Origin of the sequence: Streptomyces sp. NPDC088124 (genome assembly GCF_040685895.1) — a bacterium.
Taxonomy (GTDB): domain Bacteria; phylum Actinomycetota; class Actinomycetes; order Streptomycetales; family Streptomycetaceae; genus Streptomyces.
On the sequence record NZ_JBFBJB010000032.1, the window covers coordinates 1 to 56740 of the forward strand.

At 71.6% G+C, this 56740-nt stretch carries 49 protein-coding genes and 3 pseudogenes (1 of these 52 cut by a window edge); 24 read left to right on the forward strand and 28 right to left on the reverse strand.

Features of this window, described 5'->3' with window-relative positions; all coding sequences use genetic code 11:
- Positions 1-109 precede the first annotated feature (109 nt).
- Both AB0P17_RS25230 and AB0P17_RS25235 read right to left on the reverse strand, forming a co-directional pair.
- The gene (locus tag AB0P17_RS25230) at positions 110-1105 is read right to left on the reverse strand and encodes an EamA family transporter (protein WP_365814185.1); all 996 of its coding nucleotides are present in this window, start codon (positions 1103-1105) and stop codon (positions 110-112) included.
- Positions 1102-1710 (reverse strand): TetR/AcrR family transcriptional regulator, encoded by a 609-nt coding sequence (locus tag AB0P17_RS25235; RefSeq protein WP_365814186.1) that lies wholly within the window; start codon positions 1708-1710, stop codon positions 1102-1104. Before AB0P17_RS25235 ends, AB0P17_RS25230 begins: the two co-directional genes overlap by 4 nt.
- Positions 1711-1834: 124 nt before the next feature.
- On the opposite strand from AB0P17_RS25235, the gene AB0P17_RS25240 reads away from it, so the two are divergent.
- From AB0P17_RS25240 to AB0P17_RS25275, 8 genes and pseudogenes are all read left to right on the forward strand, one after another.
- Positions 1835-1957 (forward strand): hypothetical protein, encoded by a 123-nt coding sequence (locus tag AB0P17_RS25240; protein WP_365814187.1) that lies wholly within the window; start codon positions 1835-1837, stop codon positions 1955-1957.
- Between the two features lie 169 nt (positions 1958-2126).
- Positions 2127-3771, forward strand: a pseudogene (locus AB0P17_RS25245) (IS200/IS605 family accessory protein TnpB-related protein).
- Positions 3772-3863: 92 nt separating this feature from the next.
- Complete coding sequence (locus AB0P17_RS25250; protein ID WP_365814188.1) at positions 3864-5153, forward strand: ABC transporter substrate-binding protein; 1290 nt, start codon at positions 3864-3866, stop codon at positions 5151-5153.
- A gap of 83 nt (positions 5154-5236) precedes the next feature.
- Entirely contained in the window at positions 5237-6184 is a 948-nt protein-coding gene (locus AB0P17_RS25255) for a sugar ABC transporter permease (RefSeq protein ID WP_365814189.1), read from the forward strand.
- A gap of 28 nt (positions 6185-6212) precedes the next feature.
- Positions 6213-7055, forward strand: a complete 843-nt coding sequence (locus AB0P17_RS25260) for a carbohydrate ABC transporter permease (protein ID WP_365814190.1) — start codon at positions 6213-6215, stop codon at positions 7053-7055.
- A 71-nt stretch (positions 7056-7126) separates the two neighbouring features.
- Positions 7127-8128, forward strand: coding sequence for a LacI family DNA-binding transcriptional regulator (locus AB0P17_RS25265; RefSeq protein WP_365814284.1), 1002 nt, complete (start codon positions 7127-7129; stop codon positions 8126-8128).
- A 78-nt stretch (positions 8129-8206) separates the two neighbouring features.
- Positions 8207-10141 (forward strand): cellulase family glycosylhydrolase, encoded by a 1935-nt coding sequence (locus tag AB0P17_RS25270; RefSeq protein ID WP_365814191.1) that lies wholly within the window; start codon positions 8207-8209, stop codon positions 10139-10141.
- A 77-nt stretch (positions 10142-10218) separates the two neighbouring features.
- The gene (locus tag AB0P17_RS25275; RefSeq protein WP_365814192.1) at positions 10219-12546 is read left to right on the forward strand and encodes a glycoside hydrolase family 3 N-terminal domain-containing protein; all 2328 of its coding nucleotides are present in this window, start codon (positions 10219-10221) and stop codon (positions 12544-12546) included.
- A gap of 117 nt (positions 12547-12663) precedes the next feature.
- On the opposite strand, the gene AB0P17_RS25280 is transcribed toward AB0P17_RS25275, so the two are convergent.
- The 6 genes from AB0P17_RS25280 to AB0P17_RS25305 form a co-directional block, all read right to left on the reverse strand.
- A complete protein-coding gene (locus AB0P17_RS25280; RefSeq protein WP_365814193.1) occupies positions 12664-13524 on the reverse strand; it encodes a citryl-CoA lyase in 861 nt (286 codons plus the stop codon).
- Positions 13521-14726: a CoA transferase gene (locus AB0P17_RS25285; protein ID WP_365814194.1), complete on the reverse strand. Its 1206-nt coding sequence runs from the start codon at positions 14724-14726 to the stop codon at positions 13521-13523. Before AB0P17_RS25285 ends, AB0P17_RS25280 begins: the two co-directional genes overlap by 4 nt.
- Positions 14726-15487: an IclR family transcriptional regulator gene (locus AB0P17_RS25290; RefSeq protein WP_365814195.1), complete on the reverse strand. Its 762-nt coding sequence runs from the start codon at positions 15485-15487 to the stop codon at positions 14726-14728. The genes AB0P17_RS25285 and AB0P17_RS25290 overlap by 1 nt, the downstream gene beginning before the upstream one ends.
- 154 nt (positions 15488-15641) lie before the next feature.
- Positions 15642-16553, reverse strand: coding sequence for a hydroxyacid dehydrogenase (locus AB0P17_RS25295; RefSeq protein ID WP_365814196.1), 912 nt, complete (start codon positions 16551-16553; stop codon positions 15642-15644).
- Positions 16546-17127: a methyltransferase gene (locus AB0P17_RS25300; RefSeq protein ID WP_365814198.1), complete on the reverse strand. Its 582-nt coding sequence runs from the start codon at positions 17125-17127 to the stop codon at positions 16546-16548. The genes AB0P17_RS25295 and AB0P17_RS25300 overlap by 8 nt, the downstream gene beginning before the upstream one ends.
- Positions 17128-17192: 65 nt before the next feature.
- The gene (locus AB0P17_RS25305; RefSeq protein WP_365814199.1) at positions 17193-17966 is read right to left on the reverse strand and encodes an IclR family transcriptional regulator; all 774 of its coding nucleotides are present in this window, start codon (positions 17964-17966) and stop codon (positions 17193-17195) included.
- A 164-nt stretch (positions 17967-18130) separates the two neighbouring features.
- Here AB0P17_RS25305 and AB0P17_RS25310 point away from each other — a divergent pair, with 164 nt between their 5' ends.
- Genes AB0P17_RS25310 through AB0P17_RS25320 form a run of 3 tightly spaced genes read left to right on the forward strand, consistent with a single transcriptional unit; the run spans position 18131 to position 21236 of the window.
- Positions 18131-19117, forward strand: a complete 987-nt coding sequence (locus AB0P17_RS25310) for a tripartite tricarboxylate transporter substrate-binding protein (RefSeq protein ID WP_365814200.1) — start codon at positions 18131-18133, stop codon at positions 19115-19117.
- Complete coding sequence (locus tag AB0P17_RS25315; RefSeq protein ID WP_365814202.1) at positions 19114-19725, forward strand: tripartite tricarboxylate transporter TctB family protein; 612 nt, start codon at positions 19114-19116, stop codon at positions 19723-19725. The genes AB0P17_RS25310 and AB0P17_RS25315 overlap by 4 nt, the downstream gene beginning before the upstream one ends.
- Positions 19725-21236 (forward strand): tripartite tricarboxylate transporter permease, encoded by a 1512-nt coding sequence (locus AB0P17_RS25320; RefSeq protein ID WP_365814203.1) that lies wholly within the window; start codon positions 19725-19727, stop codon positions 21234-21236. Before AB0P17_RS25315 ends, AB0P17_RS25320 begins: the two co-directional genes overlap by 1 nt.
- 103 nt (positions 21237-21339) lie before the next feature.
- Here AB0P17_RS25320 and AB0P17_RS25325 read toward each other — a convergent pair whose 3' ends face one another.
- From AB0P17_RS25325 to kdgD, 8 genes are all read right to left on the reverse strand, one after another.
- Positions 21340-22878: an MFS transporter gene (locus tag AB0P17_RS25325; RefSeq protein ID WP_365814204.1), complete on the reverse strand. Its 1539-nt coding sequence runs from the start codon at positions 22876-22878 to the stop codon at positions 21340-21342.
- Between the two features lie 243 nt (positions 22879-23121).
- Entirely contained in the window at positions 23122-23580 is a 459-nt protein-coding gene (locus AB0P17_RS25330; RefSeq protein WP_365814205.1) for a RidA family protein, read from the reverse strand.
- 107 nt (positions 23581-23687) lie between these two features.
- Entirely contained in the window at positions 23688-25337 is a 1650-nt protein-coding gene (locus AB0P17_RS25335) for a M24 family metallopeptidase (RefSeq protein WP_365814206.1), read from the reverse strand.
- A gap of 48 nt (positions 25338-25385) precedes the next feature.
- On the reverse strand, positions 25386-26165 hold the full coding sequence (locus AB0P17_RS25340) for an ABC transporter ATP-binding protein (protein WP_365814207.1): 780 nt from the start codon (positions 26163-26165) through the stop codon (positions 25386-25388).
- Between the two features lie 19 nt (positions 26166-26184).
- Entirely contained in the window at positions 26185-27210 is a 1026-nt protein-coding gene (locus AB0P17_RS25345) for an ABC transporter substrate-binding protein (RefSeq protein WP_365814208.1), read from the reverse strand.
- A gap of 21 nt (positions 27211-27231) precedes the next feature.
- Entirely contained in the window at positions 27232-28095 is an 864-nt protein-coding gene (locus AB0P17_RS25350; RefSeq protein WP_365814209.1) for an ABC transporter permease, read from the reverse strand.
- A gap of 377 nt (positions 28096-28472) precedes the next feature.
- Positions 28473-30104, reverse strand: coding sequence for an aldehyde dehydrogenase (NADP(+)) (locus tag AB0P17_RS25355; RefSeq protein WP_365814210.1), 1632 nt, complete (start codon positions 30102-30104; stop codon positions 28473-28475).
- A gap of 31 nt (positions 30105-30135) precedes the next feature.
- Positions 30136-31062, reverse strand: coding sequence for a 5-dehydro-4-deoxyglucarate dehydratase (gene kdgD / locus AB0P17_RS25360; RefSeq protein WP_365814211.1), 927 nt, complete (start codon positions 31060-31062; stop codon positions 30136-30138).
- 113 nt (positions 31063-31175) lie between these two features.
- On the opposite strand from kdgD, the gene AB0P17_RS25365 reads away from it, so the two are divergent.
- Positions 31176-32087: a LysR substrate-binding domain-containing protein gene (locus AB0P17_RS25365; RefSeq protein WP_365814212.1), complete on the forward strand. Its 912-nt coding sequence runs from the start codon at positions 31176-31178 to the stop codon at positions 32085-32087.
- Between the two features lie 166 nt (positions 32088-32253).
- On the opposite strand, the gene AB0P17_RS25370 is transcribed toward AB0P17_RS25365, so the two are convergent.
- The 3 genes from AB0P17_RS25370 to AB0P17_RS25380 are packed head-to-tail and all read right to left on the reverse strand — an operon-like array spanning position 32254 to position 37025.
- Positions 32254-33801, reverse strand: coding sequence for an AbgT family transporter (locus AB0P17_RS25370; RefSeq protein ID WP_365814213.1), 1548 nt, complete (start codon positions 33799-33801; stop codon positions 32254-32256).
- A gap of 30 nt (positions 33802-33831) precedes the next feature.
- On the reverse strand, positions 33832-35157 hold the full coding sequence (locus tag AB0P17_RS25375; protein WP_365814214.1) for a CapA family protein: 1326 nt from the start codon (positions 35155-35157) through the stop codon (positions 33832-33834).
- Positions 35154-37025, reverse strand: a complete 1872-nt coding sequence (locus AB0P17_RS25380) for a CocE/NonD family hydrolase (protein ID WP_365814215.1) — start codon at positions 37023-37025, stop codon at positions 35154-35156. Before AB0P17_RS25380 ends, AB0P17_RS25375 begins: the two co-directional genes overlap by 4 nt.
- Positions 37026-37138: 113 nt before the next feature.
- Here AB0P17_RS25380 and AB0P17_RS25385 point away from each other — a divergent pair, with 113 nt between their 5' ends.
- Complete coding sequence (locus AB0P17_RS25385; RefSeq protein WP_365814216.1) at positions 37139-38206, forward strand: DUF5937 family protein; 1068 nt, start codon at positions 37139-37141, stop codon at positions 38204-38206.
- A 93-nt stretch (positions 38207-38299) separates the two neighbouring features.
- Here AB0P17_RS25385 and AB0P17_RS25390 read toward each other — a convergent pair whose 3' ends face one another.
- The 5 genes from AB0P17_RS25390 to AB0P17_RS25410 all read right to left on the reverse strand — a co-directional run bounded on the left by AB0P17_RS25390 (position 38300) and on the right by AB0P17_RS25410 (position 44123).
- Positions 38300-38749, reverse strand: coding sequence for a spore-associated protein (locus AB0P17_RS25390; protein WP_365814217.1), 450 nt, complete (start codon positions 38747-38749; stop codon positions 38300-38302).
- Positions 38750-38968: 219 nt separating this feature from the next.
- On the reverse strand, positions 38969-39379 hold the full coding sequence (locus tag AB0P17_RS25395; RefSeq protein ID WP_365814218.1) for a VOC family protein: 411 nt from the start codon (positions 39377-39379) through the stop codon (positions 38969-38971).
- 10 nt (positions 39380-39389) lie between these two features.
- Positions 39390-39830 carry a helix-turn-helix transcriptional regulator gene (locus tag AB0P17_RS25400; protein WP_365814219.1) on the reverse strand — a complete coding sequence of 147 codons (441 nt, stop codon included), beginning with the start codon at positions 39828-39830 and terminating at the stop codon, positions 39390-39392.
- Positions 39831-39908: 78 nt separating this feature from the next.
- The gene (locus tag AB0P17_RS25405) at positions 39909-40976 is read right to left on the reverse strand and encodes a hypothetical protein (RefSeq protein ID WP_365814220.1); all 1068 of its coding nucleotides are present in this window, start codon (positions 40974-40976) and stop codon (positions 39909-39911) included.
- Between the two features lie 441 nt (positions 40977-41417).
- Positions 41418-44123, reverse strand: coding sequence for a hypothetical protein (locus AB0P17_RS25410; protein ID WP_365814221.1), 2706 nt, complete (start codon positions 44121-44123; stop codon positions 41418-41420).
- A gap of 133 nt (positions 44124-44256) precedes the next feature.
- On the opposite strand from AB0P17_RS25410, the pseudogene AB0P17_RS25415 reads away from it, so the two are divergent.
- A pseudogene (locus tag AB0P17_RS25415) lies at positions 44257-44325 on the forward strand (SAM-dependent methyltransferase); the annotation flags it as partial.
- A 309-nt stretch (positions 44326-44634) separates the two neighbouring features.
- Positions 44635-45096 carry a hypothetical protein gene (locus tag AB0P17_RS25420; RefSeq protein ID WP_365814222.1) on the forward strand — a complete coding sequence of 154 codons (462 nt, stop codon included), beginning with the start codon at positions 44635-44637 and terminating at the stop codon, positions 45094-45096.
- 34 nt (positions 45097-45130) lie between these two features.
- On the opposite strand, the pseudogene AB0P17_RS25425 reads toward AB0P17_RS25420, so the two are convergent.
- From AB0P17_RS25425 to AB0P17_RS25435, 3 genes and pseudogenes are all read right to left on the reverse strand, one after another.
- Positions 45131-45952: pseudogene (locus tag AB0P17_RS25425) on the reverse strand (transposase); the annotation flags it as partial.
- Between the two features lie 219 nt (positions 45953-46171).
- Positions 46172-47269 carry a site-specific integrase gene (locus AB0P17_RS25430; RefSeq protein ID WP_365814223.1) on the reverse strand — a complete coding sequence of 366 codons (1098 nt, stop codon included), beginning with the start codon at positions 47267-47269 and terminating at the stop codon, positions 46172-46174.
- Positions 47270-47290: 21 nt separating this feature from the next.
- On the reverse strand, positions 47291-47917 hold the full coding sequence (locus tag AB0P17_RS25435; RefSeq protein ID WP_365814224.1) for an ATP-binding protein: 627 nt from the start codon (positions 47915-47917) through the stop codon (positions 47291-47293).
- Between the two features lie 15 nt (positions 47918-47932).
- On the opposite strand from AB0P17_RS25435, the gene AB0P17_RS25440 reads away from it, so the two are divergent.
- Positions 47933-48121, forward strand: coding sequence for a hypothetical protein (locus AB0P17_RS25440; RefSeq protein WP_365814225.1), 189 nt, complete (start codon positions 47933-47935; stop codon positions 48119-48121).
- A gap of 22 nt (positions 48122-48143) precedes the next feature.
- On the opposite strand, the gene AB0P17_RS25445 is transcribed toward AB0P17_RS25440, so the two are convergent.
- The gene (locus tag AB0P17_RS25445) at positions 48144-48650 is read right to left on the reverse strand and encodes a cupin domain-containing protein (protein WP_365814226.1); all 507 of its coding nucleotides are present in this window, start codon (positions 48648-48650) and stop codon (positions 48144-48146) included.
- Positions 48651-48789: 139 nt separating this feature from the next.
- Here AB0P17_RS25445 and AB0P17_RS25450 point away from each other — a divergent pair, with 139 nt between their 5' ends.
- From AB0P17_RS25450 to AB0P17_RS25485, 8 genes are all read left to right on the forward strand, one after another.
- Positions 48790-49224: an Rrf2 family transcriptional regulator gene (locus tag AB0P17_RS25450; protein WP_365814227.1), complete on the forward strand. Its 435-nt coding sequence runs from the start codon at positions 48790-48792 to the stop codon at positions 49222-49224.
- Positions 49221-50135, forward strand: coding sequence for a DsbA family protein (locus tag AB0P17_RS25455; RefSeq protein WP_365814228.1), 915 nt, complete (start codon positions 49221-49223; stop codon positions 50133-50135). Before AB0P17_RS25450 ends, AB0P17_RS25455 begins: the two co-directional genes overlap by 4 nt.
- 523 nt (positions 50136-50658) lie before the next feature.
- Positions 50659-52263, forward strand: coding sequence for an ABC transporter substrate-binding protein (locus AB0P17_RS25460; protein ID WP_365814229.1), 1605 nt, complete (start codon positions 50659-50661; stop codon positions 52261-52263).
- A 62-nt stretch (positions 52264-52325) separates the two neighbouring features.
- Complete coding sequence (locus AB0P17_RS25465; RefSeq protein ID WP_365814230.1) at positions 52326-53363, forward strand: ABC transporter permease; 1038 nt, start codon at positions 52326-52328, stop codon at positions 53361-53363.
- Positions 53364-53365: 2 nt separating this feature from the next.
- The gene (locus AB0P17_RS25470) at positions 53366-54253 is read left to right on the forward strand and encodes an ABC transporter permease (protein WP_365814231.1); all 888 of its coding nucleotides are present in this window, start codon (positions 53366-53368) and stop codon (positions 54251-54253) included.
- A complete protein-coding gene (locus tag AB0P17_RS25475) occupies positions 54253-55197 on the forward strand; it encodes an ABC transporter ATP-binding protein (RefSeq protein ID WP_365814232.1) in 945 nt (314 codons plus the stop codon). Before AB0P17_RS25470 ends, AB0P17_RS25475 begins: the two co-directional genes overlap by 1 nt.
- A complete protein-coding gene (locus AB0P17_RS25480; RefSeq protein ID WP_365814233.1) occupies positions 55194-56066 on the forward strand; it encodes an ABC transporter ATP-binding protein in 873 nt (290 codons plus the stop codon). The genes AB0P17_RS25475 and AB0P17_RS25480 overlap by 4 nt, the downstream gene beginning before the upstream one ends.
- Positions 56067-56153: 87 nt before the next feature.
- Positions 56154-56740, forward strand: the 5' portion of a protein-coding gene (locus AB0P17_RS25485) for an NtaA/DmoA family FMN-dependent monooxygenase (RefSeq protein ID WP_365814234.1). Its footprint extends 751 nt past the window's final position; 587 of the gene's 1338 nt are visible here — the first part of the coding sequence; its start codon is at positions 56154-56156; its stop codon lies beyond the right edge, outside the window.

Sequence of the window (56740 nt, forward strand, 5' to 3'; positions counted from 1 at the left end):
TACTCATGGGGGCCGGGGGCCGAGCCGGCTTGCTGTCGCGGTCGGCCCGGGTGCTGGGACTACCGGTCGGGGGGCGGGGTGGCGGATCCGCCGCCCGGGGACCGCCCGGTCAGCCCGCGGTCACCTGCTCCGGCTCGGCGGCCGGCGCCGGGGGTGACGGTGCGGAGGCGCCGGACGGTGCGGAGGCGCGCGACGGTGCGGTGAGGACGGCGAGGCAGCCGAGGACCAGGGCGATGCCGAACCACCCCAGCAGGGGCAGGCGTTCACCGACGACCAGCACGGCCAGGACGGCCGCGACAGCGGGCTCCAGGAGCGTGAGGGTGGTCGCGGTGCTCGCCGGGACATGGGCCAGACCCCAGCCGAACAGGACATAGCCGAGGAACATGGGCACCAGGGCCATGTACGCGCCGACCGCCGCGTTCGGCCAGGAGTCCACCAGCGGAGCGCCGGTGAGCGCCAGCACGGGCAGGAGCAGCAGCCCGCCGATTCCGAAGACGGCCCCCATCGCCGCGCCCGAGCCGACGCCGCGGCTGATCAGACGGTGGGCCGCCCAGGAGTACAGGGCGTAGGTGACCCCGGCCACCAGACCCAGTCCCACGCCGAGGACCGTGGAGCCCACCGGCCGGGCCCCGGGGCCGTCGTGCCCACCGGCCGCTTCCGCCAGGCACAGCAGCGCGGTTCCGGACAGCCCCAGGGCCGCACCGGTCATCCAGCGGCGGGTGAGGCGGCGTCCGTCCACCACGCGCTCGACGACGGCCGAGGCGAGCGGGGCCGATCCGATCGACACCACGGTTCCGGCGGCCACTCCGGCCAGGCGCATGCTGCTGTAGAACGCCAGAGGGTAGACGGCCACCGCAAGGGCGCCGAGCAGCACCACCCCGCTCCGCGCCCGCAGTGCGGACGCCTGCCGGGAGACGCCGCGGGCGGCGACGAGGGCCTGGAGCAGTCCGCCCACCCCCATGGCGGCGGCCCCGATCGCCAGGGGGCCCACGTCAGGGGCGAAGGTCGCGGCCGTACCCGTGGTACCCCACAGCACCGAGGCGACCAGGATGCACAGCGACCCCGCGCCCGCCGCGGCGGACCTCTCCCCGCCGGTCCGCTTCACAGACGCTCCAGCAGGTCCGACGCCATCGCCCGGGCATGCCGCACCCGCGTCCCCCCGCCTTCCAGTCCGGCCCGCGCCATCGCCCCCTCCAGCAGGAACGCCAGATGCTCCGCGATCGCACGCGCCTGCTCGGGCCGCCCCGGCAGGATCTCGCCGACATGCCCGGCGAGCAGGGACTCGACCTCCTCCTTGTGACGGCGCACCACGGACCGTCCCTCGTCCCCGGCGGGCAGCTCGGCCGCCGCGTTCAGCAGGCCGCAGCCGCGAAAGCCGTGCTCGTAGGCGAAGGCCGCGTGATCGGCGTACGCGTCGAAGACCGCCAGCACCCCGCCACGGCCGTCCCGCACCCCTTCCAGCCGCCGCCGGTACAGCTCCAGCCACTCCTCGTGGCGCGCGTCGAGGTAGGCCCGCACCAGGTCGGCCTTGGAGGAGAAGTTGTTGTACAGGCTCATCTTCGCGACGCCCGCCTCGGCGGTGATCGCGTCGATCCCCGTCGCCGTCACACCGTCCGCGTAGAAGCGCCGGGACGCTGCGGCGAGCAGCCGTTCCCGCGCGGTTCCCCGCCGTCCGCGGGGGCGCTCCGCCGCGGTGCCGGTCTCGCTCATCCGACCCTCCGTCCGTTATTAGGTAGGTCAGTCTACCCAGTACGGCACCGGGGACCGTCCGGTGCCGAGCCACCGACGCGGGCCGCCGTCCGTGCCGTCACGCTCATCGAAGAAAACCCTTCTCATGGCGATCCCGGCGGCCGGTGCCCGGCTGCGCCGCCGCAGGCGGGCACTCCACCTCACGCTGAAGGACGTGGCGGACCGGACCGGTCTCACCGAGGGGTTGCAACTGCTGCCGGATCAGTGAGTTCTGGAACGTGTGAGTGTGTGGGAGTGAGTCGGGCGGTGTGGTGGGTCCTCGTTCCGCTCGGGTGGGGGGATGTGGTGGGGCTGGTCGGGTGACTTCTGCTTCGGTGGTTCGTTGTCCTGTTCGCCAGGGGAAGTCCGGTGCCGGGGCTGTGGAGGGGGTGGGGTGGGTGGCGGTGCTTCGGGTACTGGCCGCGCCGTTCGTCGTGCCCGGTCCTGCGGGTGTCGCGGTGCGTACCCGGTTGCGGTTGTCGGGTGTCGAGGAGCGGGTGCTGGGTGAGGTGGGTGGGTGGCTGGGGTCGTTGGCGTCGGGGGATCTGGCGGTCCGATGCCGTGACGGCCTGGACCATGACGCGGAGCGCTGGGCGGTGCGCAAGCGGGCGTTGACGGCGCGGTCGTCGTCGCGGTGGGCGGGGAGCATCACCAAAGCCACGCATGACCAGTGGGCGCTGGCGCGCCGGGGCCTGGCCGCGCATGTCCGGTCTCTGGAGGCGGGGATCGCGACGGTCCGTCACCGTCTGTCGCTGCCGGTGGGTGAGAAGGGTACAAGGCGTGCGCCGGGCGGCTACCGCTCCCGGCGTGAGTGGCACGCCAAGTCCCGCCGCCTGACGGTGCTGGAGGCGCGGCACGTGCGGGCGGTGGCGGACTGGAGTGCGGGCCGGGTGCGGGTCGTGCGAGGCGGTAAGCGCCTGGCGAACACCCGCCACCACCTTCCGGAGGCACATCTGACGGAGGTGGAGTGGCGGCGTCGGTGGGTGGCGGCGCGCTTGTTCCTGTCGGCGGACGGGGAGTCGGGCAAGCGGTACGGCAACGAGACGATCCGTATCACCCCCGAAGGACAGCTCTCCCTCAGACTCCCCGCACCCCTGGCCCACCTCGCCAACGCCCCGTACGGCCGGTTCGTCCTTGAGCGGCCGGTGGTGTTCGCGTACCGGGGTGGGGAGTGGGCCGACCGGATCGCCGGGAACCGGGCCGTCGCCTACACCCTGCACCACGACACCGACCGCGACCGCTGGTACGTGACCGCCGCCTGGCAGCGCAGAGCCGCACCGCTCCTGCCCCTGGGGGCGGCGCTGGCGGCGGGCTGTGTCGGGGTGGACATGAACGACGACCACCTCGCCGCCTGGCACCTCGATGCCCACGGCAACCCCGTCGGCGAACCCCACCGCTTCCCCTACGACCTGACCGGGAATGCCGCTCACCGGGACGCGCAGATCCGCCACGCCCTCACCCGCCTCCTGCACTGGGCCCGCCAGTGCGGGGTGAAGGCGATCGCGGTCGAGGACCTCGAATTCGAACGGGAGAAGACCCGCGAGAAACACGGCCGCAGGAAACGCTTCCGCCGGCTGGTCTCCCGCTTTCCGACCGCGAGGCTCCGGGCCCGGCTGGTGTCGATGGCCGCCGAACACGACCTCACCGTTATTGCGGTCGACCCCGCCTACACCTCCCGATAGGGCGCCCAGCACTGGCAGAAACCCCTCGCCACCCCACGACGCACCACCACCCGGCACGATGCCGCGAGCATTGCGATCGGACGACGCGCCCAGGGACATCCGGTCCGGCGACGGACGGCACCGCCCCGTGCACACCAGAGCGATGCGCACGGGCATCGGACCGCCCAGGCCCCACCGGACACCCCTGGGCGTGAGGAACCCCGCCCCCGTATACCCGGACCACGGACACGATCCGCGCCGCCCGGACACGGAGCGAACGCGGGCAACCAGAACGCCCAACACCGTCCGGGGCGTTCGGCTGAGCACGAGCACGAGCCCTGGCAACAGGACTCACTCCCACTCAGTCTCCAGAAACGGTTGACCGTACACGCAACTGCCCCTACCCTTCTCGCAACCCGCTGGTACATCGATTAACCATCACTGGTTGACGTCCTCTGGTTGGAGTATCCCGCTGTGCGCTCACCCCTGAGTCGGCGTGGCTTCCTTGCCGCAGGTTCCGGTATCACCGCCGCCACCGCTCTTCCCGCCCTGTCCGGCTGCTCCTCCATCGCCGCGGCCGACTCCGATCCCGACACCCTGCTCGTCCATACCCAGTTGGGCACCACCGCGCCCGGTTCGGTCACGTACACCGCCATGGTGAAACAGTTCCGGAAGGAGAATCCGGGCCTCCGGGTCAAGAACCTCGTCAACGGCGACGACCTCGCCCAGGTGTACGAGACCTCCCGGCTGGCCCGCAAGGAACCCGACGTCGTCATGGTCAACCTGTACGACAAGACGCTGGCCTGGACCGATGTCGGGGCGACCGTCGACGTCAAGGGGTACCTCGACGACTGGGGGCTGCGGAAGCGGGTCCTCCCCGCCTCGCTGGAGGCGTGGACCGACGGGAAGGGACGGCTGCGCGGCTTCCCGTACTTCGCCACCAACTGGCCCGTCGCCTTCAACACGGCCCTCCTCGACCGGGCCGGAGTGAGCGCGATACCGACCACGGGTGACGAACTCATCGGCGCGGCACGCACGTTGCGCGCCAAGGGCATCGCCCCCGTCACCGTCGGCGGCAACGACTGGACGGGGCAGAAGCTGCTCGCCCAGATCATCCAGACCTTCCTCACCCAGGAGGAGGCCCAACAGGTCTACGCGACCGGCGACTTCGGCGGCAGGGGCGTCCGCGAGGGCATCGAGTACTTCGTCTCCCTGCGGGACGCCGGGGTCTTCGCCGACAAGGCACAGGGGCTCACCTCCGACACGATGACCACGCAGTACAACACGCAGGCCGCCGCGATGGCGTCCATGATGTCCTCGGCCCTCGCGAAGGTGCCGGCGGAGGTGGCCGCGCACACCGAGGTCGGCGGCTGGCCGCTCGCGCCCGGCGCCGCGCACGACAAGCCGACGATCATGCGCGCCTTCACCCTCATCGGCTTCTGGATCAGCCCCAACGGCACGAAGAAACTGCCCGCGGTGGAGAAGTTCGTGCGCTTCATGTACCGGCCCGACGTGGTCTCCCGCTTCATCACCGAGAGCGGCCGGGACATGGCGCTGGTGACCGACACGGTCAGCACGGACTTCCCGCTCGTGGCCGCGGCGCAGCGGCTCGGCGACCGGGTCGGCCAGGTGCTGCTGCCCGATCTGTACGTGCCCCCGACGGCCACTCAGCCGTTGATCACCGCGACCAGTACCGCCTTCACCCGGGGCACGAGCGCGGCCTCCGTACGCTCCGCCCTCGAATCCGCGTACCGCGGGGCCTGAGCGGTGGCACGGACCGGCGCAGCGGCGTCCCGTCGGTCCGAGCGACCTCCGAATCCCTCGCCCGAGCCTCCGAAAGTCAGGCCATGACGATGCTCTCGTCCGCCACCCCAGGCGGCACCACGGCCCACCACACCCCCGCCCGTCCGTCCCCCTCCCCCGCCGGCCGCGACCGCCGTCACCAGGGCGGCGTCATCCTGGCCGTTCCGGCGCTGCTCTGGTACCTGGTCTTCATGGTCGGCCCGCTGGTCGCCATCTTCGTCATCGCGGCCCTGCACTGGCCCGGCATGCTCCAGCCGGTCTCCTTCGCCGGGCTGGGCAACGTCCGTACGGTCCTCGCCGACCCGGTCTTCCGGGACGCCGTGGCCAACACGGCCGTCCAACTCGCCGTCGCGCTGCCGGTGATGATCGTGGCCGCGTACATGCTGGGCTACTACGTGACACAGCGGCCGCCGGGCCACCGCGTGCTGCGCTACCTCCTCTTCATCCCCGGTCTGATCTCGGCCCCGGCCAAGGCCATGGTGTTCTACGCGGTCCTCTCCCCGGACGGGCTGCTCAACGGGGCCCTGGCGAAGGCCGGTCTCGGCTCGCTGACCGACGCCTGGCTGGCCTCGCCCTCCACCGCGCTGCTCTGCCTGATCCTGGTGGACGTGTGGAGTGGCATCGGGTTCACGGCGGTCCTGTTCGCAGCGCGCCTGGGCAGTGTGCCGGACGAGATCGGCGAGGCCGCGCAGATCGACGGCGCCGGGCACTGGCGCACGATGTGGCGCGTCCACTTCCCCGTCATCCGCGACTACGTGGGCGTCGTGACGATGCTCCAGTTCCTGTGGACGCTGTTCGGCTCCGCCCAGAACGTCCTGCTGCTCACGCAGGGCGGCCCGGGAAGCTCGTCGACAACGTTGTCCTTCCTCGTGTACCAGAAGGCGTTCATCGCGGCGGACCTCGGCTACAGCCAGACCGTCGGTGTGATCCTTTTCCTGGTCGGGCTGGCCGGTCTGCTCGTCATCCGCCGTGTCTTCCGCCAGAACTACTGAACCGATCCGCAGATCTGGAGCCCGTGCCATGAAGCCCAGTGCCACGAAACTCGGAAAGTCCTGGCTGCCCGCGCACCTCCTCGCGTGGCTGTACGCGGTGCTGCTGGTGGTCCCCCTCTACTACCTGCTGGTCTCGGCGTTCAAGACGAACGACGAGGTCTTCGGCAGCCCCTTCGCGCTGCCCACCTCCTACTCCTTCGGCAACTTCGACGAGGCGTTCTCCTCCGCGGACCTGGGCCTGGCCGTGGTCAACTCGGCGCTCGTCACCGTGTTCGCGCTCGTTCTGACCCTGCTGCTCGCCATCCCCGCGTCCTTCGCGATCGCCCGCGCGCAGGGGCTGCTGGGGGCGCTGGTGGAACGGGTGTTCTCCCTCGGGTTCCTGGTGCCCACGTTCGCCGCGCTCTTCCCGACGTTCCTGCTCTCCGCGGCCACCGGGCTGTTCCACACGCGCTCCTTCATGGTGCTGTTCCTCCCGGCCACGGCGATGCCGCTCTCCGTCGTCATCCTCGTCCAGTTCATGCGGACCATCCCGCGCGAGATGGAGGAGGCCGCGCGGATCGACGGCGCGTCCACGTTCGCGGTGCTGCGGCACGTCTACACACCGATGTGCATGCCGGGCATCGCGACCGTGCTGCTGCTGAACTTCCTGACCTTCTGGAACGAGTACCTCTACTCGCTCGTGATCATCGGCCCGGATCCCGCGCAGCGCACGGTGCAGGTGGCACTGCCCACCCTCAAGGCCGTGACCGGCACCGACTACGGGATCCTGACCGCCGGTACGGTATTGACACTGGTGCCGGTGTGGATCGTCTACACCGTGCTCCAGAAGCGGATGCAGCAGGCTCTCGTCAGCGGGGCGGTGAAGATGTGACCCAGCATTCCCAGAGGGCACCCCGGCAGCGGGACACCCCGCTCGCCCGGGAACGCCCCACCATCAAGGCCGTGGCCGCCGCGGCCGGCGTCTCCACCGCCACGGTCTCCCAGACCGTCAACGGCACCGGCCGGATCACCGAGGCCACCCGGCGCCGGGTGCTCGACGCCGTCGCCGAGCTGGGCTGGTCACCGAGCGCGTCCGCGACCGCGCTGCGCCGGGCCAGGACCCGTACGATCGCGCTCGTCGTGCGCCGCGCCACCGATGTGCTCGGCGCCGACCCGCACTTCGGCGAGCTGATCACGGGTCTGGAGGGCGAACTGGCCCCGCGCGGCTACGGTCTGCTGCTCCACCTGGTCGCCGACATGGCGCAGGAGAGCGCGCTGTACGAACGGCTGGTCGCCGAGGGCCGGGTCGACGGAGCGGTACTGACCGACGCGCGCGCCGACGATCCGCGCCCGCCGCTGCTGCGCGGGCTCGGGCTGCCGGCCGTCCTGCTGAGCGCGCCCGACCCCGCCTCCCCGGTGGTGAACGTGGGGCTCGGACAGCAGGGCGCGGGGGTACGCGAAGCCGTCGCGCACCTGCTGGCGCTGGGCCACCGGCGGATCGCCTGTGTCACGGGGCCCGCCGAGCTGACGCACACCCGGCTGCGCCGCGCGGCCTTCGAGGACGCGCTCGCCGAGGCCGGGGTACGGCCGGTCGCGGTGCGGGAGACCGATTTCACGGAGGCGGCGGCGGTCGCCGCCACCGAGGAACTGCTGGCCCTGGCCGACCGGCCCACGGCCGTCGTGTACTCCAACGACTCGATGGCCGTCTGCGGGATCGGCACGGCCCAGCGCGCCGGGCTCCGGGTGCCGCGCGACCTGTCCGTCGTCGGGTACGACAACCTGCCGCTCGGCCGCTGGATGTACCCCCGGCTGACCACGGTGGACCAGCAGGTGCAGGCCGTCGGCGCCGCCGCGGCCCGGGCCCTGCTCGCCGAGTGCGGTGAGGACGTACCGGCGCCCGTGCTCGACGGCCGGCCACGGCTGGTCGTACGGGAGACCACCGGCCCGGCGCCGGCCGCGCCCTGACCTCCCGCCGGGACCACCCTTCCCCTTCACCTTCCCGTCTCGCCCCGGTCCACCCACCGACATCCAGAGAAAGACCCCATGCGACGCCACAGCGCCCAGCTCACCCATGACTCCGCCGTTCTGCCCTGGCTCGGCGCCAACTTCTGGTCCCGCAGCGGCGGTCCGCTGATGTGGCGGGACTACCGGCCGAAGACGGTCCGTGAGGAACTGGCCGTCCTGCGCGACCACGGCCTGACGATGACCCGGTCCTTCTTCTACTGGCCGGACTTCCATCCGGAGCCGCACCGGATCGACGAGGAACTGTGCGGCCACTTCCGTGACTTCCTCGACGCCCACACCGAGGCGGGGATGGGCACGGTCCCCACCTTCATCGTCGGCCACATGTCCGGGGAGAACTGGGACCCGGCGTGGCGCGGCGGCCGGGATCTGTACGAGGACGTCTGGCTCGTCGGCCGCCAGGCCTGGTTCGTCTCGCAGATGACCCGGCGCTTCAAGGACCATCCCGCCGTCACCGGCTGGCTGATCACCAACGAGATGCCGGGGTACGGCCGGATCTACCAGGTCGACCCGCCCTCCTCCGACGTCGTCACCGCCTGGGCGCAGTTCATGTGCGACGCGGTGCGCGCGGCGGGCGGGACGCAGCCGGTGTCGCTGGGCGACGGCGCGTGGGGCATCGAGGTGACCGGCCGGGACAACGGCTTCTCGCTGCGCGACACGGCCGAGTACGTCGACTTCGTCGGACCGCACGTGTACCGCTCGGACACGGACCGGCCGCGCCAGCACTACCGCGCCGCCTTCGAGTGCGAACTCGCCGCCGTCACCGGGCAGCCGGTGGTACTGGAGGAGTTCGGCCTGTCCACCGACACGGTCTCGGCGGCGAACGCGGGGGTCTTCTACCGGCAGACGCTGCACAACTCGCTGCTCGGCGGTGCCGCCGGCTGGATCGCCTGGAACAACACGGACTACGACGACCTGTGGGAGCGGTCGCCGTACGATCACCACCCCTTCGAGATGCATTTCGGCATCACCGATCACACCGGCCGTCCCAAGGAGCCGCTGCGTGAACTGGCCGCCTTCGCACAGGTGCTGGAGCGCGTCGACTTCGCGCGCTGCCGCCGCGGCGACGCCGACGCGGCGCTGGTGGTGCCCGCGTTCCTGGAACGCGGCTACCCCTACAGCCGGCCCGCCGACCGCCCGCTGATCTTCACCTCGCTGCACCAGGGGTACGTGGCCGCGCGCGGCGCCGATCTGCCCGTCGCCCTGGTCCGCGAGGCGGACGGGCTGCCCGGTGACGCCTCGCTCTATCTGCTGCCCGCCACCCGGCAGTTGACCACGCGCACCCGGCGGGAGCTGGAACGGCGGGCGCGGGAGGGCGCGACGGTGTACCTGTCGTTCTGCTCGGGCGAGCACCCGACGACGCGCGGCCCGTGGTTCCACGACCTGGACGGGCTCTTCGGGGTGGAGCTGCAGCTCTCGTACGGGGTGGCCGAGCCCATCGAGGACGAGGTGCTGGAGATGACGTTCACCGAGGACTTCGGCTCGGTCGCGGCGGGCGAGACGCTGCGCTTCCCGGTCGCGGGGAACGAGGACAGCCGCGCCTATCTGCCGGTCGTCCCGGCCGGGGCGCGGGTCGTCGCCACCGACGCGCACGGCCGCCCGGCGCTGCTGGTCCACGAGACGGGGCGGGGCCGTACGGTCCTGGCCACGTATCCGCTGGAGCACATGGCGGCCCGCACCGCCCGCGTCAATCCGGAGCAGACCCACCGGCTGTACGCGGCGCTCGCGCGGATCGCCGGCGCGGCGCGGCCGGTGACCGTCGACACGCCGTACGTCTCGGCGGACACGCTGGTGCGGGAGGACGGGAAGCGTTTCGTCTGGCTGGTGAGCCAGGCGGAGGAGGAGCTGACCGTGCGCCCCCGCGCGGAGGATGAACTGCGCGACCTGGACAGCGGGGAGCCGGTGCGGGACGTGGTGATCGCCCCGTACGGGGTGCGCGTCCTGGAGCTGGGCTGACCGAATCGCCTCGATCCCGCCCGTTCCGCCAGCCTCATCAGGTCAGTCCCGTCGAAGCAGTCGAGGAGATCCGTCCCATGTCCCAGCCCCGGTACCGGGATCCCGCCGCGCCCGTCGCGGACCGGGTGCGTGACCTGCTCTCCCGGATGACGCTCACCGAGAAGGTGGGCCAGGTCAACCAGCGCATGTACGGCTGGCAGGCGTACGAGCGCACCCCCGCCGGCCACCGCCTCACCGAGGCGTTCCGGGCCGAGGTCGCCGCGTACGACGGCATGGGCGCGCTCTACGGGCTCCAGCGGGCCGACCCCTGGTCGGGGGTGACGTTCGGGACGGGCATCGGCGCCGCCGAGGGCGCCCGGGTGTCCGACGCCGTGCAGCGGCATGTCGTGGAGAACACCCGGCTCGGCATCCCCGTGCTCATGGTGGAGGAGATGCCGCACGGCCATCAGGCGCTGGACGGCACGGTGCTGCCGGTGAACCTGGCGGTGGGCGCGACCTGGGACCCGGGGCTGTACGAGGAGGCGGCGGCGCTCGCGGCGGGCGAACTGCGGGCGCGCGGCGGCCATGTCGCGCTCGTCTCCGCGCTGGATCTCGTACGGGACCCGCGCTGGGGGCGCGCGGAGGAGTGCTTCGGCGAGGATCCCTATCTGGCGGCCCGGTTCACCGAGGCGCTGGTGCGCGGCGCGCAGGGTCCCGGCGACGGGCCCGGGCGCGGGCCCGTGTCGTACGGCGCGGACCGGGCGGCGGTGGTCCTCAAGCACTTCGCGGGCCAGGGCGCCACGGTGGGCGGTCGCAACAGCGCGGCCACCGAACTCGGCGCCCGTGAGCTGCACGAGATCCACCTCCCGGCCGCGCTGGCGGGGGTCAGGGCCGGGGCGGCGGGCGTGATGGCGGCGTACAACGAGTTCGACGGGGTGCCGTGCGCGGCCAACCGTGAGCTGCTGACCGGGCTGCTGCGCGAACGCTGGGGTTTCGAGGGCCTGGTGATGGCGGACGGGTGCGCGCTCGACCGGCTGACGCGGCTCGCGGGTGATCCGGTGGCGGCGGGGGCGCTCGCCCTGGCCGCCGGGACGGATCTGAGCCTGTGGGACGAGAGCTTCCCCCGGCTGGCCGAGGCCGTGCGGCGCGGTCTGGTCCGGGAGAGCGTGCTGGACGCGGCGGTCGGCCGGGTGCTCGCGCTCAAGTTCCGGCTCGGCCTGTTCGAGCGGCCGTACACCGGCGAGCGGCGGGCGCCCGCCGGGCTGCGTGAGCTGAGCGAGCGGATCGCGCGGGAGTCGGTGGTGCTGTTGCGGCACGACGGCGCCACACTGCCGCTGCCGGAGCACGTCCGCAGGATCGCCGTCATCGGCCCGAACGCCGACTCCGTACCGCAGCAGATCGGCGACTACACCGCGCCCCAGCGTCCGGGGGGCGGGGTCACCGTCCTGGACGGGATCAGGGCGGCGGCGCGTGGCGAGGTCGCGTACGCGCGTGGCTGTGAGCTCGTGGGCGGGGACCGGTCCGGCATCCCGGCGGCGGTCGCGCTGGCCGCCTCCTGCGAGGTGGCGGTCCTGGTGCTCGGCGGATCGAGCGCGCGGGAGTCCGCCACCCGCTTCGACTCCAACGGCGCGGCGGTGGTCAGCTCCGGCCTTCCGGTGGACATGACCTGCGGCGAGGGAGTGGACCTCGCCGAACTCGGGCTTCCCGAGGGTCAGTCGGCGCTGCTGAGTGCCGTGACCGCCACCGGGACGCCGGTCGTCGTCGTGCTGGTGCAGGGCCGTCCGCACGCCGTTCCGGAGGACCTCGCCGCACGGGCGGGGGCGGTGCTCAGCGCCTGGTATCCGGGTCCCTGGGGCGGGCGCGCGATCGCCGAGGTGCTCTTCGGCGCGGCCGGACCCGTGGGCCGGCTGCCGGTCTCCGTACCGCGCTCGGCGGCGCAACTGCCGGTGTTCTACAACGGGAAGGACCACGGCTACCGGGGATACGTCGACCAGCCGGCCACCGCCCGCCACCCGTTCGGGCACGGCCTGTCGTACACGACGGTCGAGTACGGCGCGCCCCGGCTCTCCCGGGACGCGGTCACCGTGTCCCCGACCGGCGCCGTCCCCTCGCTGACCTGTGTGGTGGAGGTCGCCAACACCGGGGCGCGCCCGGTGGACGAGACGGTGCAGCTGTACGTGCGCCGGGTGCTGGGCGGCTCGTCATGGCCGCGCGTGCGCGAACTGCGCGGCTTCGCACGGACGGCGCTGGCGCCGGGTGAGCGGGCCGAGGTCTCCTTCACCATCGGCGCGGAGACCCTGGCCTCGGTCACCCGCTCCCTCGAACAGGCCGTGGAACCGGGGACGTTCGAGATCGCGACGGGCCCGTCCGCCGACCGGACGACGGGGGCGGTGCTGACCGTGGGTCCCTGGCCGGAACCGTCCTGACCCGGCGGCCTGCGGTGGTGTGGAGTCACCGCACCGCAGACCATGTCCCGCCGCGGCTGCCGGGCGGTCTCCCTCTCGGTATCCCGGTCGGCCGCATGGCTTCCCCCGTCCCACGGGTCAGGCGTCCCGGTCCAGGTGGCGTTCGGGTGTGCCGTGGTAGCCCGCGAGGAGGGGCCGGGGCAGCGGGCCCTTGATGCGGGTCCCGTTCTCCGTCTCCTCCCACGCGTGGGCGAGGATGCCCACGCTGCGGGAGAGGACGAACAGGCCCCGGCCGAGCTGGGAGGGGAAGCCGAGTTCCGCGTAGATGATCGCGGTGGCCCCGTCGATGTTCATCGGGACCGGGCGCTCCCGGCCCTCGGCGAGGGCGGCCTCCAGCGCCAGTCCGGCGGCGAGGGCCCAGCCGGGGACCTCGCCGGCCTCGACGGTTTCCCGGACCAGCGCGAGCAGCGGGTCCCGGCGCGGGTCGCGGGGGTGGAAGCGGTGGCCGAATCCGGGGATGTAGGCGCGGCGACGGCGGTATTCGGCGACGACGGCGGAGGCCGGTTCACCGTCGGCGACCCGCTGCAGTACCTCCATGCACTGCTGTCCCGCTCCCCCGTGGACATCGCCGAGCAGGCCGGCGCCGGTCGCGACGGCGCTGTTGAGTCCCACGCCGCAGGTGGCCGCCATCCGGGCCGCGGCGATCGAGGGGGCCTGCGGGCCGTGGTCGACGGCGGCGACCAGCGCGGCTTCCAGGAGGCGTCCCTGACGGGGCGTGGGCAGTTCGCCGCGGAGCATCAGCCAGATCTGTTCGGCGAAGGTGACCCGGCCGATCAGTTCCTCGACCGGATAGCCGCGCAGCCGGATCTCGCCGGGGTGGATCTCGCTCACCGCCGTGGACCACCAGTCGGTCACGGTGCGTTCGGCGATCAGTGTCTCTCCCCCGTCGGCGGTGTCCCGCGCCTGCCCGTCGCCCGCGGGTACCGGTGCCCCGGTCATACGGCACCGCCTTCGCGCAGCGCGGTGATCTCCGCCGGGGTGTAGCCGAGTTCCGCCAGCACGGTGTCGGTGTGTTCCCCGAGCAGCGGTGGCGGGGAAGGTGTCACGGCGGGTTCACCGTCCACGCGCACCGGGCTGCCGAGGACGCGCAGGGCGCGCTCGCGGCCGTCGGGAAAGGGGAGGTCGTGTACGAAGCCGCGCGTGGCCAGGTGGTCGAGGCCCAGGGCGTCCGGTACCGACAGGACGCGCGCCGCCGGGACTCCGGCGTCGGAGAGGATCTCCTCCCACTCCGCCGCCGGCCGGGCGGACAGTCCCGCCTCGACCTCGTCGCGCAGGGCGTCGCGGTGTGTCTTGCGGTCGGCGGGGTGCGTGAAGCGCGGGTCGGTCGTCAGGTCCTCGCGTCCGATGAGCCGGCACAGGGTCGTGAACTGCTGCTGCCGGTTGGCCGCGATGTTGAGGTGGCCGTCGGCGGTGCTGAAGGTGCCCGAGGGGGCCGCGGTGAAGTTCTCGTTGCCCATGGGGTGGGGTACGCGTCCGCTGATCAGGTAGTTGGACGTGACCCAGCCCATGGCGGTGAGCGCGGACTCCAGCATCGAGACATCGACGAAGGCGCCCTCCCCGGTACGTCCGCGGCGTACGAGCGCGGCCGCGACCGCGTAGGCGGCCGCCATGCCGCCGAGGGTGTCGGCGACGGGGAATCCGGCCCGCAGCGGAGCGGTCCCCGGGGTGCCGGTGACGCTCATCATCCCGCTGAGGCCCTGGATGATCTGGTCGTACGCCGGGCGGTCCCGCAGCGGGCCCGTCTGTCCGAAGCCGGAGATGGCGCAGTAGACGAGCCGGGGGTTCTCCGCGCTCAGCGTCTTCCAGCCGACACCGAGCCGGTCCATCACGCCGGGACGGAAGTTCTCCAGCAGGACGTCCGCCTCGCGGACGGCGCGCAGGAGTGCCTCCCGTCCGTCCGGGTCCTTCAGGTTGAGGGTGAGTGAGCGCTTGCCGGCGTTCTGGGCGAGGAAGGACGCGCCCAGCAGTTCCTCCCCGAGTTCCCGGTCCGCGCCCAACTGGCGGGCGAGATCGCCCGATGCGGGCATCTCGACCTTGATGACGTCGGCGCCGTGCAGAGCGAGCTGATAGCCGGCGAAGGGGCCGGCGAGGACGTTGGTCAGATCGAGGATCCGTACGCCCTCCAGGAGGGGGGTCGTCATCAGGCGGTGCCTCCGATGCAGTCGAGCGCGGTGAGGGCCCGTGCGGTGTCCAGCAGGGCCGGGGTGAAACCGGCGATGGCCTCGTCGGTGAAGCGGGTGGTCGGGCCGCCGAGCGCGACCGCCGCGGTGAGGCGGCCCGACGCGGGGGCGAAGACCGGGGCCGCGACGCCGGAGACGCCGGGCTCGCGTTCGCCGTGGCTGACGGCCATGCCGTCCTCGGCGGCCTTCCGGGCGCGCTCCCCGAGCCGGTCGTCCCCGTCGCCGCCCGGTGCGCGGGCGGCGACCGCGGCGATGTCGGCGCGGTCCGAGCGCGAGAGGAGGACATGGCTCGCGGCCCCCGACCAGAGCGGCATCTCCGCCCCGATGTGGACGACGTGGCGCAGCGTACGGGTGCCTTCGTGGCGGGCGACGCAGACACGGGTGTTCTGCTGACGGACGTAGACCGACGCCGTCTCCCCGCCGCTCGCCTCGCTCAGTTCGGCGAGGCGGCGCAGTGCCTCTTCCGGCAACCGCCAGGTCCGGTCGGCGAGTTCGGCCCAGCGCAGGAGTCCGGTGCCGGGGACGAGGTGGCCGTCCCCCCGGCTCCAGAGCAGGCCGCACTGCTCCAGTGTGTGGACCAGCCGTACCACGGTGGTCTTCGGCAGTCCGGTCGCGTCGACCAGTTCGCGTACGGGCCGGCTGGGGTGGTCGGCGTCGAAGAGGGTGAGCAGTTCCACCGCGCGCTGCACACTGCGGACGCCGCCTGCGTCGGATTCGGGCATGCCGTTTCCTTCGTGTCTCGGCACGCGGCGAGGCGGACGCCTCGCCGGTGAGTGGGCCGTTGCATCACACCACGGAACCATCCAGCGGCACAAGCGAACCACCTGGTGGTTCGCTGTGGGCAGGCGTGGGCCCGGGGCGCACGGGGGGGGTGGGTCAGGTGATGCGGGCGATGATGTGGTCGGCGGCCTCGGTCGCCATGCGGCGCAGCGCCTGCTCGGTCTGCGCTCCGGTGTGCGGGGTGATGACGACCGACGGCTCGGCGCGCAGGGGGTGGTCGGACGGGAGCGGTTCGACCGTCGTGACATCGAGGCCGGCGCCCGCGAGATGGCCCCGCCGGACGGCGTCGAGCAGAGCGGACTCGTCGAGAATGCCGCCGCGCGAGGTGTTCACCACCACCGCGCCCTCGGGCAGCGCCATGAGTTCGGGCAGCCCGATGAGGTCGCGGGTCTCCTCGACCAGCGGGACGTGCAGGCTGAGGTTCTCGGCGAGGGAGAGCAGTGTCGGGAGGTCCGCGGGTTCGACACCGGCGTCCGTCATGACGGAGACGGGCACCATCGGGTCGTGGGCCAGGACGCGCATGCCGAAGCCGTGGCTCGCGATCGCGGCGACCTCGCGGGCGATACGGCCGAAGCCGACCAGCCCGAGCACCGCGCCGGAGAGCTCCCGGCCGCGGATCGCCGCGCGGGTGTCCCCCTCGTCGCGGATCGCGATACCGATGCCCCGGCGCACCGCCAGCAGCAGGGCCATGGCGTGCTCGGCGACGGACCGGCTGTTGGCCGCCGGGGTGGTGGTGACGGTGATCCCCAGCTCCCGCGCGGTGTCGACGTCCACGGTGTCGAGGCCGACGCCGTGCCGTGCCACGATGCGCAGGCGGGGGGCGCGGCGCAGCATGGCGCCGTCGACGCGTTCGGTGCGCAGCAGGATGGCGGCGACCCGGTCGCTGATCTCGTCGAACGCGGCCCCGTCGGCGCCGTATCCGAGACGTACGTCGGCGTGCGGGCGCAGCCGGGTCAGGGCGTCGGTGTGGACCGGCCGGGGGATCCAGACGAGCGGGCGTTCAGTCACGGGGCACCAGCCTCTGGTTGGCCGCGCGGCGCTCGGTCTCGCCCTCGATGAGCCGGCGTGTCCGCGCGACGACGTTCTCGGCCTGGGCGGCCGGGACGACGGCCACCCCGTCGTCGTCACCGAGCACCCAGTCCCCGGGGGCGACGGGCACACCGCCGACGGCGATCGGGCCCGCTATGCGGTACGGGCCGGTCTTCCACGGTCCGGCGGGTGTGACGGCGCGGGCGAACACCGGGACGCCGAGCTGCGCCAGCTCGACGACGTCCCGGGCCGCGCCGTCGAGGACGATGCCGCCGATCTCCAGCGCCTTGGCCTTCTGTGCCACGAGTTCACCGATCAGCGCGCGGGTCGTGTCCCCGCCCCCGTTGACGACGAGCACCTCCCCGCGCCGGATCGTCTCGAACGCGGTGTGCAGGCCCTTGTTGTCACCCGGCCGGGTCCACACCGTGAAGGCGGGTCCGGACAGGACGGCCCCCGGCCACAGCGGGCGGATGCCGTCGGCGACGCCGAACCGGTCCATCGCGTCGGACACGGTGGCGACGGGGAACGCCCCGGGGGGCGGATAGTCGTGCACGGTTCTCCTTCATTTGAGTCAGTGCGGTGTGCGTGTGCCGGATAAGGAGTGATGGACCGGCCGGGTCAGTACAGCGCGGGCGGCAGACCGGTCCTGGCGATGTCCTCCGCGCAGCGGCGGACCGCGTGGACGAAGCCGGGGATCTTGTCCTCGGTGAACCGCACGGTGGGACCGCCGACGGCGAGGACCGGCGGGCGGGCGGGTGCGGCGCCGCCGGGGAACGGGACGGGAACCGCCAGACCGCTGTTGCCCGGTTCGCGCTCGCCGTGGGTGACGCACCAGCCCCGCTCCGCCGCGGCCCGCGCCCCGGCGCGCAGCGCCTCGGGGTCGCTGCCGGACTCCGCGGCGATGCGTGTGACGAGTACGTCCCGCTCCTCGGGCGGTTCCAGGCTGAGCAGCACGTAGGAGGCGGACCCCACGGACATCGTGAGGGCGTCGCCCGGCTCCACCACATGGCGCAGGCTGCTGGGGCTGGGGGCCTGGCCGACCACGACCCGCCGCGTGCCCTGGCGCACGTACAGGCTCACCGTCTCACCGGTCTCGGCCGCGAGGGCCCGCATGCGTGTCAGCGAGGCGGGCGGGACGGTCCAGGCCGTCTCGGCGAAGGCGGCGAAGGCGATGAGGCTGGTGCCGACCCGGACCCGCCCGTCCGTCCCGGACTCCACCAGTCCTTCCCCGGCCAGCGTCTCCACCAGCCGCAGGACGGTCGTCCTCGGCAGGCCCGTCTCACGGACGAGGTCGGTCAGTGTGAGTGACATGCGCTCCGGGGTGAACGCGCGAAGCACCTGCCACGCCCGGTTCACCGCCCGGATGCCGCCACCGTCGGTCGTCGGGGACATCGGTTCCCTTTCTTCGTGTTCTTCGTGGTGTCTTCTCCATTGCTTCGTCCCGGAGATGATGTTTACCATCTGGCGGTCATGAATATCCACCAGATGGACACACCGGGGTAACCGTAACCGGCCATCTCGGAATCAGCTCGGTACGAGATCACAAGGGAGTGGTCGTGCAGAGGAAACGTTTCATGCTCGGCGTCGCCGGCGCCCTGAGCACCGCGGTGCTCGCCGGGGCCGCCGTCGTGGACGCCAGCAACTCCACCTCGGGCGCCACTGCGAGGTCGAAACTGACGGTCACGGCCCCGGCCGCGCCCGGCGGCGGCTGGGACCTCGCGTCACGCGAGTTCCAGCAGTCGCTGCGGGCCGGTTCGATCGTCAACAACGTCCAGGTCGTCAATGTGCCCGGCGCCGGCGGCACCATCGGGCTCGGGCAGTTCGTCCAGCTCGGCGACGATCCGACACGGCTGATGATGACCGGCACCGTGATGGAAGGTGCCATCACGGTCAACAAGTCGCGGGTGGACCTGGAGGACACCACACCGATCGCCCGGCTCGCCGAGGACTACCAGGTCTTCATCGTCCCCGCGAACTCCCCGTACCAGACGCTCCAGGACTTCATGGCGGCATGGCAGAAGAATCCGCACGGCCACGCCGTCGGCGGCGGCGGGCTCGGCGGCACCGACCACCTGCTCGCCGGACTCGCCGCGCGGGAAGCCGGCATCGACCCGAAAGAGGTCAACTACATCTCGTTCGCGGGCGGCGGCGAAGTGCTCACGGCGCTGCTGTCGAACACCGTCGAGATCGGGGTCAGCAGCTACAACGACTTCCGCGACCAGATCGAGGCGGGCAATCTGCGGGCGCTGGCGGTCTCGGCCGACAAGCCGGTGCCGGGCATCGACACGCCCACCTTCATCGAGCAGGGCGTCGATGTGTCGCTGCCCAACTGGCGTGGCCTGGTCGCGCCGCCCGGCATCAGCGACGCACAGCGCCGCGAACTGACCGACATCGTCACCGAGGCGACCCGTACCCCCGAGTGGGAGGACGCGCTCACCCGCAACAAGTGGGTGAAGAGCCTCCTGACCGGTGACGAGTTCGCCGACTTCATCCGCCAGGACCAGGCGCGAGTCAACACGATCATCAAGGAGCTGGGTCTGTGACCACCCACCCCGCGCCGGACCCTGGCCCGGCCGCCTTCCTGCGCCGCCGCACCGGCCTGATCATTCCGCTGCTGCTGCTCGTCACCGGCATCGTGCTGGGCGCCGGAACCCTCACCATGGACGTGCCGGCCAACGTCGCCACGCCGGGCCCGCAGATGTTCCCCACCGTGGTCGCGGTCGCGTGTCTGGTGTTCGCCGTCCTCCTGGGCATCGACGTACTGCGCCGCCCGGAGCCCGAGCAGGCCGCCGCCGTCTCCGCCTCCTCCGTTTCCGCAGTTCCCTCCGCGTCCTCCACGGCCGCCACCGCGCCCGCGGAGACCACCGGCACCACGGCCGATGAGACCCCCGCGGCGGTCCGGACCCGCAGCAACCGATGGGGAGTGGCCGGACTGGTCGGCACGATCGGGGCCTTCATCGCCCTGCTCGTCCCGCTCGGCTGGCTGCTCTCGGGCGCGCTGCTCTTCTGGGGCGTGGCGCGGGCGCTCGGCAGCCGCCGTCCGGTGTTCGACATCTTCCTGTCGGTGGCCATCTCGTCCACCGTCCAACTGGCCTTCTCCGCGGGACTGGGCCTCAGCCTTCCCCCGGGCATCCTGGCAGGAGTGCTCTGATGGAATCACTCGGCAACCTCGGGGACGGGTTCCTCACGATCCTGACACCCATGAACATGCTGTGGGTGCTCGTCGGCGCCCTGCTGGGCACGGCCGTCGGCGTACTGCCCGGCCTCGGCTCGGCGATGGCGGTGGCGCTGCTGCTGCCGGTGACGTTCTCGCTCGACCCCATCGGCGCGTTCATCATGTTCGCCGGTGTGCTGTTCGGCGGTCTGTTCGGCGACTCGACCGCCGGAATCCTGATGAACACCCCCGGCAACAGCACCGCGATCGCCGGATCCATCGAGGGCCACCGGATGGCGAAGTCCGGACGCGCGGCCCAGGCCCTCGCGACCGCCGCCATCGGTGCCTTCACCGGCGGCATCCTCTCCTCCGTGCTCGTGGTGTTCTTCGCGCCCTCACTCGCCGAACTCGCCACCCTCTTCGGCCCCGCCGAGTACCTGGCACTCGCCGTGTTCGCGTTCGTCGCGATCTCCGCCGTGGTCAGCGACTCGATCCTGCGCGGTCTGGCCGCCCTGGTCATCGGCCTCGCCATCGCGCTGGTCGGAGTCGACGGCATGTCCGGCGCCGCACGCTTCACCGGAGGACTGCCCGAACTCTTCGACGGCATCAACATCGTGGTGATCACTGTCGGTCTGCTCGCCCTCGGCGAGGTCATCTCCGTCGCCGCCCGCCGCGGAACCGACGAGGACCTGCGCGTCATGCCGTCCACCGGCCGGCTGTGGCTCTCCCGCCAGGAGATCCGCCAGGCCATGCCCGCCTGGCTGCGCGGCACCGCGATAGGTGTGCCCTTCGGCATCATCCCCGTCGGCGGATCCGAGGTGCCCACCTTCCTGGCCTACGGCACCGAACGCCGGCTCGGCTCGCGCCGCCCCGGCTCCATGTTCGGCAAGGGCGCCATCCAGGGTGTGGCCGGCCCGGAGGCGGCGGGCAACGCCACCGCGGGCACCGCGATGGGCGCCCTGCTCGCTCTGGGCCTGCCCACCTCGGCTACGGCCGCCGTGATGCTGGCCGCGTTCCGCCAGTACGGTCTGCAGCCCGGCCCGCTGCTCTTCGAACGGGCCAGTGACCTCGTATGGGCCCTGCTGGCCAGCTTCTTCATCGCCATGACCGTGCTGCTCGTACTCAACCTGCCGTTCGCGCCGCTCTGGGCCAAACTCCTCAAGATCCCCCGCCACTACCTCTACAGCGGGATCACCGTATTCGCCATGCTCGGCGTCTACGCGACCAGCAGCAAGATCCTCGACCTGGTCCTCGTCCTCGCCATCGGGCTCCTCGGCTTCGCCATGCGCCGCTACGGACTGCCCGTCGCCCCCGTCCTCATCGCGGTCATCCTCGGCCCCCTCGCCGAGACCGAGTTCCGCCGCGCCATGGCGGTCAGCGAGAACGACCCCACGGCCCTGGTCTCCAGCCCGATCACCATCACCCTCTACGTCCTCCTCGCCCTCGGCATCACCGGCCTGCTCATCCAGCGCGCCCGCGGCCGCCGGAGCGTCACCGGGGCGGCCTAGGGACTTCCGTCGGGGCCACGCCGGGCCCGCGGACCAGCGCCCGGTCCGCGCGTTCCCGGCGCCCGCGGCCCCGTACGCCGCACGGTGCGCCCGGATCGGGGCGTCATCGCGGCGCGTGCTCCCGTTGCCGCACGGCGGCGGTGCGGTCGGTGAGGAGCCGGGCCGTCACCGCTCCGCCGATCGCCAGGGCGGCGGTGATGAGGAACAGGACGGCGACGTAGCCGTTGTCGAAGGCGGAGTGGGCCGCGTCCAGCAGACCCCGCGCCCGGTCCTCGGGCAGCCGGCCGGATGCCGTCAGCGCCTGGTCGAGACTGTCCTTCGCGGCCGCGGGACTGCCCTCGGGCAGCCGGACGGTGTTCGTGTAGAGGGAGGTCAGGGCGGAGCCCAGGACTGCGACGCCGAAGAGGCTGCCGATTTCGTAGGAGACCTCTTCCACGGAGGCGGCCATGCCGGCGCGGTGGGCGGGCGCGTTCCCCATGATGGCCGCGGAGGCGGCGGTCATGGCCAGGCCCGTTCCGGCGCCCGCGATCAACAGCCCGGGGACGACCCAGACCGGGTGGTCGGGGTGGACGTCGAGGATCGGCAGCGCGCCGGGGGTGAGCAGCAGCGTCAGGAGGACACCCGCCGCCGCGGTCAGCAGACCGCCGATGATCAGCGGACGGGGACCGGTGCGCCAGGCCAGACTCCCCGCGGCGATGCCGGCGGGCAGGCAGCCCAGGGCGAAGGCGGCCACCAGCACGCCGGCGCCCAGCGGGGTGAGGCCGACGACCAGTTGCAGCCGCTGGGCGAGGACCAGTTGGACGCCCGCGGTGCCGAACATGGCCAGTGCCGCCGCGACGATGCCGGACAGGATGTGCGGATGGCGCAGCAGGGCGAGGTCGAGCAGTGGATGGGTCTGGCGGCGCTGCCTGCGGACGAACAGGGTGAACCCAGCGGCCGACACGAGGAGCGCCGCCACGACGTGCTGCGGCTGCGAGCCCGGCCTGGTGACCTCCTTGACCGCGTAGACCAGGCCGACGAGTCCCGCCATGACCAGCAGCGAGGCGACGAGGTCCCAGGGCTTGTCCGAGCGGTGGGTGTCGCCGGGTGCGAGTGCGGCGGCGGCGATCAGGGCGAGCAGCACCACGGGCACATTGATCAGGAAGACGGACCCCCACCAGAAATACTCCAGGAGCACTCCGCCGACGATCGGTCCGAGCGCCGTTCCCACCACGGACGTCGAGCCCCACACACCGATGGCCATGGTGCGTTCGCGCTCGTCGTCGAAGGTGACGCGGATCAGTGAGAGCGTGGCGGGCATCATCGCCGCGGCGCCCACCGCGAGGAAGGCCCGCGCGCCGATCAGCAGGGCGGGGGTGGCGGCGAACGCCGCCAGCGCGGAGGCGGTGCCGAAGAGGACGAGCCCGGTGAGGAACATCCGCTTGTGCCCGACACGGTCCCCCAGCGTGCCCGCCCCGAGCAGCAGTCCCGCCATGACCAGGGGGTACGCGTTGATGATCCACAGCTTCTGCGAGGCGTCCGCCCCGAGATCCTCCGTCAGCCTCGGCAGCGCCGTGTACAGCACCGACATGTCCAGGCTGATCAGCAGCAGACCCACCGACACGGTCACCAGCAGCCACCAGCGCCTCGCACTGCCGTTCATCGTCACGCTTCCCTCGCTCGTCGTCACCGTTTCGTCCCGCCGGGCAGCACCGTGCAGACGGGCGGCCGACGACCGTAACTATACAATCCAGAAGGCACAGTAACGGTACGGCGGGAGAAGCAGCGAGGGCGCCGGGCGCATCACTCCCGCGGGACGCGGCACCGGCCCCGCGATGCCCTCGGGGCCGCGGGGCCGGTGCGGGGGGCCTTGGAGGGCCGGCTGTTGATCACGGGCAGACGCGGGTCAGCCTCGGACGGCGATGGTGGCGTCGAGTTCCACGAGCGCGCCCTGGGGCAGTACATGGGCCGGCAAGGCCGTCCGGGCGTGGCGGCCCGCGTCGCCCAGGACGTCGAGCAACAGCTGTGAGGCTCCGTCGATCACCGACGGCTGGTCCACGAAGGCGGGTGAGCTGGAGGCCCAGGCGTTGAGCTTGAGTACGCGTACGTTGCCGAGGCCGACGGCGTCGTCGACGCGTGCCAGCAGGTTGATCGCGGCGGTTCTCGCGGCGGTCACCCCGTCGGCCACGGTGGCGTCGTCCCCCAGGCGGCCGCCCAGGATCTCACCGGAGGCGGTCCGGGAGATCTGGCCCGACACGAAGAGCAGATCTCCCCATCGGGCGGTCGCCTCGTACGCGTAGCGGGGCGCGCCGAGCACCGGAAGTTCAATGGACAGCGCCGCGAGGCGCTGCTGTATGTCTGTCATGCGGTATCCCGGTTCAGCAGGTGGGACAGGCGGGCGGGACGCGCGTGGGGGGGCGGCGCGCCCGATCCGCTGTCCGTGAACGGTTGGAGGCGTGGGCGGTTACGCGGTCAGCGCTTGCTGAGGATGTAGGTGCGGTCGCGTCCGATGTACCAGAGGTCTTCGGTGCCGATCGCCGCGTTCTCGTAGCGCCAGGGAATCTCCGCGGCGCCGTACGAACCGACGTCGAGGACGTGCCGGAAGCCGGGGCGGAGCTCGTTGGAGAACGACTCCTGCTTGCCCATGAGGTGGCCGACGTTGCGCTTGCGGTACTCCGTGTTGAAGTCGACCTCCTTGCCGAGCATGCCGATCTGGACCATGCGGTCCAGGTGCGGGGCCAGATAGCGGAGGGTTCCCTCGTGTACGTCCTCGCAGACGACGCCGGGCCTGAGCTGTCCGATGATGCCCTCGCGCACCACGTCGAAGAAGAAGGCGTATGCCTCCTTGGCCGCCGCGGTGCGGGGCAGTGAACGGGCCATGTCGGAGGTGGCGACATTGACGCCGTCGAAGACGATGCGCACCCCGGCGTCGAGTTGGATGCAGGTCGTCTCGTCGTTGATCGGGAAGTCGACCGGAGGGCCGGGGAAGAGCATCCGGTTGGAGGAGTGGAGGTTGGTGAAGTACGGCTCGATGCCGAAGGGGATGTCGTGGGCCGTACGGAACTCGACGATCTTGTCGAGGTAGACGGTGTTGATGTCGAGTTCGGTGAAGGAACGGCCGGCGGCGAGGCCCTCCTCCGCCCAGGCCAGGGCCTCCTCGATGGCGAACACGCTCGCCCGGGCGGCGACGACCTGGAAGGCGAGGTCCTCGTGGTCGCGGATGTCGCGCCAGTGGCCGAGCTCGGTCGAGACCGGGACCGGTTCCGCTCCCTCGCGTTCGAGTTCGCGGGCGAGGCCGACGCTGATCCACTCCTCCTCGACGCCGGTCCGTACGCCGTCGGACAGTGCCCGGACAGCGGCGCCGGTGGACGGGAAGCTGCCGACGGCCGTGCCGGGGAGGCCGGAGGCCGTGTCGGGGGCCAGCACGATCAGCCTGCCCGAGCCGGGCAGCCACAGGGCGACCGCGCCGTCGGGCTGTGCGAACCCGGTCGCCTCGGTGAAGTTGGGCGGCGCGGCCAGGAGCACGGCGTCGAGGGAGTCGTTCTCGGCGAGTGTGGTGAGTGCGGAGAACCTGGTGTCGTGGGCGGCGCCGAACTCGTCCGCGAGGCCGGAGAGGTGCTCGACGTTCTCGATGAGCCGGCGCGCGGTGCGGACGCCGGTCTCGCGCCACTGCGCGAACCTCGCCGTGACCTCTTCGGTGTTGAGTTCATAGGCGGTGACGGGGGTGGGATCCTGGTCGGCGACGACGAGTTCGACGGCGCCGGTCAGTGTGCGGCAGTGGCTGTAGACGACATCGGCGGCGAGACTGACCGGGGCGCCGTCGGCGAGTTCCTGCACCAGGGTCGTCAGGGACGCCGAAGCGGGGGTGTCGGCGACGATCCGGGGGTCGATGGTGACCCAGGGTGCGTAGAACCTGATCCGGTCCTTGGGAACTCCGGCGGAGAGTGCGTTGCCCTGTTCCTGCTGGCGTACGAGCAGGTACTGGCCCTTGTCGGTCCTTGCGATCAGGGGCGCGACGAACGGGTGGGAGTCGAGGCGGATCGCGGAGAACAGGAAGCTGTTGCGCGCGTTGAGTCCGTAGGTCTGCTCGACCTGTGCGGCGTCTGCGGTGAGGCTCAGCATGGGGTGGCTCCTATGGTGTCGGGGTCGCGGCGTCCGGGTCGGTGGCGGTCAGCTGATTCCGGCCACGACTCCGATGTGGGATTCGATTTCCGTTGTGTAGTCGGAGAACGCGGTGGAGAACCGGTGCTCCTTGCCGCGGGGGCGCGGGATGTCAATCGCGACATCGGCGATGATCCGGCCGGGGCGGTCACCGACGACGACGACCCGGTCGCCGAGCCAGACGGCCTCGGAGATGCTGTGGGTGACGAACAGGACACTGCAGCCGGTGGCCTTCCAGATGCGCTGGATCTCGAAGTTCATCGAGTCGCGGGTCATGGCGTCGAGTGCGCCGAAGGGCTCGTCCATGAGCAGCAGTTCGGGGTGGGAGACGAGCGCGCGACAGATGGCCACCCGTTGTTGCATCCCACCGCTGAGTTCGTAGGAGTAGTTCTTGGCTTTGCCGCCCAGCCCCACCATGTCGAGCAGTTCCTGGGCGTAGCGGCGTGATTCGTCGGTGCGGGTGCCCCGGAATTCCAGGGGCAGGAGCACGTTGTCCAGATTGTTGCGCCAGGGCAGGAGGACGGGGCTCTGGAACACCATGGCGATGTCCTCGATGCCGTCGCGGATCGGCCGTCCCTTGACGAGGATTTCGCCTTCGGTGGGCTCCTGCAGGCCGGAGATCGTTTTGAGCAGGGTGGTCTTCCCGCTGCCCGACTGGCCGACGATCGAGACGAATTGCCCTGGCTTCACATGGAAGTCCAGGCCCTTGAGCACGGTGTTGTCCTGGCCGTCGCGGGATCGGTAGGTTTTTCCGACGTTGTTGACCGAGATGGCGTACTCGTTGTTCATGTGGCTCTCCGTCCGGCCGTCACGGGGCCTGGATGGTCTGGTGGGGGTGCAGCGGTTCGATGTAGGAGTTGCTGTACACGTCCTCGGGGGTGAGGTTGCTCGCCGGGTCGAGGCCGAGGAACTCGCGTGCGACGTCGATCGATTTCCGGACGCCGGCGTCATCCATGACGCCGAACTGGTCCGCGGACTTACCCGTGCCCCAGTTGAGGCCGCACTGGGCGCCGATGGCGAGGGTGATGGTCCTGGTCCCGTACCCCGAGACCTCTTTCTGGAAGTCCTTCGCGGCGTCGGTGGGGTGCTGGCACGCCCACAGGAAGCCCTTCTGCATGGCCCGGTTGAACCGCCGCACCTGGTCGGGGTCGTTCTTGAGTTTCTCGTCGGAGACGACGATCCCGTTGCCGTAGAGGTCGATACCCAGGTCGGACCACTTCAGCACGACCGCCTTGCGGCCGAGCGCGTCGATGGCCGGCTGGTCGGAGACGTACAGGGCGAGGTTGGCGTCCCACTGACCGGCCAGCAGTCCGGGGATCTTCGACGCGCTCGACGCCGGGACGATGTTGACGTCGTTCTTCTTGAGGCCGAGCTTGCTCATCGCGAAGGGCCACATCGCGGTCATGGCGCCACCGCCTTCGGTGGCGACCGTCTTGCCCGGGAGGTCGGACCATCCCTTGATTCCGGTGCCCGCGAGGGCGACGACCGCGTAGGCCGATCTGGCCTGCAGGAGATTGACCTGCTTCACCTTGGCGCCCCTGCCCTGGCTGGTGACCGTGGCTCCGAAGTCGGCCCAGCCTGCGTCGACCTTGCCGGTGACGACGGAGGTGACCGTATTGGTCGAGCCGGATCCCGGCATGACCGTGAGGTCGATGCCTTCCGCCTTGAAGAAGCCCCGTTCGACAGCCGAGATGAACGGCGCGTGCTTCGGCAGGTAGCCCACGTCGAGCATGAGGGTCATCGAATTCTTGCCGCCGTTACCCGAGCAGCCCGACAGGGTGAGGAGGAGTACCGCACAGGCGATCGCCGCGGTCGTGCGGATCGCGTTACGCATTCGAGTCTCCGATCCGGGCGGTCACTTTGCGTGGGTCTTCCACGGCGCCAGCTTCCGTCCCGCGAAGTCGACGATGAAGAACAGGGCCAGGGCGATGGCGGCGAGCACGATGAAGGCCGCGAACATCGACGGGAGGTCGACCTGGCTGTTGGCGAGGAGGATGACGTATCCCAGCCCCTTCGAGCCGGCGATGAACTCACCGACGACCGCACCGCCCACGGCGAGCGAGATGGAGATCTTCGCTCCGGAGAAGATCGACGGGATCGCGTAGATGAAATCGATCTTCGCCATTTTCTTCCACGGCGACGCCCTGTTGATCCGTGCGAGTTCCTGCAGTTCGTGGGGTACCGCGCTCAGCCCGTCGTAGGTGTTGATCACCAGGGGAAAGAACGCGATGGCCATCGCGACGAACGCCTTCGATTCGAACCCGAACCCGAACCACACGATGAACAGCGGTGCGAGTGCCACCTTGGGGATGGTGTCGATCGCGATGAGCGCCGGGTAGAGGAAGCTCCGTACGGTTTTCGAGTAGTGCAGCGTCGCGCCGCACAGAACTCCGAGTGCCGTTCCGAGCGCGAACCCGGCGAGCGCCTCCTGAAGGGTGACGAAGGTGTTGGTCGCGAAGTATTCGGGCCGGTCGAGCAGCTCGGCAAAGGCCGAGACCGGTCCGACGAACAGGTATTCCGGCGGGGAGATGATACTGACCAGCAGTTGCCACACGGCGAAGAGACCGACGATGCCGGCGACTGCTTTCGCACCGGCGGCGATCGAGTCGCGGCTGAATCTCCGCGGCCGGGGTGCCGCCGCCGGTTCGCCGGGCGCTGCCCCTGGCGCGGACGGGCGCGGGGGCTCCGAGCCGACTTCGGCGACTTCAGGAGAGGCCATGGCGCGACCTCCCGCCGATGAGCGCGCCGTACGGGGGCAGCGCCGCGGTTTCCGGCCGGGGGCGGGGGTACGCGGCGGGGAGCGGCGGCGCGGCCGGGATCCGGTGCCTGGAGGGGGACGGCGAGAGCCATCGTGGTGTCATTGCGTCCTCACAACATTGGAAGGGGTGCCACTGGGCAGTCGCGGGCGGGCCGGGGGGGTGGGGCCTGGCCGGGTACAGCCGGCGGAGTGGGGCTGTGGCCGGGCCGGGGGGTGGGGCCTGGCCGGGTACAGCCGGCGGAGTGGGGCTGTGGCCTGGCGGGGTGAGGCCTGGCGGGGTGAGGCCTGAGGGGGCGGGGCCTGAGGGGGTGGATGGCCCGTCTCGCCCGGAGGACTGGTCAGTCGGTGCTGTCGGTGGTGTCGGTGGTGAGTGTGTCCCGACCGGGTTCACCGTCGAGCCGGCGCCACACGCCGAGGGGGTTGTCGTCCCGAAGCTCGGCGGGCAGCAGCGCGGTCGGCACGTCCTGATAGGCCACGGGCCGCAGGAACCGCTCGATCGCGAGGGTTCCGACCGATGTGCTGCGCGGGTCTGTTGTGGCCGGGAACGGGCCGCCGTGGACCATGGCGTGTCCGACCTCGACTCCGGTGGGCCAGCCGTCGAACAGGATGCGTCCGGCTCGTTCCTCCAGGAGCGGCAGCAGCTCCGCGGCGAGCCGGTGATCGGCCCGGTCGGCGTGCACGGTCGCGGTGAGCTGGCCCTCCAGGGAACGGACGACTGCGGTCAGCTCGGAGGTGTCAGCGCATCGGACGAGCAGTGAGGTCGCCCCGAAGACTTCGGCCTGCAGCCGCGGATCGTAGGCGAACCGGGCGCCGTCGACGGTCAGCAGCCGGGCGTGGCCCTGGGCCGCGCCGCCGGGCCTGCCACCGGCAGCGATTTCCTCCACACCGTCCCGGGCCGCGAGGGCGTCACCGGAGGTGACGTAATGCTCGGCGATGCCCGTGGTGAGCATGGTGGCTCCGGCATCGGCGGCGACGGCCTCCGCCGCGGCACTCGTGAACGCGTCGAGGCCGGGCCCTTCCACGGCGATGACCACACCGGGGTTGGTGCAGAACTGCCCGGCGCCGAGTGTCAGCGATCCGGCGAACGCGGCGCCGAGTTCGGCGCCGCGGGCCGCGAGCGCCGCGGGGAGCAGCAGCACGGGGTTGATGCTGCTCATCTCCGCGTACACGGGGATCGGCACCGGCCGGGCGGCTGCCGTGGCCGCGATCGCGAGCCCGCCTCGGCGGGATCCGGTGAAGCCCACGGCACGGATCCTCGGGTCGCTGACGAGTCGAGTGCCGATGTCGGTCCCGCTGCCGACGAGCTGGGAGAACACCCCCTCGGGCATGCCGGTGTCGGCCGCCGCCTCGGCGATCGCCCGCGCCACCAGCTCCGCGGTGCCCAGATGTGCTTGATGTGCCTTGACGACGACCGGGCAGCCGGCGGCCAGCGCCGACGCGGTGTCGCCCCCGGCGGTGGAGAAGGCCAGCGGGAAGTTGCTCGCGCCGAACACCGCGACCGGGCCGAGCGCGATCCGGCGCTGCCGGATGTCGGCGCGCGGGAGAGGTGCGCGGTGGGGCCGCGCCGGATCGACGCGGGCACCCTGCCAGGTCCCTGCCCGCAGCTCGGCGGCGAACAGGCGCAGCTGGCCGCTGGTGCGGGCGACTTCGCCGGTGAGCCGCGCGCGGGGCAGCGCGGTCTCGGTGTGAGCGCGCTCGACGAGTGGGTCGAGGCGCTCGTCGAGCAGCTCGGCGATGCGCTCCAGGAACGCGGCGCGGTGTTCGGCGGTGGTCGCCCGGAACACCGGGTGCGCCTGTTCCGCCAGTGCGCAGGCCCGCTCGACGTGCTCGGCCGAGGCGGCCGGGTAGCCGGGATCGAGGGCCTCGCCGGTACGGGGGTCTACGGACCTGATCTCCGCACCCGTACCGAGGACGGGTGAGGCTCCGATGACCATGGCACCGGCGGGGCCGGACCGGAGAAGAGCGGACACGGGTGTCTCCTTGTGCTTCGGAACGGTGGCGTCAGGCGATGGCGGTGCGTGACGCCTCGATGACACCGGCCAGCAGTTCCCGCTCGGCATCGTCCAGGTCCGTCAGCGGCGGCCGCACCGGACCGGCCGGGTGTCCGGCCAGATCCATACCGGCCTTGACGATGCTCACCGCGTAGCCCGCCTTGCGATCACGAATCGCCGTGTAGGGCAGTACGACGTCCTCAAGGAGGCGGCGTACCGTCGTCCGGTCGCCCGCCCGCACCGCGGTGTAGAAGGCGAGGGCGAACTCGGGCAGGAAGTTGAAGATCGCCGAACTGTAGGTCGTGACACCCAACTCCAGATACGGCAGTGCGAAGGTCTCCGCCGTGGGCAGCCCGCCGATGTAGACCAGGCGGTCGCCGAGACGTGAGTGGATCCGCGTGATCTCTTCGAGATCGCCGACACCGTCCTTGAATCCGATCAGGTTCGGGCAGGCGTCGGCGAGTGTGGCTACCGTGTCCGATGTGTACACGGCATTCGCGCGGCTGTAAAGCACAACGCCCAGCGAGGTGGCTTCGCAGACCGCCCGCACATGGGCGGTGAGCCCCTCCGAGGACGCCTCGGTGAGGTAGGGCGGGAACAGGAGCAGGCCGTCGGCGCCGGCCTCCTCGGCGTCGCGGGCCATGGCGACCGCCTGCGCGGTGCCGTGTCCGGCCGGGGCGAGGATCGGTGTGCCCTCGGGCGCGCTGTCGACGGCGGCTCGGAGCACGGTGCCGACTTCCCGCGGGGTCAAGGAGAAGAACTCGCCCGTCCCGCCCGCGGCGAACAGACCGGCGATCTCGTGGCGGCCCATGCGGACGATGTTCTCCCGGTAGGCGGGCTCGTCGAACGCCAGGTCCCGGGTGAAGTGGGTGACGGGAAACGACAGCAGCCCGGAACCAAGGCGCTCGGCAAGCTCGGTCGGGGTAATGGCGGGCATCAGTGTTTCCTCCCGGAAGGGACATGCGGGACAGCGGTTTCGATGAACGATAAGAACGAAAACGATGCATGTCCAACACTTCTTGGGGATCAACTGATACCTATACTGGATCGATGTTCACCTTGAGTCAGCTGGAAAGCTTTGTCGCTGTCGCCGAAACACTGCACTACGGCCGCGCGGCGGAACGGCTGTCGATGACCCAGCCCCCCTTGTCCCGGCGGATCCAGCTGCTGGAGCGCGAGCTGGACGTCGAGTTGTTCGACCGGATCGGACGGTCCGTCCGGCTCACCGCGGCCGGACGCGCGTTCCTGGGCGACGCCCGGCGCATCCTCGGGCTGTCCGAGCAGGCGGCACTGTCGGTGCGCCGGGTGCCCGCGGGCGAGATCGGGACCGTCGCTCTGGGGTTCACGGCGTCGTCGGCGCACTCGGTGCTCGAAGACATCGTCGGCGGCATCCACACCAGGCTGCCGGGCGTCGATCTGGTGCTGCGCGAACGGGTCTCCGGGACACAACTGGAGGAGCTGCACTCCGGCGAACTGGACCTGGGTCTCATCCGCCCCCCGGTCCCCGGCACCGGGCTCGAACACCGCCCGCTGCACCGGGAGTCCCTGCTCGCCGCGATCCCGGCCGGGCATCCACTCGCCGCGGCGGACCGTGTGCCGCACGTACGCGACCTCGACAGCGAGCCGTTCGTCATGTACTCCCCCGCGGAGGCCCGCTACTTCTACGAGGTGCTCGTCGGTGTGTTCCGCCGCGCCGGAATCGTGCCCTGGTACGTACACCACGTCAGCCAGGTGCACACGATCCTGGCACTGGTGCGAGCGGGGCTGGGGCTCGCGCTGGTCCCCCGGGCTGCCGAGGCCCTCGGCCTGGACGGGGTCGTGCTGCGCCCGGTGGCCGGGATCGAGGGCGAGCCGGTCGAACTCGTCGCCGCCTGGCGGGCCAACGACGACAACCCGGCCCTGCACGCGGTCCGGGACCTGGTGATCGACCTGGCCGGCCAGGACACGCTTTCGGTCACATAGGAGCGGGCCGGTACGACGGGTACCGGCCCGGCGCGGCACACGGCGGCCACCGGCCGGGCGGTCGCCGCCCGGCTGGTGGCCGCGGGCAGTGCCGCCGCGTCGCCGCGAGGGATCCGGAACCTCCCGTGGGGCGCTCTCCCGCGACGGCCGCCGGGACCCTGCCGGGTCAGTGGACCGGCGCGCCGGGACCCAGCGGCAGCCCCAGGGCGTACCAGAGCGCGAACAGCGCGGTCCAGGCGACCATCATCGCCAGCGCGGCCGGCAGTGTGAACGACACCAGAGTGCCGATGCCCGCCTTCTTCCGGTACGTCTGGAGGTAGCCGACGGTGAGTACGAAGGTCGCGCTCATCGGGGTGATGGAGTTGGTACAGGAGTCCGCGATCCGGTAGACCGCCATCACCGTCGCCGGAGAGGCGCCGATGAGCATGGTCATGGGGATGATCACGGGCGCCAGGAGTGCCCACAGCGCGGTCCCGCTGGTGATGAGCAGGTTCAGCACGGCGATGCCCGCGATGAGCAGCATGAGTACGAGGAAGACCGGGGCGTCCAGCCCGCGCAGGAACTCCGCTCCCCGTACCGCGACGACGGTGCTGATGGCGGTCCACTGGAACAGGGCCAGGAACTGCGAGACCGCGAAGAAGAGCACGAGGAGCGGCGCGACCGACTTGATGCCGTCCGCCATGAAGTTCGGCAGATCGGACGAGTGGGTGAGCCGGCCGGTCCGGTACGCGTAGGTGGCTCCGATGACCAGGAAGAACAGGCTCAGCACGAGGGCGATGCTGTTGAAGAGCGTGGAGTCGAGGATGGCGCCGTGCTCGCCGCGGAGCGGGGAGCCGGCCGGGATCATCCCGACGACCAGCAGCCCCAGGAAGAGCACGGCGACGACGCCGGTCGAGCGCAGCGCGCGGAGTTCGGTCTCCTCGGGGACGGCACCGGCCCGGGCTCCGGTGGTCGGACCGGCGGCGTCGCTGTCCGGGACGAGTTCGTGCTCACGCTTGGCGAGGATCTTCTCCGTGACGACGGTGAGCACGATCGCGAGGACGACCGCGGAGACGGTGGTGAAGTAGGTGTTGTCGGTGGGCCGGACGACCGTGTCCGGGTCGACGATCTGCGCCGCCTCGGTGGCGATCTTGGCGAAGATGACATCGCCGGGCGCGATGAACGGGTTGGCGTCCCCGGCGGCGTTGATCGACAGGAAGCCCACGATCATGCCCAGCATGGGGGATCGGCCGACCGCCTTGAAGACCATCGCCGCCAGCGGTATGAGGATGACGTAGGCGCTGTAGGAGAGGAATTTCGACAGCGCGCCGGCCAGGCAGACCGTGAACACGGCGTACCCGGGGCTCACCCGGCCCAGGGCGTGCCGGGCCAGCGACTCCAGCATGCCGGAGCGGTCGGCGACGGCGAGGCCGAGCATGATGATCATCATGGTGCCCAGCGGGCCGAAGGTCAGGAAGGACTCCTCGGCGCCGAGGATCAGCTCACGGATCGCGTCGACCGACAGCGCGTTCCTGACGGGGGACGGATCGCCGGTCGCGGGGTCCAGGACCGAGACGCCGGCCGCGGCCAGGATCGCGCTGGTGACGGCGACGACCCCGAACAGGATCGAGAACAGCCAGAACGGGTGGGGCAGTTTGTTGCCCACTCGTTCGATTCTGTCCAGGAAGCGCGTGAGCCCTTCCGAGGTGTGCGTGGGATCGGACGTGGTGATCATTTTTCTGGTTCCTTTACCGGAGGGTCGCGCTCACAGATCGATGCGGATGGTGCCTTGACCCTGGTCAAGGAGGATTTCGGTACCGTACGCCCGCGACAGTTCGCGGAGTCGGCCGAGGATGCGGGCCCCGGCGGCGGCGTCCGCGACCCGCGGTGTTCCCCGGTCGGAGTGGTGCGGTGTGTCGAAGGTGAGCGTCAGGGGGAGAAGGGCGATGTCGAGCACACCGCGCCGGGTGAAGGTGAGGGTGACGGCGACGCTCTCGTACCAGACCGGACCGGCGAAGGGGCCCTTGATCCGTTTCTGTTCGAGCATGTCGGCCGGTGTGTGCCGGGAGGGGTCCAGGCCGGTGCGCCGCCACGCCTCGCGGGTCAGCGGGAACTGGCGGTTCTGCATGAAGACGAAGTTCCCGAGCGAGTAGAGGATCGGCCGGTTCCGGTACACCTCGATGCCCCGGAGCTGGTGCGGACCGTGGCCGAGGACGACGTCGGCGCCCTCGTCGACGGCGGCGTGCGCGAGGTCGTGCAGGAAGGGCGGCGGCTCGGCGCTGTAGTTGCCCGGCTCGTGGGTGTGGAGGGCGACCACGGCGAAGTCGGCGCTCTGCTTGGCCTGTCGCACGCTGGTGCGCAGGGCGGCGATGTCCTCGTCCTCGACCTGCCAGTGCGGTCCGGCCCGGCCTTCGGTGCGGTCGGTGGAGACGAAGGCGGTCCCTCCGAGGGTCACGGAGCCGTCCCGCGCGTCGGCCTTGCGCGCCAGGTGGTGGAGGGAGGCGGGCGGGAGACCGTCACGGATCGCGGCCAGGGCCCGGAGCTCGTCGGGGTGGACGGCGAACCACTTCCTGGTGCGCAGGCCGTTGATGCCGGGGCGGCCCGGCACCATCCCGAACGGGTCACTGGCGAGCGACATGGGCTGGTAGCGGGTGGCCGCCGAGACGAGCGCGACCCGCCCCCGGCGGGTGGAGAGGTAGCGCGGGGCCCGTGCGGCGGTGAGTGATTCGCCGGCGCCGGCGTGGACGAGTCCGGCCGCGTCGAGGACGGCGCTGGTGGAGCGCAGCCCGGCCACTCCCCAGTCGGTGGCGTGGTTGTTGGCCCGTGACACCATGTCCATGCCCATGGCGCGCAGATCGGCGCCACTGCGGACCGATGTGACCAGCCACGATCCCCCCGGCTCGGCCTCCGGCCACCCGTCGAAGCGGTCGAAGTCGATCGCGGTCGTCTCGAAGTTCCCGATGGTGACGTCGGCGCCGCGCAGGGTGTCGAGGAGCCGGGGTGCGGACGCTTCGAGGCGGGGGGTCAGGACGTCGTCGTCGAGGACGAGGTCACCGACGGCGGCGAGGGTGATTCCCGTACGGTCGTTCACGCCTGCTCCCCCGTGAGGACGTGCAGGGTGACCGTGGAGCGTCCGTCGACGTACACCCGGTTCGTGGCGACGACCCGGCGCCGGTCGGTGGTCTCGGGCGCGCCGGTGCCGGAGTTGACGTCGAAGCGGGGGAAGTTGCTGGAGCTGATGTCGACCCGGATCCGGTGGCCGCGGGCGAAGAGGTTGGCCGTGTCGGGAGCGTGGACCGTCACGTCGTAGAGGCGCCCCGGTTCCAGCGGCGACGGCGACTCGAACGAGTCCCGGTAGCGGCAGCGCAGGATGCCGTCGGTCAGGTTCATGGCGAAGCCGGTCGGGTAGTCGGCGCTCGGCGGGTGTACGTCGATCAGCTTCACCGTGAAGTCGGTGTCGACGGCGGTCGAGGAGACCGTGAGCCGGGCGACGACGGGGCCCGCCACGACGACGTCCCGTTCCAGCGGAGCGGTCTGGAAGGTGAGGACGTCGGGCCGGGAGGCGAGCGGCAGCCGCGACCCCGTCAGGGAGAAGGTCCGGTCGTCGGGGCGCTGGTCGAAGGCCCCGCCCGCCATCACGGGCTCGCCGGACGTCACCTGCCCGCCGATCGTCGGGACCGGGTCGCGGGGATCGTGGTCGTACTCCAGGTACCCGGCGAGCGCCCCCGGCTCCGCGGTGAGCCCCCCGTCGCCGGTGAGACGGAACTCCGTGGTGTGCGCGTGCTCCGGCGGCCAGGTGGAGCCGGCCAGCCAGCGTCCGCCGTGGTCGAGCCGCCCCTCGGCGGTGCGCCGGCCCGAGCCGCCGCCCATCCGGAAGTAGCGGACCGCCGGGTCCCGCGACGGCGCGGAGGTCAGCCGGGCGTCGAACCAGTCCGCCCTGAACTCGGCGTAGTCCGCCGCCAGGTTGCCGTCCAGGGGCGCCTCGGGGCCGAAATCGACGTCGCCCGCGTAGGAGACGCTGCGCCGGCCGTGGGTCCATGGTCCGAGGACCAGATACGCCGGGCTGGTCTTGCGGGTGCCGAGTTCGTGGAAGTTCTCGACCGCGGTCCGGATGTACGGGTCGTACCAGCTGGAGATGTGCAGGCTCGGCACGTCGGGGAACTGGTCGAAACGCCCCCGGCCGTAGATGCCGAGCTGCTGCCAGTACGGCCCGAACGGGCCGTGCTCCCACTGCTCGAACAGGTAGTCCTCGTACTCGGGCGCGTGCCGCAGTGGCGAGTGCCCCCGCCGCCAGGGCAGCTGCCGGAACCACTCCTCGATCGACTCGCTCTCCAGCGCGGCTCTCCGCACCGGGTCGCCCAGTGTCACCGAGCTGGTCCTGGCCCTGGCGAAGGCCCAGGTCGCCTGCTTGAGCTCGAAGGCCCCGCCCAGCCGGACCCCGGTCTCGTAGGCGCTGGCGAAGCCGCCGGAGTCGAGGAACATCGCCGCGAGGGAGGGTGTGCCCAGCGAGGCGAGCGCGCTCTGCGCGTGGGCCGCGTAGGAGACCCCCATCGTGGCCACCCGCCCGTCGCACCACGGTTGCGCCGCGATCCACTCGACGGTGTCGTATCCGTCCTCGGCCTCGTCGAGGTACTTGACGAACGTGCCGCCGGAGTCGCCCCGGCCGCGGCAGTCCTGCCGGACCACGTGGTAGCCGCGTTCGACGAAGCGCCGGCACACCGCCTCCGGCGGGGGCGGGTTCCAGGACTCGAAGGCGCCGTCCGAGCCGCGTGCCGTGCGGCGGCCGTAGGGCGTGCGCTCCAGCAGTACCGGCCGCGGGGCCGGGTCCGGCCCGGCCGCGTAGACGTCCGCGACGAGTGCGGCTCCGTCACGCATCGGCACCTTGACCACCTGGCGCCATCCGGATCCTGGCTCCGGGACAGCCTGCCAGCCGTCGTCCCTGCCCGGGCTCTCGACCACGTCCGCTCCTCGCGTCGTTGTGTTCACCGATGAGCCGGGACTGTAGGCCGCGTTCGCCGTGGTGAGCGCAATCGTTACCGCGAGGACGACAACGGTCGGTCTAAAGTCGTCGGATGCCAGTGCTGCTCGACCTCAGGGGCGCGAAGAGCTCGGACGTGACGATCGGAACGTCACCGATCTCCGAGCTCCAGGCCTGCCTGCACTCGCTGGCCGAACCCGACCATCACCTCGACTCCCAGTCGTGGCTGATGAAGATCGACGCATCGCTGCCGCGGGAACTGCGTCACCGGCTGACGTGGTTCGCGCCGCTGTGGGCACGTCGCCGCTGCCGTCTCCTGCTGCCGCTCAGTCCGCCGCTCGACGTGGCGGTGGAGACGGAGATCGCTCGCGTCGCACACCTCCCCGAGCAGTCATTCGTCGAGGCCGCCGCCTACGCGATTCAAGGCGGGTCCTTCGACCCCCGGGGAGCCGTCACACGGCCGGACGAATTCATCGCGGCGTGCGAGGCTCGCTCGTTCTCCCGCGGCGAGCTGGCACGGTCGTTGACCGACGATCCGGAGGCGTTCCGCGGAATTCTCGTCCGGACGCTGGAGGACTCCGTGGAGGAGTTCTTCGCCAAGGAGTGGGAACGTATTCGGACCCGGCTGCGGGACGAGGCCGAACAGACGCGTTCCCGGCTGCGCGGGCTGCCGCTCGCGGAGCTGATCTCCTCGGTGAGCCCGGCGGCGCGGCCGGTGCAGGACGGCAGGGGGGTGCGCTTCGACAAGCTGCAGAACCTGACCGTCCCGCTCCGCGGGAACCATGTCTTCCTCGTCCCGAGCATTCACGGCCGCCCGCACCTCATCGTCCGGGGCGAACCGGGATTCCCGGTGGTGGTGAATTATCCGGTGGCCTGGCGTGGCCAGCCCCCGTCCATCGACGAGGTACGCCGACGGCTGACGGTCCTTTCCGACCCGGCGCGCCTGAACCTGTGCCGTCACATGGTCAACGAGGCGATCACGACGTCGGATCTGGCCCGTCGCACGAACATGACGCGGCCACAGGTCTCCCGGCATCTCGCACAGCTCCGCTCCGCCGGACTGCTGACATCGGAGAGAAGTGGACGGTACGTCTATCACCGCGTCGATGTGCACCACCTCATGCAGATCGGTGTGGAACTTCTCCGGGTGATAGTCCGGTGAGGTGCGGGGTGTGGATGACGGTTCGCAAGGGGCACACTGCGAGGTCCCGCGCCACCCGCGGCGCGGGACCTCGCAGCCGGGTGAGGGACCGGATCAGCGGATCCCGGTGACCCGGTGCTCCTTCAGGGAGGCGCAGTTGGAGTTCTCCACCGAGACGTACACGTTGTTGATGCTGCCGCCCCAGCTCACGCAGTGGGCCTTGCCGTAGGCGTACACCGGCCCCGCGTACGACGTGTAGTTGCCGTCGTCCCCGGCCCACTCGTCGGTGTCCGGGACGTAGAGGTACGCGGACACGTACGTGGCCTTGCCCGGGTTGGCGCGGATGGTCGCGACGCAGTTCTTGCCGTTCGACGAGTTGTACGTGAGGTAGACGGTGCCCAGTGAGCCGATGGGCGCCGAGTTGACCGTCTTGTACGCACTGCCGCAGACGCCCTGCGGTGTGACGTTGGGTGCGGCGGAGGCAGTCGTGGCGACCGCGGTCGTGGTGCCCAGCGCCAGTGCGGTTAACGCTCCGGCGACCGCGATGTTGCGCTTGATTCTCATATCTCCCCTTTGTGTCCCTGAGAGCGGGTTGCTCCTACTTGATGTGACCCGCGAACGGCACGGATGGTTGTGCCGGATTCACGGGGAGATGTTGGCTTCGGCCGCCCGGAAGCCGGGCGGGGTGCCGCTCCGCGCGCGGCGAGGGGCAGGACGGCACGGAGGGCCTCCCCGGGCGGTCCGGGGAAGCCCTCCACGGTGTCGTGGGCGCGCCGCCTCGCCCTACTCCTTCGGCGCCTGCGAGATCCGCACCATGTTGCCCGAGGGGTCGCGGAACGCGCAGTCGCGGGGACCCCAGGGCTGCTCCATGGGCTCCTGCAGCACCTCGGCACCGGAGGCGCGCACGTTCTCGAACGTCGCGTCGAGATCGTCGGCGCGGAAGACTGTCATGGGCAGGACACCCTTGGTGAGCAGTTCCTGCAGGGCGTCGCCGTCGGCCTGGGACCGGCCGGCGTGGGGTTCCGAGATCACGATCTCAAGGCCCGGCTGGGCCGGGCTGCCGAGCGTGACCCAGCGGAATCCGCCGGAGGCGACGTCGTTGCGCACCTCAAGGCCGAGTGCGTCGCGGTAGAAGCCGAGCGCCTCGTCCGGATCGTTGACGGTGATGTGACAGTACTGGAGTGCGATGGTCATGGGACCCACGCTAGGCGGCGGCCTCGCCGCCCGCTTCTCGAATCCTGCTCGGTGTGTTCCTGGCCGGCCGTGTGAACGCCTTCGCCACACACGGGGGCATCGCCGTCACCGCGTGGTGCTCCCGGCCGCGGTAGGCGCTCGGGGTCTCCCCCACGAGTTCGGTGAAACGCGAACTGAACGAACCGAGCGAGGTACAGCCGACCGCCATGCACGCCTCGGTCACCGTGGCACCCGCCCGCAGCAGCGCCATCGCCCGCTCGACCCGGCGGGTCATGAGACAGCTGTAAGGGGTCTCGCCGTAGGCCGCCCGGAACTGCCGCGAGAAGTGCGCCGGTGACATCAGCGCGTGGCGGGCCATCGTCGGTACGTCGAGCGGACGGGCGTACTCCCGGTCGATCAGATCCCGCGCCCGCCGCAGATGCGCCAGGTTGGCGAGATCGTGCGAGTCCATGCGGCGAGGCTACCACCGGGCCCGGAGAGCGCCGCTGACCTGCGCGAACGTACAGTGACACGGCGCGCCGCCGCCGCGCTACACCTCCGCCACGACGGTCACGAGGTCCCGGCACACCGCATGCGGCCGCTCCGCCTCCACCTCCAGGATCCAGGTGCCCCCGGGGGCGGTCAGGCCGGCGACGAGGTCGCCCGTGCCCTCCGGGGTCAGGGTGACGGGGTCCCCGGCCGGCTGCCCGTCGCGCGTCAGGCGGGCCCGTACCGTACGGCCGGCGTCGCCCATCCCGGGGACCGTGATCCCGAAGGGCTCGCCCGCCACCGCGAAGTCCGGGGCCACCAGGCCGAACTCGGCGTCACCCGCGAGTGTGTCGCGCGCCGGCCTGCCGCGGCGGATGGCCACCAGCTGGTGGCCCACGGACTCGGCGCCCGCCATGGTGGCGTGGCGCTCGCCGCTCCACACCGCGTCGGAGAGCTCGTCCAGTGCCCACTTCGCGAACGCCGACTCCTCCGGCACGGTGACGTCGCCCGTCCACTCCCGGGAGTTGTCCAGCCAGGTCGGGAACTCCAGCGTGCCGTCCGCCCCGACGACCACACCGTGCACCGTCGGATGGGCCCGGCCGCCGAGACAGTGCACCTTGTACGGGGACGGGGCGCCCGTCGCCCGGTTGCGTTCCCACGCGTCGGTGAACTCCTGGTGGAAGGCGAACGCGTCACGTACCAGCTCCGTCGGCAGATCGGGCACCGGGGTCGCCGTCAGCGGGCGCCATCCCGTGGAGCCGTCCGTCAGCGCCGCGTCGTACACGGGGAGCAGCTGGGCCACGGACGGGAAGGAGCGGGCGATGCCGGCGAGGGCGGGGTTCACGCGTGCGGCCCAGCGCAGCGCCTTGCGCTTCGGCAGCCCCTGGTCCTCCCCCGGGCCGATGCCGTTCCCGGTGAGGAAGCGGATCGCCTTCGCGGCCCCCCGGTGCGGGGTGCCGATGGTGACCAGCGAACGGGCGATGTCCCGGCCGTCCAGACACTCCAGATAGTGGCGGGCGATCAGGCCGCCCATGGAGTGGCACATGAAGACGACCTTGGGCGCGTCCTCGTGTGCCCGCGGATAGTGGTCGGGGGCGCGCTCCCGCCACCGCGCGAGGGCCCGCTCCACCGCGGCCGGCGCGCGGTGAGCCGGTTGGACAGCCGCCAGTCGTAGGTGAACGCCAGGTACTGCTCCGGGCGCAGGCCGCCCCCCGGATGGTGGTCGGGGGCCCGGCCGAGCATCGCCCGGACATCGGGGTAGCCGAACTGCGCGAGGAGCCCGGGCATCGCGTCGGGCCCCTTGAGCAGCTCGTCGGCGGCCACCGCCCACGGCGCCTCCGGCTCGTCGTCCCCGATGCCGGGCGGGAGTACGAAACCGGCCACCGCCCTGGCGGGTCATACGAGTTGCAGCGCGAGGTTTCGACTGGTGCCACACATCCTTTCCGTCGCGGGTGAGGCGGCTGCCGAGAATGCCCGGCACGAAGACCACCAGATCGTGTTCCATCGCGGAAGTTCTCCTCCTGTTCGGACGGGCGGTGCTGAGCGTGGCCGTCCCCGCGGCCGTCGGGTGTCACCGGGCCCGGGTCGAGCGCGGCGCTCCCCTCACGAGCCGTTCGGGGAGCCGGATCTGGTCGCAGCGGCCACGGCCCTGGAGGGCCAGTGTGATCCCGAGCCCGGTGTCGTGGACGGCGTCCGCCGCCGCCACCTCCATACCCCGGTACGGCACGGCGAGTTCGTCGCGCCAGGTCCCGTCCGCCAGGTCCCGTACGGCCACGGTCCCTTCGCCGCCGAAGGCCAGCAGCAGCGGCTGCCGTGGCGGTCCCGCGAAGGCCAGGGCCGTCGGTGTTCCGTGCGGGCTCGGGGAGCTGTCCGTCGTCCAGTGCCCGTCCGCGCACCGGGCGAGGTGTACGTAATCTCCCCGGGCCCAGGCGACCAGCGGAACGTACGTCCCGTCGAGGTGCCCGGTCCCCAGGACGGCGCCCGCGGGCCGTTCCACAGCGGCCGCGCGCCGCCCGGCGGCGGCGAACCCGTCCGGGGTGCTCCTCCACAGGCCCAGGGTGTCGCCGCAGTCCGCCAGCACCCAGGTGTGCTCCCCCGCCGTGCGGGCGCCCACTCCGCGTACCTTCACGTCGGCGGCCTCCACGCCTCCCGTGCGGCCCCAGGTGCCCCCGGCCCGCGCGAACCGCTCCACCCGCCGGCCGACGGGCACGAAGAGCTCCGGCCCGCCGGCCGCGGCCACCAGGCCCAGCCCCGGCACCTGTTCGCCCCGGTTACCGCCGAGAGTGAGGTGTCCGTCCCGCTCGTGGCCGGTCAGGTCCGCCGCGAGACGCCACAGGTGTACGCGCCGGCCGGCCGCCGCCGCCAGCGTCCAGTGGTCCTCGCACCACAGTGCCGATACGGCCGTGACGCGGTCGTCGTGGTCGAGTGCGAGGGCCGCGCCGGTGGCTCCGTCACGGGCGTCCTGCCGGGTGACCCGTACGGTGTTCCCCCACACCCGGCTCAGCAGCGCCGGGGCGCCGCGCCGGGCCGCCGTGAGTCCGACGACGGGCCGCTGGTCGTGATCGCGGCGCCGGGCCGCCCGGGCGTGGCCGGCCGCGGCGGGCACATCGAGCAGCCGTACCTCGTCCCCGTCGCCGATGGCGAGCCGCCCGGTGCGCAGCGGGTCGAAGGCGAGCCCGTTCCGCTGGCTCGACAGCTCGAAGGAGCGCTCGCAGGACGGGTCGGTGATCTCCAGCACCCGTACGGTGCTCCCCTCGTGCAGGGCGAGCAGGGGCCGTTCCCCGTGGTGGCCGAGGGCGATCTCGCGGGCCGTCGTCCGGACCGTGAGCCGGGAGCCGACGGTGGGCTCCGTGGTGTACCCGGGCGCGGAGAGCCGCCAGACCTCGGCGGTGTCCCCGTCGGCGACGGCGAGCCGGCCGTGCTCGTCGCCGTCGGGCAGCGCCGCGGCGTCGAACGCGGTCTGCCCGGGGGCGCGCAGGTCCCAGCCCCGCCACACCAGGGACTGTTCGCCCGCGGGTTTGCCGTGCAGTTCGTGCAGGGTGACGGTCCCGGCCGCGGTGAGCAGGAAGCTGCGGTCCCGCAGGCCGAGCAGCGCGACCCGGGAGGCCCTGATCGGCAGGACGTCGCTGCGGGCCTCCGCCGCCGGACCGCCGCCGGACGGCCAGCGCCACCCCCATACGCAGTGGCCGTCGGCCACGACGGCCTGCACCGCGTCCCCGCACCGGGCCAGGGTGAGACTGCCGATCCGGCCGCCCCAGTGGTAGGTCCGCCGGGGTAACCGCTCGTCGCCGGACCACAGATGGAGGGAGCGGCCGTCGTGGGCGAGCAGGAATCTCCCGGCGCGGGTGGCCGACTCCCGGACCTCGGTCAGTACGGCCCGGCGCCCGTGCCCCACCTCGCCGGTTCTGACCGTACGGACGTAGCCGCCGGTGTCCGCGCGCCGGACGGCGATCTCCCCGCGGCCCGCGACGGCGATGGTGCCGCCGTCGGCCCCGGTCCAGCTCAGGGCCCGGGCGCCGCCGAGCGGCGCGGGCAGCGACAGTTCCAGCGGCTCGGGCGGCAGGTCGGTCCACACCTCGTCCCAGGGCTGCCCGGCGAACTCCGGGAGGTCGGCCAGCCCGCGGAAGATCTCCGGGTGGCTGACGAACGCCTCGGCCCGCAGCAGCGCCCTGCGCTGCGCCGGTTCCGTACGGCGTTTGAACCGCGCGCCCACCCGCCGGTACAGCGCGGCTCCGTCGCAGGTCGGGGCGAGGGGCGCGGCGAGCGGCAGCATCACATCGGGTTCGGTGCGCACCAGGAAGCCCGGGTCGGCGAAGAGTTCCTCCAGCGGGTCGGTGTCCTCCTCGGGACCGCCGGTGTCCGTACGGGCCTGTGCCGCGTGCGCGCCGAGGTGGGCGAGGGTGTAGGCGTCGGCCCGGTCCCAGTCGCGGTACGCCGCGCCGTACAGTTCGTCGAAGAGACGGCGGTGCGCGGCGGCCGGGCTCAGCCGGGCGCGCGCCAGCAGGGCGGTCCCGTAGCCGGCGTGGTCGAGCCGGTGGGCGACCGGTCTCCCGGGGCGGTGTTCCGCCGTCACGAGGACGGCCTCGGTCTGCCGCAGCACCGTCTCCAGCGCGCGCGGCAGGATCTCCTTCGAGCGGGGACGGCGCAGTGCGTTGGCCATCCGCAGCCAGAGACCGCGGTCCGCCAGGCCGACGCCCTGGACCAGCGCGAGCGGCAGCAGCAACTCGGCGGCGCGGCCCCGGCCGTTCGGGTCGAGGACATCCAGCTCGTCCTCCATGCGCGCCTGGAGTTCTTCTCTGAACTCACCAGGGTGTCCCGTGACCAGGTGACGGGACGATCAGTCCTGGGGAGGAGGGCCGGAACGGGGCCGGAGAACGGCTGCGAACAGCGCGGGTGTTAGTTTCCTGCCCGTGTTAAAACACCAGGATGAGACCAGGGCGGCCTACGACGGGGTCGTCGAGCTCTATGCGTCGATGTTCACTGGCCGACGGTCCAGAAGAAGTTGATCAGCGTGACCGCCGCTCCGCACAGGATCGCGGCACCGCACGGTCCTGCCACGGGACGCACTGTTGGGGTCAATATCGATCACGGCTTGATCCTCCTGTCGGCGTGCGGACGTGGCTCGTCCGACAGACAGGTGCACCGACCGAGCCCGTCCGTGACCGCAGACGGCGGCCCCATCGGGACGGGGCAATGCGCCGGAGGTCGGGAATGGCCGCGACGTACAATCGCAGTGAAGGCAAAGCGCCAGGCCGAGATTCCGGCACCGGTGTGAGGGAGGGGGCAGGATGTTCGGTTCGAAGAAGCTCAACGATCTGTTCGGTTTGAACCAGCTCAACGATCTGATGGCGCAGGCCAGGCCCGACCTGAGTCGGGAATCGCTCGGCGTCGGGCCCGACTTCCCGGGCGTCGCCCCGAACCCGTTCCTGAGCAGTGATGCACGGAAGCGCAATGCGGAACTGCGTACGGGGGCGCTTGCGCTCGGCGTTCTCGTCGACTGGCGAGAGGTCAACAGCAATCCACGCGTGGTCCTGATGTTCGACGTGGAGACCGCCGACGGCCGCTCGTTCCGCGGTATCGCAGACGAAGGCCTCACGATCACCGAGCTCACCCGACTCGCCCCAGGACAGACGTTGCCCGTGCGCTACCGGCCGGCCGTCATGGACCACTACGTCGCCCTTGCCCGGGACGCGGACCCCGCCCACGTGCAGCAGCTCTCTGACGAGATCGCGAGCCGCAAGCGGACCTGACCCGAAGCCATTGGCCGGATCCCTAGCTTGATCTTTAACCCGTGCGGCGTGGTCGTGGGGTGGTCGACTTCTTCGTTCGTTGTTTCGCCGCCGGTGTTTTGCGGGGTGTGTGGACGTCGTGGCGTGGGGTGGGTCGGGTGTTCTTTCGTCCTGGGAGTCGTCCGGGGCCAGGGCGGGTGGGTTTCGGTGCTTGGGCCGGGCAGCTGGCCTTTGGGCGGATGTGCCGGAAGTCGCGGCGGACTCGGGCGGGACTGAGCCTGTCCGGCGGAGTTGGTCTTTCCCAGGGGCGACGCCGGTCGGCCGCCAGCGGCCGGGCGAGCCGCAGTTGGGTGTAGGCGGCGAGGATCAGCCAGGTCCATCGGTCGGCTGCTTCGGGGGTGCGGATCTTCGGGGAGGTCCAGCCGAGGGTCTGTTTGAAGAGGCGGAAGGTGTGCTCGATGTCGAAGCGTCGCAGGTAGGCCTGCCAAAGCCGGTCTGCGTCTGCCGCAGTGGCGTCGGTGCCTGACCACCACAGCCAGACCGGCTTTGGTGTTGCTCCGCTGGGCAGGTGGTCGATGTCCAGGCGGATCACCGTCCCTTCGACGATGGGGAGGGCGCCGTCGGCCGCGGCCCAGGAGGAACGGTGGGTCAGTTTGGGGTGCAGCCGGTCCCAGGAGCGGGCCCTGGCGGTGCCGTAGAGACGGGTGTCCGTGACGGTCTCGGTGTCCGGGGTGCCCCAGGTGTCGGGCTGTCCGAAGACGAACTCGCCGCCGTGCCGGGGCGGCCGGCCCTGGGTGTGCGGCAGCCGGGGTGGGACAGCCCTGCGCAGCACGCGGTCCGATCGCATCCTGGCCAGCACCTGGACCGGCAGGTCTTTGGACATGTGTCGCGATGGACAGGGTCTCCGTAGGTGTCACCAGGCAGTCCCGAAAAGGTTGTTGAGGGATTCAGGGTTGTAGCCGGCTGCTGGAGGCGCGGGAGTCCGCTCGGCGGACTTGGCCCGTCGGGCATGGTGTGCCCGAACGTGTTCGATCACCCCGTCCCGGTCGGCCGGAAGATAGAGCTGTGTCGTCGAGAGGTGTGCATGACCGAGCACTCACTGCACGTCGGTCAGGGGCATCTTCGGATCCCTCGCCAGCCGATAGGCGGCGGTGTGTCGAAGATCGTGGAGAGTCCAGTTCGTACCGAGCAAACTGTTGGCCCGGTTGAACATCGCTCGGGCCGCCGGATAGTTCAGGGGACGCCACGGGCGGCGCAACGTCCACCACAACCCCTCGTTCTGTCCGCGGGGTACCCCAGCCCGCCAGGCATTCTCCTGATAGAGCCGTAGCCAGACGAAAGCATCCGCTGAGCAGGGGAGTTGTTGATAGGACCGGCTCCCCTCGCGGACAACCCCCAGGACCTGTTGGCCGGGCAGTGCGTCGCGTTGCCGACTCGTGAGCAGTTCCTCAGCACGAGCCCCGTTGGAAACCCAGAACGCCAGCAGAGCTCGATCACGGTCGTGCTTCAGCGCGGCGAAGAGCGCGTTGAACATCGCATCGGAGATTCGCCGAGGCGCTCGTTTGGGGATGGCCGGCCGGTAGCCGCCCTGCCGTTCGTGTCGAAACCGCTCGTCAGGATTGTGGTGAGCGTGTGCCCTGCCATGGCGCCAGGAGCGATCCAGCGGAAACGGGTTCAGGATCGGCCCTGTTCCCTCGGAGAGGTGGAAGTCGTAGAAGACCCGCAGGACGGTCTCGCAGTGCGCTCGCGATGTCGGCGCGTATCTCAGCCCTGGTGACGTCCTTCCCGTGATCAAATTGGGGGCTCCAGGCGGCAGCTTCTCTGGTACCGGCTTTGGTGCTGTCTCCGTCTGGATGTCCCGTCGGTGGCGCCAGTGCAGCGGTGCGGGCTTGTTCGCGATCTGCATCCAGCGCGAGAAGTCCCGAACGTCCGACCGGACTGCACGATCCCAGGCGATTCCCCAGCCCCACAGGAAGCGCCACCAACGCAGCAGATCCATTCCGTACGACCGGATCGTGGCTGCTGACCTGTCACAAGCCAGCAACTCCGCGAAGAAGGCGGCCACGGGTTCGATCTCAACGTCGTCCGCGTCCAGGAGGACAAACGGCCTCCATCGGTCTCCTGTCTCCGCCAACTGTCCGGCCTCGGGCAGCACGAAGTTTGCCAACTCCCTCTCGGGATCACGTCCATGCATCCATGGAAGCTAGCAGAAAGGCTATCTGACCTGCGAAAATGCTGGATCTAGTTCAGTCAACGGATCGCCGCCGCCCGTTTCGATGAACGCGTCCAGTTCCCGCCCGGACAGCGGCTCGGTCCGGCGGGCGTCGACGAGGGACTCCTTCGACGCCCCGTCCACCCCCTGTCTCGGCTGCGGGCGCGTACCCACCAGCAGCTTCACCCCCGGGCAGTGCGACAGGGGGTTGAGGAGTCTGCGCGCGATCTCGTGCGCCTGTCCGGGCATGGCCTCGTCCAGGCTGTCCACGACCAGGTTCAGGCCGCCCACCCGCCGGACCAGCTCGCGCACCTGGTGCACGCACTGCTCCGGTGTGCTCCCGTCCGGCCCGGGTGGCGCCGCTCCCAGCGGGACCAGTACCTCCAGCGGCGACCGGGCCAGTGAGCGCGCGGACTCGCCCTGGCAGGCGAGCGCCGCGTGGACCGAACCGGCCCTGGGCCGGGTCTGTGCGGGCGGCGGTGGCCGCAGTCCTTCGCGGATCCTCGGTACGGAGAGCAGGGCCAGCCGGGCCAGCAGCGCGGTCTTGCCGGTGCCCGCCGGTCCAGTGACGACGAGCATGCCGCGTGTCTGCGACTCCAGCCAGGTGACGGGCCGGCTCAGCGGTCGCACCCGTCCGGTGAACCGGTGTGCCGGGGAGCCTCCGGCGACCGGCCCGAAGTGGTCGGCCCGCAGCCCGCCGAGCGGTGGACCCCGTGCGCCCCGGCGCTCTTCTACCTCGCGCTGGTCCGCGCGCGCGACGGCAGCCCGGAGGGCCGGTTCGAGGTCGAGGCGATCGAGCGCCGGGTGGTACGGGAGCGGGAGGACGGCGCGTAGGGCCTCTCCCCCGCCGGGCCCGTCAGGCCCCGTCGGCCGGAAGCGCGTACAGCCGCGGGAGGTTGACGACGATCGCCTCCTGAGTGCTGCGGGCGATGACGACCACGGCCTCCTCGGCGGGGTCGGGGTTCTCCTCGCGGTGCGGCACGAACGGGGGGACGAAGATGTAGTCACCGGGGGACGTGCTCAGCCGCACCTCCTCCGGCCGCGGACCCGAGTCGTCGAGGAAGACGAACTCGGGGTGTCCGCTGACGACGTAGATGGCGGTCTCGGACTCCCCGTGGTGATGGTCGGAGGAGGAGGTCGCGGGGGCGACATGGGTCTGGCCCATCCACAGCTTCTCGGAGCCCACCGTCCTTCCGGTTACGGCGGCGAACCTCCGCATGCCCGTGGTCTGTGCCGTGTCGCCGTCCAGCGCGTCGGCGCGGATGTGGTGCAGACGAGTGCCCAGGGGCGCCGCCGACCGCTCGGCGGAATCGTGGAGATGGGGGTGGAAACCTTCGCCGGGGGTGGTCAGCGGCTCGCTCATGGTGGGCGACGCTAGAACCGCCGGGAAAAGGATGTCAAGAGGTGTCCATTACCTTTCACCTGCGGCAATGTTCCCGCAATGGAGAGAGGGAAGCGCGAGGGGCCCTCGCCCCGGGCATCTCGTCGGGCATGATGTGGATATGCATATCTCCGCGAAGGCGGACTACGCCGCACGGGCCCTGCTGGAGCTCGCCCGCGAACCTGCCCGCCCCCTCACGTGCGAGGCCATCGCCTCCGCGCAGCAGATCCCGTTCCGGTTCCTGAAGTCCGTGGTGGGTGAGCTGCGCAGAGCCGGTCTGGTGCGCAGCCAGCGCGGCTGCGAGGGCGGGTACTGGCTCGGCCGGCCCGCCGACGGGATCACGCTCCTGGACGTGGTGCGCGCCGTGGACGGCGAGTTGCTCTCCCTGCGGGGCGAGCCGCTGGCCGGGCTCGACTACCCCGGTGCGGCCTCCGGGCTGCCCGGCGTCTGGCGCCAGGTCGAGGCGGACGCCGCCGCGCTGCTGGGCGGGACGACGGTCGCCGCGCTGCTGCCCGCAGGGGTGGGCGGGCACACCGGCCGGAAGGGAGCCGCGTGACGGCGCCGCCGGACCGGCCGGCGGTGGAGGTGGTGGAGTACACCGATCCACTGTGCCCCTGGTCCTGGGGGTCGGAGCCGGTGTTCCGCCGGCTCCGGGCGGCGCTGGCCGGCCGGGCCCGCTGGCGCCGCGTGTACTGCGTCCTCTTCGACCACGACGACGATCCGGCGCCCGATCCGGCGGCGGAGACCGCCTGGTACGCGCGGTATGTCGAGGACATCAGCGGTCACACGCACGCCCCGAGGGCAGTGCGTCTGAGCCGGGTGGCGGCGAGTTCGTGGCCGTCCTCGCTGGTGGCGAAGGCCGCCGAACGGCAGGGCGCCGAGGTCGGCGCGCGCGTGCTGCGCCGGCTGCGGGAGACCGTGTTCGTCCTCGGGGAGCCGGCGGACACCCTCGCGCTGGCGCTGGCGGCGGTACGGGGCGTGCCGGGCCTGGACGGGGAGCGGCTGGCCGGTGACGCGGCGTCGGACGCGGTGCTGGAGGAGGTGCGCGCCGACCGCGCGGAGGCGCGCCGGCCGGTGCGCGAGGTGCTGTCCGTGCGCGGCGGATCGCCGCACCCCGGGACCGCCAAGGAGACCCTCGACGGCGGGTTCCGTTACGCGCTGCCGACGCTGCTGGTCCGTACCGCGGCCGGGCACCGCGCCGTTCCCGGCTGGCGGACGTACGAGGAGTACGCCTCTGCCGTCGAGGAGTTGTGCCCGGGGCTGCCGCGGGCTCCGGCGACCCTGCCCGCGGCGGAGGCGCTGGCGCGGTACCGGAGCCTGACGGATCCCGAGCGCGGGCTGCTGACGCACGGCCCGTGGCCCGTGGCGGGGGCGGTCCGGGTGGCGACCGGAAACGGTCCGCTGTGGCTGCACGCCGAGGAGGCCGCGGCGCACCCGGCCGGCGGCGGCGCGCCCGTCGGGCCGTGACACGCCTCTGATCTGCGGTCGGGTCCGTCCCGCCGAATGAGACACCAATTGGTGTCCATTGACACCGACTGACGGATGGGCCCAGGATGTGCAGCATGCTCACGACGCACCCCGGCGTGGTGTGCCGCTACGTGGACCTGCGGCGCACCTGTAGCGCTCTCTGTCGCTGACCGCCCGCCACCCACGGCTCACGGGCGCCTGACCGCTCCCGCCGGCACCGGTCCGCCTGCCGCACCGGCCACCGGACCACGGGCCGCTCGCGCCGCCCTTCCTCTCGTGTCGCGCTTCCTCTCCCCCCGTACTCCCGTACTCCCGGTCTGCCGCGCACTTCCGTACTCCCCCGTACTCCCGGCCCCACCGTGAACCCGCCGACGCCTCATGCCCCGGGCGCGGCGCGCCCTCGTGCGCGCCACGGCGCGCACCGGCGTGCCCCTCCGGGTGCCGGACGGCGTCCGACGCGGGGCCGGACCGCTGCCGCTCCCGCCCTCGCACACGGGCCGGAGCCTTCGAAGAAAGAAATGAGATGTCCGGACGACTCACGCCCCGCCGCCCCGCCCCGGGCCTTCGGTCCACGCCGCGGTCTTCCGCGGCGCGGGGTTCCTCGCCACGGCCCGGCCGGCTGCGCGCCGCGGCCCTGGGAACCGCCCTTGTCACGGTACTGATCCCCGCCCTCAGCGCCTGCGGCGGCGACGCCGCGTCGGCGAACGGCGGGGCCACGCTGAAGTGGACCTCCTCCTACTTCCCCTCGCACTGGGACCCGGTGGTCGGCGGCAGCGGCGCGCAGTTCCGCGAACTCGCCCTGGTCTACGCGTCGTTGACCCGTACGGACGAGACCGGCAAGGCCGTCCCCGATCTCGCGAAGAGCTGGGAGTACAACGACAAGGGCGACCGGATCACCTTCCACCTGCGCCCCGGGCTGACGTTCAGCGACGGTGAGCCGGTCGACGGCGCCGCGGTGAAGGCCGCGATCGAACGGGCGAAGAAACAGCGGAACTCGGCGCTCTTCGGCGATCTGACGTCGATCAGCTCGGTAGAGGCCGACGGGCTCGACGCGGTGGTCCACCTCAGCCAGGTCGACTACCAGATCCCGCAGCTCCTCGGGCAGCGCGTCCTGCAGATCGCCAGCCCCAAGGCCGCGGCCTCCCCGGAGAAGCTGGACCGGAGCCCGGTCGGCGCCGGCCCGTTCACCGTCACGCAGCTCGTCCCGGGCACCAAGGCCGTGCTGAAGAAGAACCCGGACTACTGGGACGCGAAGAACATCCACATCGACAACGTCGAGCTGACCTCGGCCCCCGACGCGTCCACGGTGGTCTCCGGCCTGCAGACCGGCGTCTACAACTTCGCCGACATCGACCCGAGCCAGGCACGGGCCGCCAAGGAGGCGGGCCTCGACGTCTTCGTCCAGCCAGGGTTCAACGCCTCGAACATCAGCCTGAACGTCAACAAGGCACCGTTCGACAACGGCAAGGTCGTCGACGCGGTCCGCCATGCGATCAACCGTCAGGAATTCGTCGACAAGCTGACCTTCGGCTACGGCGAAGTGACCGACCAGCCGTTCCCGAAGGGGTACGTGGCCTACGACCCGCGGTCGGAGAACGCGTACGCCTACGACCCGGCGGCGTCGAGGAGACTCCTCGCCGAAGCGGGCTACCGGCCCGGCGAGCTCAAGCTGAACCTCGTCATCCCGTCGGAGGATCCCCAGGCGGAGATCGTGCAGTCGCAGTTGGCGAAGGCCGGCATCACCGTCGACATCAAGATCGACAAGAACTGGGCCACCCCGTTCTTCGCCAAGGACCTGACGTTCTCGCTCTATTCGACCACCGGTCGTGACTCCGCCGCCCAGACCCTCACCGCGCACTTCGGCCCGGACGGCCCGCTCAACCTGAGCTCGCCCTACGAGCCGCCGGGCTTCGAGGCGGCCGTGGCCGAGGTCCGCCGCACCCCGCTGGATTCGCCGCAGTACGCGGAGGTCCTGCGGGCGGCCACCCGGGCCGGGCTGGAGAGCCGGGCGCTGGTCTTCACGTACTCCCAGCCGAACCTCATCGCCAAGAGCACATCGGTTTCGGAGCTGCCGAAGAACCCCGCCCACATCGACTGGACCGGCGTGACCATCTCCGGCGGCAACTGACCCGCCGTCCGCCACGGAGCCACCAGTTCCACCACAGGTCCACCACAGAGAGGAGGTTCACCATGACGACGGCAGAGGCCGAGGCCCCGCCCGTCCCCCGGCGCGGGCTCGCGGCGGCGCACGGCCCCAGGGCCCGGCAGGTGCTGGGCCGTGTCCTGATCACGCTCGCCCGGTCGGTCGCGATCTTCGTGCCGGTCTTCCTGGTCGCTACGTTCGTGACGTTCGCGCTGCGGTCCCTGAGCGGGCTCAGCCCGGCGCGGATCCAGCTGGGCGAGGAGGCGACACCCGAGGCGATCGCCAGGGTCGAGGCCCAGTGGGGTCTCGACCGGCCCTTCCTGACGCAGTACGGGGACTGGTTCACCGGTGTCCTGCACGGACAGCTCGGTACCAGCTGGACCAACGGGGCCGACGTCTCCACCCTCATCGGCCTCGGCCTGGGGGTGAGTCTGTCGGTGGCGGCCTTCGCGCTGCTCATCGGCGTGGTCGTGGGCTTCGCCCTCGGCACGGTCGCGGCACTGCGGCGCACCACCTGGGTCGACCGCGTCGTCACCGGCTTCGTCACGGTGATCTCGGTGATGCCGGCCTTCGTCGTCGGCATCGTGCTGGTCGCCGTCTTCGCGGTGGGGCTGCGGCTGTTCCCCTCCGCCGGTTACGTCCCGGCGGAACAGGGCGTGGGCCCGTGGCTCGCCCACATCACCCTGCCCGCCGTCGCGCTGAGCTTCGACGTCATCGCCGATGTGGCCCGCCAGTTGCGCACCAGCCTGATCGCCGCCTACCGCGAGAACTACGTCACGGGCGCGGTGGTACGAGGGCTCGGTACGCGCCGGATCTTCTTCGGCCATGTGCTGCCGGGCGGCCTGGGCCCGACGCTCGCGACCCTCGGCCTGAAGTTCCCCTCCCTGGTCGGCGCCTCCGTCGTCACGGAGTGGATCTTCGGTCTGCAGGGTTTCGGCCGGTTCGCCAACGACTCCGCCCAGGCCGGTGACGTACCCGCCGTGCAGGGGGTCCTCGTGGTGTCGATCGTCCTGGTCGTCGCCTTCAACCTGATCGTCAATCTGGTGCTGGCACGGGTGACTCCGGCAGCCCAGCGGGGGGTGTGACCATGGTGCGCCGCGTGCTCGCCCTGACGTCCGGCCGGATCGCCGTGGCCGTCCTCGCCGTGATCGCCCTGCTCGCCCTGTTCGGTCCGCTGCTCGCTCCCCAGGACCCGCTGGCCGCCGGTGACAACACCCTGGCCGGCGTCTCGGGCGCCCACTGGCTGGGGACGGACCATCTCGGCCGTGACGTGCTGAGCCGGCTCCTCGACGGTTCCCGCGTCAGTGTGCTCGGCTCGCTCGAAGTCGCGCTCACCGCGCTGGTCGTCGGAGCGGTCCCCGGCATCCTCTCGGTCCACCTGGGGCGGGTCTTCGAGTGGATCACCCTCCGGCTGGCCGACACACTCGTCGCGCTGCCGTTCCTGCTGTTCGCCGTCGCCGTCATCGCGCTGCTCGGCAACGGCATCACCCAGGCGATGCTCGTCACCGGCGCGCTGGTGTCGCCCCTGTTCTACCGGGTCGCCCGCGCCGCCACGCTGGCCGTGGCCCGCTCGCAGTACGTGGAGGCGGCGCTCGTCGCCGGTGCCTCCACCGGCTGGATCGTGCGCCGCCACGTGTGGGCCAAGGTGCTCCCGCCGATCGCGGTCGCGCTCGCACAGACCATCGGGGTGGGCTTCGTGATCGTGTCGAGCCTGACCTTCCTCGGGATCGGCGTCCAGCCGCCCGCGCCCACGTGGGGCGGGCTGCTCGCCTCGGACCTCGGATACCTGAGCCACCGGCCCTGGGCTCCGTTCGCCCCCGCCCTGCTGATCATGATCACCGTCTGGGCCTGCAACCTCCTCGCCGACGCGATCCGCGATGTGTCCGGCGAGGCGGGCCGCGCGCTCGTCAACAGCCGCAAGGCCCGTGCCAACCGCCTCGACCAGGCCGACCCCGCCCCCGCCGGAGGTGCGTGATGACGACACTGTCCGACCAGCTCGACACCGACACCAAAGCCGGAGCCGGAGCCAAGGCCCACGCCACGGCCCAGGCCACGGCGGGCCTCGGGCCCGGGGCCCCGGGCGCCGGCGGTCCGGCCGGCCCGGCGGCGCCGGTGCTGTCGGTGCGCGACGTCCGGATCAGCGACCGGGCGGGCGGCCGGGAGATCGTCCACGGGGTGAGCTTCACACTCACGCCCGGTAAGGCGGTCGGCATCGTCGGCGAGTCGGGCAGCGGGAAGACCCTCACCTGCCGCGCCACGCTGGGCATCCTGCCCGCCCACTTCGAGGTGACCGGCGGCTCGATCGAGATCGACGGCAGTGACATCGCGGCCCTGACGCCCGCCCGGTGGACGGCGCTGCGGGGCGCCACGATCAGCGCGGTCTTCCAGGACCCGGCGTCCTACCTCACTCCCTCGATCCGGGTGGGCGCGCAGATCGCCGAGGTCATCCGGGTCAAGAAGGGCGCCCGGCGGCGTGAGGCCCGCCGCGGGGCGACCGAACTGCTGCGCGCGGTGCGCCTGCGCGACCCCGAGCTGGTCCGGGACCAGTACCCCTACGAGCTGTCCGGCGGAATGCTCCAGCGGGTCCTCATCGCGGCGGCGATCGCCGCCGGGCCGCGAATCCTCATCGCCGACGAGGCCACGACCGCGCTCGACGTCACCGTCCAGGCCGAGATCCTCGATCTCCTGGCCGACCTGCGCGAGCGGACCGGGCTGGCGCTCGTCGTGGTCTCCCACGACCTGGCCGTCGTCGCCCAGTTGTGCGACGAGGTCCTGGTCATGCGGGAGGGCGAGGTGGTCGAACACGGCCCGACGCGTGAGGTGCTCCACCGTCCGCGCCACGCGTACACGCGGCTGCTGATCGCCGAGCACGAGCAGTACGGGCTGGAGAAGTTCCTCACCCCCGAGGAGGGCGCGTGACCACCGGACTGCCGCGGCAGGAGCCCGCCGGCCGCGGGCGGAGCACGGACCCGGTCCTGGAGGTCAGGGACCTCGACGTGCGGTACGGACGGGGGCGCCGGCGCCGCCGCGCCCTGCACGGGGTCTCGCTGGAGGTCGCGCCGGGCGAGACCGTCGGCATCATCGGCGAGACGGGTTCGGGCAAGTCCACGCTCGCCCGTACCGTCCTCGGCCTGGTGCGCGCCTCGGCGGGGTCGGTCGTCGTCGCCGGGGAGGAGGTCGGCGCGTACGGCCCACGTCAGTGGCGCGCCCTGCGCCGCCGCGGCGTGATCCAGTACGTCTTCCAGGATCCCCTGCGCAGCCTCGACCCGGACCTCACCGTCGGGACCTCGCTGGCCGAACCGCTGCTCGTCCAGGGCGTGACGCGCGACGAGGCGACGCGCCGGGTGCGGGTGTTCCTCGACCGGGTCCGGCTCTCCGCGGACCTGCTCGACCGGCTGCCCGGGGAACTCTCCGGCGGCCAGCGCCAACGGGTCGCGGTGGCCAGGGCACTGGTCACCGAACCACGGGTGGTCATCCTCGACGAGCCGGTCAGCGCCCTGGACTCGGCCAACCGCGTACAGGTCCTGGAGATCCTCAAGGAACTGCGGGCGGCCGGGGTGGCCCTCGTCCTCATCTCCCACGACCTCGGGTCCGTGGCCGGTGTCGCCGACCGGATCGCGGTGCTGTACCGGGGGGAGCTGGTCGAGACCGGTGCCGCCCGCGATGTCATCGGCCGCCCGCGCCACCCCTACACACGCCTCCTCGTCAGCTCGGCACCGACCCTGCGCTCCGGACCGGCCGACCGGGCCGAACGCGAGGCCCTGCGCGCCGCCCTGTCGCACCCCTGAGCCCGACGCCAGCCCTCAGCCCGACACACGGCAGAAGAACCTCAGTCCGAGAAGACACCTCAGCCCGAGAAGAGAAGGGAACCCGTCATGTCCCGCACCATCCATCTGGCGCTCCACCCCTACGGTGTCGGCGGCCCCGGCCAGCACGGCCTGTGGAAGGACCCCCGGGTCGCGAAGAACGCGAGCATCGACATCGGCTACTACATCCGCCAGGCCCAGGCCGCCGAACACGCCCTCTTCGACGCCCTGTTCGTCGTCGACAGCCAGTTCATCAACGCCACCTACCCGGCGCACTACCTCAACCGCCTCGAACCGCTGACCCTGTTGTCGGCGGTCGCCACCCACACCCGGCACATCGGGCTGGTGGGCACGGCGAGTTCCACGTACAACTCGCCCTTCAACCTGGCCCGCCGGTTCGCCTCGCTCGACCACATCAGCGGCGGTCGCGCCGGCTGGAACGTCGTCACCAGTTTCGACACCGGAACCTCCAGGAACTACGGGTTCGACGAACACCTCGACTACGCCACCCGCTACGGCCGCGCCCTGGAGTTCGTGCAGGTCGCCCGCGGGCTGTGGGACTCGTACGAGGACGACGCCTTCCCCGCCGACGTGGCGGGCAATGTCTTCCTGGACCCGGCCAAACTGCATGAACTGAACCACGTGGGCGAGCACTT

What these genes read in the sequence shown, in the direction of transcription:
- AB0P17_RS25235 (WP_365814186.1), bottom strand. Translation starts at nt 1,710, where the DNA reads ATGAGCGAGACCGGCACCGCGGCGGAGCGCCCCCGCGGACGGCGGGGA.
- AB0P17_RS25240 (WP_365814187.1), top strand. Translation starts at nt 1,835, where the DNA reads ATGGCGATCCCGGCGGCCGGTGCCCGGCTGCGCCGCCGCAGGCGGGCA.
- AB0P17_RS25255 (WP_365814189.1), top strand. Translation starts at nt 5,237, where the DNA reads ATGACGATGCTCTCGTCCGCCACCCCAGGCGGCACCACGGCCCACCAC.
- AB0P17_RS25260 (WP_365814190.1), top strand. Translation starts at nt 6,213, where the DNA reads ATGAAGCCCAGTGCCACGAAACTCGGAAAGTCCTGGCTGCCCGCGCAC.
- AB0P17_RS25270 (WP_365814191.1), top strand. Translation starts at nt 8,207, where the DNA reads ATGCGACGCCACAGCGCCCAGCTCACCCATGACTCCGCCGTTCTGCCC.
- AB0P17_RS25275 (WP_365814192.1), top strand. Translation starts at nt 10,219, where the DNA reads ATGTCCCAGCCCCGGTACCGGGATCCCGCCGCGCCCGTCGCGGACCGG.
- AB0P17_RS25280 (WP_365814193.1), bottom strand. Translation starts at nt 13,524, where the DNA reads ATGACCGGGGCACCGGTACCCGCGGGCGACGGGCAGGCGCGGGACACC.
- AB0P17_RS25285 (WP_365814194.1), bottom strand. Translation starts at nt 14,726, where the DNA reads ATGACGACCCCCCTCCTGGAGGGCGTACGGATCCTCGATCTGACCAAC.
- AB0P17_RS25290 (WP_365814195.1), bottom strand. Translation starts at nt 15,487, where the DNA reads ATGCCCGAATCCGACGCAGGCGGCGTCCGCAGTGTGCAGCGCGCGGTG.
- AB0P17_RS25305 (WP_365814199.1), bottom strand. Translation starts at nt 17,966, where the DNA reads ATGTCCCCGACGACCGACGGTGGCGGCATCCGGGCGGTGAACCGGGCG.
- AB0P17_RS25320 (WP_365814203.1), top strand. Translation starts at nt 19,725, where the DNA reads ATGGAATCACTCGGCAACCTCGGGGACGGGTTCCTCACGATCCTGACA.
- AB0P17_RS25325 (WP_365814204.1), bottom strand. Translation starts at nt 22,878, where the DNA reads ATGAACGGCAGTGCGAGGCGCTGGTGGCTGCTGGTGACCGTGTCGGTG.
- AB0P17_RS25330 (WP_365814205.1), bottom strand. Translation starts at nt 23,580, where the DNA reads ATGACAGACATACAGCAGCGCCTCGCGGCGCTGTCCATTGAACTTCCG.
- AB0P17_RS25335 (WP_365814206.1), bottom strand. Translation starts at nt 25,337, where the DNA reads ATGCTGAGCCTCACCGCAGACGCCGCACAGGTCGAGCAGACCTACGGA.
- AB0P17_RS25340 (WP_365814207.1), bottom strand. Translation starts at nt 26,165, where the DNA reads ATGAACAACGAGTACGCCATCTCGGTCAACAACGTCGGAAAAACCTAC.
- AB0P17_RS25345 (WP_365814208.1), bottom strand. Translation starts at nt 27,210, where the DNA reads ATGCGTAACGCGATCCGCACGACCGCGGCGATCGCCTGTGCGGTACTC.
- AB0P17_RS25350 (WP_365814209.1), bottom strand. Translation starts at nt 28,095, where the DNA reads ATGGCCTCTCCTGAAGTCGCCGAAGTCGGCTCGGAGCCCCCGCGCCCG.
- kdgD (WP_365814211.1), bottom strand. Translation starts at nt 31,062, where the DNA reads ATGCCCGCCATTACCCCGACCGAGCTTGCCGAGCGCCTTGGTTCCGGG.
- AB0P17_RS25365 (WP_365814212.1), top strand. Translation starts at nt 31,176, where the DNA reads ATGTTCACCTTGAGTCAGCTGGAAAGCTTTGTCGCTGTCGCCGAAACA.
- AB0P17_RS25370 (WP_365814213.1), bottom strand. Translation starts at nt 33,801, where the DNA reads ATGATCACCACGTCCGATCCCACGCACACCTCGGAAGGGCTCACGCGC.
- AB0P17_RS25385 (WP_365814216.1), top strand. Translation starts at nt 37,139, where the DNA reads ATGCCAGTGCTGCTCGACCTCAGGGGCGCGAAGAGCTCGGACGTGACG.
- AB0P17_RS25390 (WP_365814217.1), bottom strand. Translation starts at nt 38,749, where the DNA reads ATGAGAATCAAGCGCAACATCGCGGTCGCCGGAGCGTTAACCGCACTG.
- AB0P17_RS25395 (WP_365814218.1), bottom strand. Translation starts at nt 39,379, where the DNA reads ATGACCATCGCACTCCAGTACTGTCACATCACCGTCAACGATCCGGAC.
- AB0P17_RS25400 (WP_365814219.1), bottom strand. Translation starts at nt 39,830, where the DNA reads ATGGACTCGCACGATCTCGCCAACCTGGCGCATCTGCGGCGGGCGCGG.
- AB0P17_RS25410 (WP_365814221.1), bottom strand. Translation starts at nt 44,123, where the DNA reads ATGGAGGACGAGCTGGATGTCCTCGACCCGAACGGCCGGGGCCGCGCC.
- AB0P17_RS25420 (WP_365814222.1), top strand. Translation starts at nt 44,635, where the DNA reads ATGTTCGGTTCGAAGAAGCTCAACGATCTGTTCGGTTTGAACCAGCTC.
- AB0P17_RS25430 (WP_365814223.1), bottom strand. Translation starts at nt 47,269, where the DNA reads ATGCATGGACGTGATCCCGAGAGGGAGTTGGCAAACTTCGTGCTGCCC.
- AB0P17_RS25445 (WP_365814226.1), bottom strand. Translation starts at nt 48,650, where the DNA reads ATGAGCGAGCCGCTGACCACCCCCGGCGAAGGTTTCCACCCCCATCTC.
- AB0P17_RS25450 (WP_365814227.1), top strand. Translation starts at nt 48,790, where the DNA reads ATGCATATCTCCGCGAAGGCGGACTACGCCGCACGGGCCCTGCTGGAG.
- AB0P17_RS25460 (WP_365814229.1), top strand. Translation starts at nt 50,659, where the DNA reads ATGTCCGGACGACTCACGCCCCGCCGCCCCGCCCCGGGCCTTCGGTCC.
- AB0P17_RS25465 (WP_365814230.1), top strand. Translation starts at nt 52,326, where the DNA reads ATGACGACGGCAGAGGCCGAGGCCCCGCCCGTCCCCCGGCGCGGGCTC.
- AB0P17_RS25470 (WP_365814231.1), top strand. Translation starts at nt 53,366, where the DNA reads ATGGTGCGCCGCGTGCTCGCCCTGACGTCCGGCCGGATCGCCGTGGCC.
- AB0P17_RS25475 (WP_365814232.1), top strand. Translation starts at nt 54,253, where the DNA reads ATGACGACACTGTCCGACCAGCTCGACACCGACACCAAAGCCGGAGCC.